Raw genomic sequence first — 55,118 nt, 5'->3', positions numbered from 1 at the left:
TGCCGACAGTGATATTTTTAATTATACCTGTTTCGCGTTTAACAATATATTGAGGCGCTTTTAGCTTGACTGCCGTACTGAATTGGTTGGTGCCATCAAGAGAGACACTGACTTCGACATCCAACGTCGTCCCATCCGATAGCGAAAGTTGATAGCCGAGCGGGATAGGCTCGCTGATCTTTTTCGCACTTGCCTCGGCAGCTGTTACGACTCTTCCATCGGCCAATTCAATGTCGCGCTCACCGTCCAGCTTGATCCAGATGGCCTGGCCTGCTCGCATGAAGGGATAGCCCAGAATCTGCACGCTGTTGCTATTATGGGTATTGAGTTGATTTCCGTCTGCTTCGGGTACCGATACCAAGTCCAAGTCTGGAATTGGTTGCACCTCCAGGTCAAGCGTATCTGAAGGAAGTAGGGAAGTGCCGCGCTTCACTGTGTAATACACGGGAACATGGCTATCCACATTGGCTGCCACGGCTGTATTGCCGATCGTGAAATCGACATACCCTTTGCTGGCATCGCCAGGTTTCGGCGCAATAGTTGGCCTGCCCAAGTCTGGTTTGCCTTCGAAATACGGTTGGATCAAATCGGTATTGAGCATGTTATAACGCACACGCAGGGTAAACACTGCAGGGTAAGGAGGGCCGCTCACATGTATCGGATTCATCGTTGCACTTTTACCTGGCACGACAATGGTCGCTTCCAGTATTTCCGGGACATCAAGATTCAGCGGGGCCCCTACTCGCATATCCACAGAATGAGACAGGCGGTCACGTTCGCCGTCTTTTTTCAAGATGTAATAGATTCTCGCCGAGTATTGAAGATTTGCTAGAACAATGGCTCGTGGGACATCGAAATACAGGTTTTGGCCCACCCATAGCGGTGTAATAGGGAACGGCTTGTTGTAACTGCCCCCTGGGGCAGTGCCTTGGAAGTACAAGGTGACGGTAGAGCCAAGTGTGAACAGCGCATTTTTCGGGATGATGATTGTTGCGCCGAAGTGACTGACTTCTGGATTGAATACGTGATCCGGTGGCGGAGCTTCCTCTATTTCAACTATGGGCATTGATTCGATGATGCCGCCTACGTCAAAATTAGCGACTTGTGAGTAGCGAGTGCCTTCGCTATTGGTTACTTGATAACTGATATTTAACGTACCACCTGCCAGTTTCGCAATCTCGCCGTTGGGGCCATTGATAATGTTAAACGTAATAGTACCGTCGCCCGCCGGTCTTGGGCCAATTGGACGGTAGTAGTCGTCGCCAGTCGGATAGGTACCGATCAGATGTACAAGTACCTGGTCGTAGTAATCCTGGCCACCGTAAGGATTGATCCTGATAGTGACGTTTACAGACTCTGGCGGTATGTTGCCCTCGGGCGCCTGAAGTACGGTGACGGGAGGCAGGCCGATCGGAATGGAGTTACCGATAACGTCCAATACATTGACCCGTGAGCGGCGATTGGGGGTAACCCCGCTGCGTTTGCGTTCGAAGTATATACGAACGGAGCCTCCGACCAATGCCTGCAGGTCTGCGAACGCGATGGGGATATGTAAGTTGACGAAAAGTGAGCTGATTTTGCCGTAGTATTCTTTTTTCACAACCGAACCATCGGCAGTGTGTCCTTCGGCGAATACAAGGATTTCATCGTCTTTCAAGTAACCATTGCCTGGCACATTGATGACCAGGGTCGCGGGTTGCCCCTCGAGAACTCTAATGTCTATGCGGCCTTCATCGTCAACCTCAGCAACAATAGGCTTGTTCAGCAGTGGATTGGGGTTACCTACATGCGATTGAATAGTCGTGATGGGGGAGGCCCCGTCCGTTTTGTTTCCTGCTTCGTCAATGACAAAGTATTGAGTGACAATGTCGCCATAGCCGACCGTACTCCAGGTGCCGGCGTTAACCATGATGACGATAGGATCGGCGCCCGCCGCTTCACCTTCCGTTACCGAATGCTTGACGGCATGACCGTTAAGATGGAGCCAGATAACATCTCGGGCTGCCCAGTTATAGAGAGGTGAAAGACCTGTTCGATTTGGGTACTTGTTGATGCGAACGGCAACCCCGTTCTGGGCGTCTGCGTCAGTAACGCCGTGGTCAATAATATGTTGTTCATACATTGGCGCATCGAAATGTTGGTGATAGGACAAACCATGGTCGGGGTCTGGTCCGCCAGGCTCTATATCGTCGACAAAAAATTTGAAGTGAGCGGTCTCGTCAGCCCCTCCACCTGCTCGGGTAACCTTGAAGAAACAGGGAGCAATCTCGCCGTAGTTCAACTCGGTCTGCGGCACATAGAGCGGTATTGATAGTCCCCCATCCGCCTGGATATCAGTCACCGTTGTAAAAGCTACCGGGTTTCTATCATCTCCAAAGAACAGTTCAATGAAGTCAAACTCTGCCATGAGCAAGTAGGGGCGCAAGGTGCAGAGCAAACCTTTTTCCGGATTGAGGGTTTTTGCTCCCTTATTGATGCCCCCATGGTAGCCAGTATAGGGCTTCCTGAGGCCCGGAATATCCAAGACCAGGCTGGAAAAAGGTACCGGGGCCAGGATTTCAGGGCTTGTAAGGTCAACCTCATAGACTGTTTCATCCTTGGAGGCGGGGCGAGGCGTCGGTGCGGGTGTTGGTATAGGCATAGGCACAATCACCGGGCACTGGCACTCGGACTCACTCTGATTGGGGTCGCTGGGGACTTTTGGCATGGTCGTGATCCTTGAATGAAAGGTGAAAGCCTCGGCAACATCACGGCTGAGACCTGAAAACCATTCGATGTCAAAGGAAAGAGCGAAGATAGCTGTGAGAATTGACAGTGCCGACAAGTGGTCAGGGCTGCCGATTCCAATGCCTGAACAACGGCTCGGCCAGGAACAACACAAACAACAAACGCATGACCTGCATCGCCGTCACCAGCGGCACGGACAGTTGCAGGGTCTCGGCCGTGAGGCTCATCTCGGCAATGCCGCCGGGCATCATGCCCAGGGTCAGGGAGCGCAGGTCCAGTTGCGTCAGCGCACTCAAGCCCACCGCCGCCAATGTCGCGATGAGCATGGTCAGCAGCGTGCCGAGCAAGGTGCGGGCCATGAACGACGGCGCGCGGCGGAAGAACTGGCGGTTGAAGTGGCAGCCCAGGCCGCTGCCGATCAGCCATTGGCCGATTTGGCTGCCACCGTCGGGCAGTCCGATATGCAGGTCCCACGCCACACTGGCGGTAGCGCTCACTAATAATGGCCCGAACAACCAGGGGTTGGGTTGACGCAAGCGCTGCCAGCCCCAGGCCACCAGCGCACCCATCGGAAACAACAGCACCAGCCAAGCCCAATTCACCGGTGCCGGATGAAATTGTGGCGCACCGTCGCCGAGCAAATACTTGAAGATTGCCGGCACACACAGCACCACCACCAGCACCCGCAAGCTTTGGCCAGCGGCGACGCGGCTGAGTACCGCGCCATTGCGTGCACCGAGATTGACCATCTCGCCGGAACCGCCCGGCATGCTCGAGAAAAACGCCGTGGCACGGTCTTCACCGCTGCGGCGCATCAGCCACACGCCGACAATGCTCGACAGGCTGGTGACCAATGCGCCAAAGAAAATCAGTCCGAAGTGGGCCATCACCTGATCGATCACCACTGGGGTGAAGTGCAGGCCAATACCGATACCGATCACCCATTGGCCGCATTTGCGCCCTCCGGGGATTTCCGCCAGTTGCCACGGTGTGAGGCAGCGCACAAGGATGATCGCCAGCAATGAGCCGACCATATATGGCAAAGGCCAGCCGATCAGGCTGGCCAGGTAACCGCCGGCCAGGCCGACCAGCGGTGTTGCCCACCAATGTTTAAGCTCAGGCATCGGCTACGGCGCGACGCTGCAGGGAGCGCTTGCGCCAGATACGCAGCACCGGCACCAGCAGCATGATCACTGTCAACACCCAGACACCGAGCGTGATCGGGCTCGACCAGAGGATTTCCAGTGCGCCGTTGGAAATGGACAGCGCGCGGCGCAGGTTCTGCTCCATCAGGCCGCCGAGGATAAAGCCCAGCAGCAGTGGCGACAGCGGGAAGTCCAGCTTGCGCAGGATGTAGCCGAAGATGCCGATGGCGATCATCAGGAACAGGTCGAAGGTGGTAGCGTGTACCGCGTAGACGCCAATCGCGGTGATGATCGCAATCACCGGCACCAGTGCCCAGTTCGGCACGGCAAGGATGCGGGTGAAGATACGGATCATCGGGATGTTGAGGACCACCAGCATGATGTTGGCGATAAACAGTGAAGCGATCAGGCCCCAGACAATGTCTGGTTGCTGTTGGAACAGCAGCGGGCCGGGGGTGATGTTGTACAGCGAGAGGGCGCCGATCATCACCGCCGTGGTACCCGAGCCTGGAACGCCGAGGGTCAGCATCGGCACCATCGCACCACAGACTGACGCGCCGATGGCGGTTTCCGGCGCGGCCAGGCCACGCATATCGCCTTGGCCGAATTTACCGCTGGCACCCGCGATACGTTTCTCAGTCATGTAGGCCACGGCCGAGGCCATCGTCGCGCCTGCACCCGGCAATACACCGATGATGAAGCCCGACACCCCGCAGCGGATGTTTACGCTCAACACCGACAAGGCTTCCTTGACGTTGAACATCATGCGCCCGGTGGCTTTCACCGCTTCCTGGCCTCGGTGGGTTTTTTCCAGGAGCAGGAGGATCTCACTGACGGAGAACAGACCCAGGACCAGGACCACGAATTGGATGCCGTCGGTCAGGTGGATGTTGTCGCCGGTGAAGCGGTATACGCCACTGTTGGCATCGATGCCCACGCACGCAAGGAACAGGCCGATCAATGCCGAAACAAAGGTCTTGAGCGGTTTGTCGCCGGCCATGCCGCCCAGGCAGACAATCGCAAACACCATCAGTACGAAATATTCCGCCGGCCCGAAGGCAATCGCCCATTTGGCCAGCAGCGGAGCGAACAGCACCATGCCGCAGGTGGCGATAAACGCACCAATGAATGAGCTCCAGGCTGACAGCGACAACGCCACACCGGCCATGCCTTTACGGGCCATCGGGTAGCCGTCGAGGGTGGTCATTACAGTGGAGGCTTCGCCCGGGATGTTGAGCAGGATCGAACTGATCCGACCGCCGTATTCGCAGCCCAGGTACACGGCGGCCAACAGAATCAGCGCCGATTCGGGCGGCAGGCCCAGGGCAAAGGCGATGGGGATCAACAACGCCACGCCGTTGATCGGGCCCAGGCCCGGCAACAGGCCGACCACGGTGCCGATCAGGGTGCCGCACAGTGCGGTCACCAGGTTATAGGGGCTCAGCGCGACGCCAAAACCCTGGCCCAAATAGCCAAAAGTATCCATATCAGTTCTCCAGAACGTCGAGCAGACCGAGGGGCAGTGGCACGTCCATGGTTTTATCGAACAGCAGATAAAGACCGATGCTCATCAAGGTGATGATGACCACGCTGGGCAACCAGCGACCGCCATATAGCCGTGCCATCGGGATACCGATCAGCATGCTGCTGAGAATGAAGCCCAGGGATTCAAAAGTGCCGGCAAATACCAGCAGCAGGGCCACGCATATCCCTATCTTGATCAGGGTCGGTCGGTCCAGCGCCGGTTCATCCTCGGTATGTTTGGTTGGTTGCGGACGAATCAGCATGTAGATCAGTGCCAGGCCCATCAGCGCGAGCAACAGCAGTGGGAAAGCCCGAGGCCCTACGGGTTCGTAGGAAAATGCTGCCTGGTAGGGCCAGGCCATCAGCGCCAGGCCGATACAGGCCAATAACAGCACGCCAGCGAAAATGCGTTGTAAGAGCATGGAAAACTCCTGGGCCACGCCTTGGATGCACAAAGACGTGGCCGCGCGAACAGGGGGCGATTACTGGATCAGGCCGAACTCTTTGGCCAGTACTTTGTAGTCCGCTACCTGTTTCTTGACGTAGGTGTCCAGCTCCTGGCCGGTCATGGCGAACGGGAACAGTTCACGCTGATCACGCAGTTTGGCGAATTCCTCGGAAGCCAACAGTTTGTCGAACGCGGCTTTCCACCAGGCGTAGTCTTCGTCGCTGACTTTTGGCCCGAGGTAGAAACCGCGCACCACTGGCCAGACGATGTCGTAGCCTTGCTCCTTGGCGGTAGGGATGTCCTTCATTTCCGGCTCGTCCAGGCGATTTTCGGAGAACACCGCCAGCAGGCGCATGTCACCACTCTGGATGTGCGGCATGGAGTCGGAGATGTCCGTACTGCCAACCTGGATATGCCCGCCGAGCAAGGCCGTGGCAATTTCGCCGCCGCCTTCGAGGGCCACGTAACGCAGTTCACGCGGGTTGATCCCGGCGGCTTTGGCGATCAGTGCGGTTTGCATCCAGTCCTGGCTGCCGACGGTGCCGCCGGAACCGATCACCACGCTGCCAGGATCTTTCTTCAGGGCCCGGACCAGATCGTCGAGGGTTTTGTAAGGCGAGTCGGCTTTGACCGCGATGGCGCCATAGCTGGTGCCAACCGCCGCCAGCCATTTCACCGCGCTTTCATCGAAACGGCCGAACTTGCCCTGGGCCAGGTTCAACAGCGAACCGCTGGACCAGGCCACGAGGGTGCCGCCGTCGGCTGGACGCTGGGCCACGACTGCGTTGTAAGCCACTGCGCCGACGCCACCTGGCATGTAGGTCACACGCATCGGCTTGTTCAACAGCTTTTCATTGACCAGTGCGCTTTGCACCAGTTTGCAGGTCAGGTCGAAGCCGCCGCCGGGGGAGGCCGGGGCGATGCATTCCGGGCGTCGTGGTTCGTCGGCGGCCAGCAGTTGGCCAGCGAACAACATGCAGCCGGCGGCCAGGGCAAATTTACGCAGTGATGAGGTCATGTGGAACTCCGTCATTGTTGTTATTGGGGGGATGACTGTCAGGTTTACCAAAGTGCGACGCTGTAACTGACCAGCACGCGCATTTCGTCTGCGTCCCGGGCCGAGTAGTTGGAGCGATAGGAGGCGTTACGCAGGCGGACCGCCACATCCTTGAACGTGCCGCTTTGCACCACGTACTTGATCTCGGTGTTGCGCTCCCATTCCTTGCCGGTGTCGCCGTTCTTGAGCTTAATGTTGTCACCGGACACATAACGGCTCATGAAGCTCAGGCCGGGAACGCCCAGTTTGCCGAAGTCGTAGTCGTAACGAGCCTGCCAGGAGCGTTCTTCGGCGCCGGCAAAGTCGTTGATCTGTACGAAGTTGACCAAGTACGGGTTGCTGCCATCTACGTACGGAAACGCGTTGTCGCCGGACATGTGCTGATAGCCGGCGCTCAGCTTATGGCCATTGAGGGCGTAGCTGAAAATACCGCTGAGGGATTTGTTATCAATGCTGCCGCCGCGTGCGCTGCCGGTGTCATCACTGATGGCCAGGCGCAGGTCGGTGGCGAAAGTGCCCGGGCCCATGGAGCGGGCGGCGACAAGGCCGAGGAAGTGCTGGCGGTACACATCGTCGAGTTGCGCGAAGTGATAGCTGCCGGTGATTTTGTCGGCGAATGTGTAATCCACGCCACCGAAGTTGAAGTGCTTGCCGGTGGCGCCGCTGAGGAAGCGGCCGTTCTTGTTGTTGAGGGTAATGTCCTCATAGTTGCTGTCGTTGCGGTCCTTGACCTTGTCCAGGCGACCGGCGGTGAATACCAGGCTCTTGAATTCGTTGGAGGTCAACAGGCCGCCATTGAACGTCTGCGGCAGGATACGGCCGTCGTTGGGCTGGAGGATCGGCAGGTCAGGAATCAGCGAGCCGATTTTCAGTTCGGTGGCGGAGATCTTCACCTTGCCGGTCAGGCCCAGTTTGGAATAGTCGTCTGCGGCGCGGCCATCATCGTGAGTGGGTAGCAGGCCACTGCCGGCGCGGTCGGGGCTGGAGTCGAGCTTGAGCCCGAGCATGCCCAGTGCATCGACACCAAAACCTACGGTGCCGTCGGTGTAGCCAGATTGCAGGTTAAGCATGAAGCCCTGGGCCCATTCGTCGCGCTTGGACTGCTGGGCGCTGGTGCCGTCGCGAAAGTCGCGATTGAAGTACATGTTGCGGGTTTCCAGGGTCGCGCTACTGTCTTCGAAGAAGGCGGCGTGGCCAAGCGGTGAAAAACCGGCAAAGGCGGCGGCACTGGCGAGGGCGGTCTGGGTCAGGCGGGAAAAACGAACAGGCGGGCAAGCCTGGGGCTGTGTCGACAGCATCGTGGGTGTACTCCTTTATTGTTCTTATTGGCGAAAACGCTTCAAGGCGTTTTTCGGGCGCTATCGGTGAAATAGCTCGGCGGTCGTAACCTTCCGTCTGGCGATGCTAATGGGCGAAGCTTTCGCTAACCTTTCAACTGCCTTTCAATGTTTTCGGGCTTCACAGCGCAGGCAGCGTCTGTAAACTGCCTCGCAAAGTGTGGCGCCGACCACCCCTGAATGAGGTACAGATCCATGCGTGTCCTTTTGGTCGAAGACCATTTGCAGCTAGCCGAAAGTGTCGCCCAGGCGCTCAAGAGCACGGGTTTGACAGTCGACGTGTTGCACGATGGCGTGGCGGCGGACCTGGCCTTGAGCAGCGAGGAATACGCGGTAGTGATCCTTGATGTGGGCTTGCCGCGCATGGATGGTTTTGAGGTGCTGGCGCGGTTGCGTGGGCGTGGAAAAAATCTCCCGGTGTTGATGCTGACGGCGCGCAGTGATGTAAAAGACCGTGTCCACGGCCTCAACCTTGGCGCCGATGACTACCTGGCCAAGCCGTTTGAACTGACGGAGCTTGAGGCCAGGGTCAAGGCCCTGTTGCGCCGCAGCGTATTGGGTGGTGAGCGACAGCAGACCTGTGGCGTGCTGGTGTATGACGTGGATACCCGGCGTTTCACCCTGGGTGAGGAGTTGCTGACGCTGACCTCCCGTGAGCAGGCAGTGCTGGAGGCGCTGATCGCCCGTCCTGGCCGGGTCATGAGCAAGGAGCAACTGGCATCCCAGGTATTCGGCCTGGATGAAGAAGCCAGCCCCGATGCCATCGAGATCTACGTGCACCGTCTGCGCAAGAAACTCGATGGACATCCGGTGGCGATTGTCACCTTCCGCGGCCTGGGGTATTTGCTGGAAGCGCGCGATGCGTAAGCACAACAGCCTGCGCTGGCGCCTGCTGTGGAACCTGGCGTTGTTGCTTGTCGTGCTGATGCTGGCCAGCGGCTTGAGTGCCTACTGGAATGGCCGCGAGGCCGCGGATACGGCCTATGACCGGACCTTGCTGGCGTCGGCGCGGACCATTGCGGCCGGACTGTCCCAGCGTGATGGCACCCTCAGTGCCGATGTGCCTTACGTGGCACTGGATACTTTCGCCTATGACAGCGCCGGGCGAATTTACTATCAGGTCAATGATATTCACCAGAAGCTGATTTCCGGCTACGAAGAACTGCCCGGGCCGCCGCCGGGCACGCCGCGCACTGATGATTATCCTGCACTTGCACGCTTCTATAACGCCAAGTATCAGGGGCAGAACGTGCGAGTGGTGAGCCTGCTCAAGGCCGTGTCGGAACCGAACATGAATGGCATGGCGGAAATCCGCGTGGCCGAAACCGATGAGGCGCGCGTCAGCATGGCCCGCAGCCTGATGGCCGACACCTTGTTGCGTTTGGGAATGTTGGCGGTCGGTGCCTTGCTGCTGGTGTGGTTCGCGGTGAGTGCGGCGTTGCGTCCGCTGGAGCGTTTGCGCACGGCGGTGGAAGAGCGTCAGCCGGATGATCTGCGGCCCTTGCCGCTTGTAGAAGTGCAGCACGAACTGGGGCCGTTGGTGCGGGCACTGAATCATTTTACCGAGCGCCTGCGTGGGCAGTTCGAACGCCAGGCGCAGTTTATTGCCGATGCCGCCCATGAGTTGCGCACCCCGCTGGCGGCGCTCAAGGCTCGGCTTGAATTGGGGCTGCGCGCCGAAGACCCGGCGACCTGGCGCACGACCCTGGAAACGGCGGCCCAGGGAACGGATCGCCTGACCCATCTGGCCAATCAATTGTTGTCCCTGGCGCGCATTGAAAACGGCGCCCGGGCGATTGCCGAAGGGGGGGCGCAATTATTGGATCTGAGCCAACTGGCCCGTGAGTTGGGCATGGCCATGGCGCCGCTGGCCCACGCCCGTGGTGTGGCCCTGGCGCTGGAAGCGGATGAACCGGTTTGGCTGCGCGGCGAGCCGACACTCTTGAATGAGCTGCTGAGCAATTTGGTGGACAACGCCTTGGCTCACACGGCTTCGGGTGGCAATGTGATCCTGCGGGTCACGGCACCGGCGGTATTGGAAGTGGAAGACGATGGCCCAGGCATCCCGTTGGGTGAACGGGATCGGGTGTTCGAGCGGTTCTATCGACGCAACCAGCAGGTCGCGGGTTCAGGTCTGGGGTTGGCGATTGTCGGTGAGATCTGCCGGGCACACCTGGCGCAGATCAGTCTGCATGACGGCAAGTCGGCGGGGTTGAAAGTGCGTGTGAGCTTTAGCCCCGGCGATCAATAAAACATCGAGCGCGCTTCATCCAGTTTCGCGCGCAAGGTTTCGCTGCAGGGATCAATCCGCAGTTTCTGCATGGCCGGCAAGTTTGTTACCGATACGTGCGCCAACGGGTGATCAGTGCCTTTGTGGCAATACAGCACCGCTATTTGCACCAGGTCAACGTAGTCCAGGCTTGCGGAGTCACGTTCCAGATCCAGGTACTGCCCCGGAACACACAGCAACCGATCAGGAAAATCCCAGACCCGTAGCAGTTTATCGCCCAGCAGCGGGTGGATGCTGTCGATCACGTGATTGAGGCTGACCGGGTCCGCCAACAGTTCGTAGTGATCTTCGGCGTAGGTCAGGATCGGTAGCACACCGATCTGATGAACCAGGCCGCCAAGTGCCGCCTGATCGGGCTTTAGCTGGCTGTGGTTGCGGCACAGCGCATAACTGACGCCGGCGACTTCCAGGCTGCGCCGCCAGACATCGCGCATTTTCTGTTCGACGACTTCAGAGCGGGCGTGGAAGATTTGCTCCATCACCAGGCCAATCGCCAGGTTGCTGCTGTAGTTGGTGCCCAGGCGGGTGATCGCGGTGTGCAGATCGGTCACTTCCTGGGACGCTCGCAACAACGGACTGTTGACCACTTTGATCAGTCGCGCCGACAGGGCGGTGTCGCGGCCGATGACTTTGCTCAAGTGGCTGATGCTAACGTCCGGGTCTTCGGCGGCCTGACGGATTTTCAGGGCCACCTCCGGGAGTGTGGGCAGAACCAGGTCATCATTATCAATGGCCTTAACCAACGCTCGTTGGACTTCTTCCGCCAGCTTGTTCATTCATGGTCTCTAGGGTATTGCAAAAGGGTACAACGCTTAGCGCTGGATCTCGCGATCACGGTCCAGTTGGTAGGGCAGGTCGAGCAACTGCAGCCCTGGACCTTCCAGGGTACCTAAATGCACATCGCCACTTTCGGCGCAGTCGGCTTGCAGGACTGCCAGAAGCTCGATCGTCGAGCCAGTCCTGGCGGCGATGACCACTTCACCAATGGCACTGTTGTGGTTGGGCGAGAACAGCGGCGTACCCGGTTCGGGCAGCATGGTGTCGTTCAGGCTCAGGCGGTACAGGCGGCGCTTGAGTTTGCCAAGGTATTGCATGCGGGCGACGATTTCCTGGCCGGTATAGCAGCCTTTCTTGAAACTGACGCCGCCGACGGCTTGCAGGTTGAGCATCTGCGGGATGAACAGCTCACGAGTCTGTGCCATGACCTGGCCGATACCGGCACGGATCTGTCCGAGTAACCAGGCGTCAAGGTCGCCTTCGCTCAGTTGCGCGGTCAACTGCTCGTGCAGTGTCTGGGCGTGTGCGGCTGGCACCCACAACTCGGCACGGCCGGGGGACACACGAATCGCGATCAGTTCATCGGTACGGGCGACGCTGTCGGTTTCCGCTGGAAGCTCAAGACCCAGGCTGGTCAATACCCGATCGGCGTTTGCCAGGCCGAAACGCACCCAGGCTGCACTTTCGTCAGTCAGTTTGGATTTGGAAAAGACCGCGTATTTTTTCAGGTCGGCCAACTGCGGGTCCAGCAGCTCGCTGGCCATTGCCAACAGCACGCCATCACCTTGCAACACAATCCTGAAGCTCGACTGCATGCGCCCTTTTTGGGTGCAGCGGGCGCCGAGGCTGGCACCGGTGTCACTGAGGTAATTGAGGTTGCAGGTCAGTTGTCCCTGGAGGAACTTGGCCGCGTCAGCGCCGCGAACAGCCAGGACGCCTTCGTGGGACAGCGGGCAGAAAAAAGCAGAGTCAGCCATGGGTCATCGCAGTTGGAAAGTCATGGGGTGCATCATAGAGGGGCGACCGGCAAATGGGTAGTTTCATAGGTCCGACCAACGCCGACTGTTCCGAGGGGCGTGGGTCTGTATACTTGCGCTCTATTTGAGGAGCGCTCCATGGTCGAAGATGTAGAACTCAATCGCCTCTACTGGCACAGCCGTCGTGGCATGCTTGAGCTTGATGTGTTGCTGGTGCCGTTCGTCAAAGAGGTCTATGCGACCCTCAACGAGGTAGATCGCGCATGCTACGTCAGGCTGCTGGAATGCGAGGACCAAGACATGTTCGGCTGGTTCATGGAGCGTTCCGAGTCGGATGATCCCGAACTGCAGCGCATGGTCCGGATGATCCTGGATCGTGTCCAGCCCAAGTAATACCTTTGAATGCCGCTGGCAGGCCTCCGGGCAACTGCTGGTGGCGTATCTCCTCGCCCAGGCGCTCGCGCTGGGTGCGCTGTGCTTTCTTGCGGTTTCTCCCTGGCTTGCCCTGTCGGGTGCTGCGTTGTGCCTGGCTCAGGCTGGCTGGGTCTTGCCGCGTCAGATCCTGTTGACCCACCGCTCATCGGTTCGAGGCTTGCGTCGCAACGCCGATGGCTGGCAGCTATGGAGCGCAGCGCGCGGCTGGCATGCCGTACAACTGCGTCCCGACAGCCTGGCCCTGCCGCTGATCGTGGTATTGCGTTATCGGTTGCCGGGCGAGTGGTGGGTGCGATCAATCTGTGTGCCAGCGGACTCACAGGCGGCCGATGTGCATCGGCGCCTGCGTGTGCGCTTGAAGTTCAGTCGCCGTAGGTGGTTGGCACCAGAATAGTGTCGAGGGCCACCGGGAGCATCTGCGGATAGTCGAGGGTGTAATGCAGGCCTCGGCTTTCCTTGCGTTCCATCGCCGAACGGATCATAAGTTCGGCGACTTGCGCCAGGTTTCGCAGTTCGATCAGGTCGCGGCTGACTTTATAGTTGCTGTAGAACTCGTCGATTTCATCCAGCAGCAACCTGACTCGATGTTGCGCACGTTGCAGGCGCTTGTTGGTGCGCACAATCCCCACGTAGTCCCACATGAAGCGCCGCAGTTCGTCCCAGTTGTGGGCGATGATCACGTCTTCGTCGGAGTCGGTGACCTGGCTGGCATCCCAGCGGGGCAGGGCGGCCGGTACCGGTACGCGGGGCAGTTGTTCAAGGATATCGGCGGCGGCAGAGCGGGCGTAGACGAAACACTCGAGCAGCGAATTGCTGGCCATGCGGTTCGCGCCGTGCAGCCCGGTAAAGCTGGTTTCGCCGATGGCATACAAGCCAGGTACATCGGTACGGCCCTGCTGGTCGACCATTACGCCACCGCAGGTGTAATGCGCTGCGGGAACGACCGGGATCGGGCCCTTGGTGATGTCGATATTGAATGTCAGGCAACGCTCATAGACCGTCGGGAAGTGGGACTTGATGAAGTCCGCGGGCTTGTGGCTGATATCCAGGTAGACGCAGTCGATGCCCAGCCGCTTCATTTCGTGGTCGATGGCACGGGCCACGATATCCCGTGGCGCCAGCTCGGCCCGTGGGTCGAAACGCTGCATGAAGCGTTCGCCATTCGGCAGTTTGAGATGCGCACCTTCTCCCCTGAGGGCTTCGGTAATCAGAAAACTCTTGGCTTGGGGGTGATACAGGCAAGTGGGGTGGAACTGGTTGAACTCCAGGTTCGCCACCCGGCAGCCTGAGCGCCAGGCCATGGCGATGCCATCACCGCAGGCGCCGTCGGGGTTGCTGGTGTACAGGTAGACTTTGGCGGCGCCGCCTGAGGCCAGGATGGTGAAACGGGCACCATAGGTGTCGACTTCGCCACTGGCCCGATTGAGCACGTAGGCGCCCAGGCAGCGCTCGCCCGCCAGTCCCAGGCGCTTTTCGGTGATCAGGTCAACGGCGACCCTTTGCTCCAGCAGTTCGATATTCGGCCGTTGCCTGGCCTGGGCGAGCAACGTCTTGAAAATCGCGGCGCCGGTGGCATCGGCGGCGTGGATGATGCGCCGATGGCTATGGCCGCCTTCACGGGTCAGGTGGAACTCGAAGCCGCCGTCATCGCTGCCTGAGTGTTCATCGCGCGTGAAGGGCACCCCTTGGTCAATCAACCACTGGATGGCCTCACGGCTATGCTCGACGGTGAAGCGCACTGCGTCTTCGTTGCACAGGCCGCCGCCGGCGTTCAGCGTGTCTTCGACATGGGATTGCACCGTATCGGTATCGTCCAGAACCGCAGCAACGCCGCCCTGGGCCCAGAAAGTCGAACCGTTGGCCAGATCGCCCTTGCTCAGTACGGCTACGCGCAAATGGCTCGGCAGGGTCAATGCAAGGCTCAAGCCGGCGGCACCGCTACCAATCACCAGTACATCGTGTTGAAACTGTTGGCTCATTTAAAGGATTCCGCAAAAAGCGATCCGAAGGAAAGGGCGCAGACAGGACGCCTGGATCGGCGAATCAATGGGGGCACACGGCCCACTAGTATATAGAGAGGGGGACCGGCACAATAGCCGGGCGTTCGTGGCATTGTGAGACTACGGGCAACGAACTGCACGGCTTTGATGGAGCGACCCGATAGCGGGGTGGGAACTTTCTGCTTGAATAGCCACTCCATAGCGGGATGCCCGAAAGCTGGGAAAACGTCGGATTGACTGATTGGTCGCGAGCCAAAGGTCAATCGGAAATCCGGCGACAAGATTATTCGCGCAGCCGGCTTTGCCCGCGCTGCGTTTTTCGTGTGTGCCAAAACAGTGCGCGCCGGAAACTTGCTTGAAGGGGGGAGAACTTTTGCGAAAAGTCCGAGTCTATGTTTGCAAGCCTGATCGTTTAGTTATGCAAGCCTCCTTCAAGTACAACGAGGAGTGTTCATGCTAACCCAGGAAGAGGATCAGCAGCTGGTCGAGCGCGTACAACGCGGCGACAAGCGCGCATTTGATCTGCTAGTGCTGAAATACCAGCACAAAATTCTCGGGTTGATCGTGCGGTTTGTGCACGACACCCATGAAGCGCAGGACGTTGCACAGGAAGCCTTTATCAAGGCCTACCGTGCACTCGGAAATTTTCGCGGCGACAGTGCGTTTTATACGTGGCTGTACCGCATCGCCATCAACACGGCGAAGAACTATCTGGTTTCTCGCGGTCGCCGCCCGCCAGATAGTGATGTGAGTTCGGAAGATGCTGAATTTTACGATGGTGATCACGGCCTCAAGGATCTCGAGTCGCCGGAGCGTGCATTGCTGCGCGACGAGATCGAAGGGACTGTCCATCGCACGATTCAACAACTGCCAGAAGATTTGCGTACGGCGTTAACTTTACGTGAATTCGACGGTCTGAGTTACGAAGACATTGCGAGCGTCATGCAGTGTCCGGTGGGTACCGTACGCTCCAGGATTTTCCGGGCTCGGGAAGCCATCGACAAAGCCTTGCAACCGTTGTTGCAGGAAAACTAAAGACAGCGGCGACAGCCAAGAGAGGAACCGCCATGAGTCGTGATGCCCTGCAGGAATCGCTGTCCGCAGTGATGGATAACGAAGCGGATGAACTGGAACTTCGTCGAGTGCTCAATGCATTTGATGATGCCGAAACCCGTGATACCTGGTCTCGTTACCAAGTCGCTCGGGCGGTGATGCACAAGGACCTGTTAGTCCCTCGTCTGGATATTGCTGCGGCCGTTTCTGCTGCGCTGGCAGATGAAGCTACTCCGGCAAAAGCCACTCGTGGTCCTTGGCGTAGCCTGGGTCGCCTGGCTGTTGCAGCTTCGGTGACGGTTGCTGTGTTGGCGGGTGTTCGCCTGTACAACCAGGACGAGATTGCTGGCGTTGAGTTGGCCCAGCAAGCCCAGCAACCGGTCATGGCCGGTCCGCAGGTCAAGGGTCCAGCTGTATTGGCCGGCTACAAGGAAGGCTCCGATGCAACCGGCCCGATGGCCAACGGCGTGCTTCAAGGACAGGCAGGCTGGCAGGACAAGCGCCTTCCAGAATACCTGCGTCAGCATGCTCAGGAATCTGCTTTGAAGGGTACTGAAAGCGCGCTGCCGTACGCTCGTGCCGCAAGCCTGGAAGAAAATCGCTAGACCGCCAAGGAGCTTTATGCGCGCCATACCGCTCCTTGCGCTTTTGCTCAGTGGCTGGTTTGCAGTACCCGCCCATGCCGACGAGGCCCAAGACTGGCTGAAGCGTCTTGGGCGAGCCGAGCAGCAGCAAAGTTTCCAGGGCACTTTTATCTACGAGCGTAACGGCAGTTTTTCTACACATGACATCTGGCATCGTGTGCAGGATGGCCATGTCAGTGAACGACTGTTGAAGGTGGATGGCTCGGCCCAGGAAATTGTTCGGGTCGATGGTCATACTCAGTGTGTCAGCGGTTCTTTGGTTGCCGATCTGGGAAATTCCCCCGGCGCCCCACCTCCAGTGCTTGATCCTTCCATACTTTCCTCTTTCTACGATCTTGCCGTTATCGGTGAGTCTCGAGTTGCCGGCCGCAAGGCGGTGATCGTGGCGTTGACGCCTCGCGATCAAAACCGTTATGGGGTCGAGTTGCACCTTGATCGAGAAACGAGCCTGCCGTTGAAGTCCTTGTTGCTCAATGACAAGAGGCAATTGCTCGAACGCTTTCAGTTCACCCGCTTGAACACGGCCAAGGTACCCGATGACGTTGACTTGCAACCCAGTACCGACTGCAAGCCGCTGGACCGTGCCAGTCGCGATGTATCCGATGTTGCGGCGACCCAGGCATGGCATGTGGAATGGGTGCCTCCAGGGTTCGAGCTGACCCGCAGCAGCGCACGCAAGCACTCCAAGACGGGGCTGGTGGTTGACAGCTTGATGTATGGAGACGGCCTGGCGCGCTTTTCGGTGTTTCTCGAACCTGTCGGTGATGTGGCAGGCGCAGAGGCACGTGTCCAATTGGGGCCGACGGTCGCCGTGTCCCGGCGTGTGGTGACTCCTCAAGGCCAGATCATGGCAACGGTTGTTGGCGAAATCCCACTGGGTACCGCTGAGCGCATCGCGCTTTCGGTTCGCAGTGCCCCGGCGCCTGTCAAACCATGAAGCGTTAATCCTATGCTCATCCTGTCCGTTCACAGTCATGCTGGCTTTCAACGATGCCCGCCTCTGCTGAGAGCATGAAATGTCTGGAGAGTATTTTCACTTGCAAAATCCTCCTATGTTTTTTATAGGTCAGAACCTCTCGGCTCTGGCCTTGTTTCGTTCACGGAAAATTAACGTCGGTAGTAGTAGTCTTTGACGTTTCTTGAACCCTGTCGCTCAACCTTGTTCGTCGTAACGGGAGCTGTATGTCGATACCACGTTTGAAATCTTACCTATCCATAGTCGCCGCGGTGCTGGTGCTGGGGCAGGCTGTCACTGCGCAAGCGGTGGAACTGCCTGACTTCACCGTGCTGGTAGAGCAGGCGTCCCCTGCTGTCGTCAATATCAGTACCACCCAGAAGCTGCCGGATCGTAAAGTCTCGAACCAGCAGATGCCGGACCTCGAAGGCCTGCCGCCGATGCTCCGGGAGTTTTTCGAGCGTGGCATGCCTCAACCTCGTTCACCCCGGGGTGGTGGCGGTGGCCAGCGTGAAGCCCAGTCCCTGGGCTCGGGTTTCATCATTTCACCTGATGGCTACATCCTCACCAATAACCATGTGATCGCCGATGCCGACGAAATTCTCGTGCGCCTGGCTGATCGCAGTGAGCTCAAGGCCAAGTTGGTCGGTACTGACCCGCGTTCTGACGTGGCGCTGTTGAAGATCGAAGGCAACAACCTGCCGGTGCTGAAGCTGGGCAAATCCCAGGACTTGAAAGCTGGGCAGTGGGTGGTCGCTATCGGTTCGCCGTTTGGCTTTGACCACACCGTGACCCAAGGCATTGTCAGCGCCATTGGTCGCAGCCTGCCGAACGAAAACTACGTACCGTTCATCCAGACCGACGTGCCGATCAATCCGGGAAACTCCGGCGGACCGTTGTTCAACCTTGCAGGTGAAGTGGTTGGCATCAACTCGCAGATCTACACCCGTTCCGGTGGCTTCATGGGTGTGTCCTTTGCGATCCCGATTGATGTGGCCATGGATGTTTCCAACCAATTGAAGGCGGGTGGCAAGGTCAGTCGCGGCTGGTTGGGCGTAGTGATTCAGGAAGTGAACAAGGACCTGGCTGAATCCTTTGGTCTGGACAAGCCGGCCGGCGCCCTGGTCGCGCAGATTCAGGATGGTGGTCCGGCTGCCAAGGGTGGCCTGCAGGTCGGGGATGTAATCCTGAGCATGAATGGCCAGCCGATTGTCATGTCTGCAGACCTGCCGCATCTGGTGGGTGCGCTCAAGGCGGGCGGCAAGGCAAACCTTGAAGTGATTCGTGAAGGCAAGCGCCGCAACGTCGAGCTGGCCGTCGGGGCTATTCCTGAGGAAGGCCAGGAGCTGGATGCCCTGGGTAACAAGTCCGGCGTCGAGCGTAGCAGCAATCGCCTGGGTATCGCCGTGGTCGAATTGACTGATGAACAGAAGAAGAGTTTCGACCTTCAGAGCGGCGTCGTAATCAAGGAAGTTCAGAACGGGCCTGCCGCACTGATCGGCCTGCAGCCAGGTGATGTGATTACTCACTTGAACAACCAGGCGATCAACTCCACCAAGGAGTTCACCGACATCGCCAAGGCGCTGCCGAAGAATCGCTCGGTGTCGATGCGAGTTCTGCGTCAGGGCCGTGCAAGCTTCATTACCTTCAAGCTGGCTGAGTAATCCGCTAGCCGCAGGTCAATAAAAAGCCCCGTTCTCGGTACACGAGAGCGGGGCTTTTTTTGCACCACGGACTCAGCTCATCATGTCCTTGACCAGGCGTTCCTGTTCGATCAGCTCACGTTGGCGTGCATCGATGCGAGATGACAGGGGGAAGTTGTTACCGGCGCGGCGCTTGGCGAAGTCCAGTTGTTGAATCGCCTGTTGGTAATCACCGACCAGTGCAAAGTACTCGGCGCGGGCCTGATGCAAGCCGATGATGTTGCCGGACAAGCCCCGGGTTTCGGCCACCTGATACCAGACGTCCGGGTCATCCGGGCGCGACTTGAGCAAGCCTTCCAGGGCTTTCTCCGCATCAGCGGTACGATTCTGCTTGAGCAACAGGTCTACCCGCACCTGGTTCAGCGGGTAATTGCTTGGGTATTGCGCCAGCATCCGGTCCACTCGCTGTTGGGCGTCCGGCATCCGGTTGTTGGTGATGTCCAGCTCGATCTGCGCCAGGTTATAAGTGATGTCGTTGGGCGCCTTGGCCAGCAGTGGCTTGAGATTCTCTCGCGCCTCATTGAGCTGGGTGCCTTTGATCTGGGCGATGGCCAGCCCATACCGTGCAACATCGCTTTTGGGATTTTCGTCCAACTGGGCTCGGAAGCGTTTGGCCGCCAATCCCGGTGTGTCTTCGTAGTACAACTGAACCCGTGCGCGAATCAGTTGATAGCGCAAGCTGTCTTCCCTACCGCCGGTACGAGCCTGTTCAGCTCGGTTGCGGGTGTCGGCAATGCGCGATTCGGTTACCGGGTGAGTCAGCAGGAACTCCGGTGGCTTGGCGTCGAAGCGATACTGGCGCATCAAGCGTTCGAACATGGTTGGCATGGAACGTGGGTCGTAACCGGCTTTTTCCAGGTTGAGGATACCGATACGGTCCGCCTCCTGTTCGTTCTGCCGGGAGAAGCGTCGCTGTTCTTGGATAGCGGCAGCCTGGCTGCCGGCAATCGCCGCGATGCCCGCATCACCGGCACCGGCAGCCGCAGCGATGATCCCGCCGAGCAGGGCGGCCATCATCGGCAGTTGCATCCGTTGCTGGGCTTCCACGCCGCGCGCGAAATGGCGTTGGGATAAGTGCGCCAATTCGTGAGCCATTACCGAGGCGTATTCGCCTTCGGTCTGGGCATTGAGGAACAGGCCGCCGTTGACCCCGACAATGCCGCCCGGTGCGGCAAAAGCGTTCAATTGCGGGCTGTTGATCAGAATGAATTCCAGGCGACGGTCGTTGACCTGGCTGGTCTCCACCAGTTTATAAACGCTGGTTTCAACGTAGTCCTTGAGCTGTGGGTCATTTAGCGCTGATACCTGACCGCGCAGGTACGCCAGCCAGGCCCGGCCCAGTTGGTGTTCCTGTTGTGGCGAGACAATGGCAGAACTGGCGTCGCCAAGTGACGGCAGGTCGTCAGCGAAGCCTGGAGAGGCGAGCAGGCAAGCCAGCGTCAGCAGGGTAGGGCGCAAAAAAGTCATGCACAAAGCCTTTCGACAAAGATCCTACTGTAGCCGGACACTGAGCCTGGGACCAGATATTCTAAGCCCCTTTGACGCCCGCCTGGAGTAAACCATGACTGATGCTGTAGCCCATGACGCCGAACTCGATGCCAGTGGCCTCAACTGCCCGCTGCCATTGCTCAAGGCCAAGATGGAACTCAATCGGCTGGCCAGCGGCGCGGTCCTCAAGGTGATTGCCACGGATGCGGGTTCCCAGCGGGATTTCCGCACATTTGCCAAGTTGGCGGGGCATGCACTGTTGCTCGAAGAGGTCGAAGACGGTGTCTTCTATTACTGGTTGCGTAAAGCCTGAGCCGCTGCCAGCACCGCATCCACATGGCCTGGAACTTTCACGCCGCGCCATTGCTGGCGTAGCACGCCATCCTTGTCGATCAGGAAGGTGCTGCGATCAACACCCAGGTACTCCTTGCCATACAGCTTCTTCAGTTTGATCACGTCAAACAGCTGGCAGACCGCTTCATCCTTGTCGCTGATCAGCTCGAAGGGGAACTCCTGCTTGGCCTTGAAGTTCTCGTGGGACTTCACGCTGTCGCGGGACACGCCGAACACTTCGGTATTGGCGGCCTGGAAGGCGGCGTATTGATCACGAAAGCCTTGGCCTTCGGTAGTGCAGCCCGGGGTGCTGTCCTTCGGGTAAAAGTAGAGCACCACCTGCTTGCCCTTGAGTGCGCCGAGGCTGAAGGTCTGCCCGCTGGTCGCCTGGGCCTCGAAGTCGGCTATCGGTGTGTCGATAACTACAGCCATGAAAACTTCCTTACATCGGGTTCTGTGGGCGCCATGGTTCGATCAGGGCGTCGAGGTTCAGGGCATCGGCGAAGTCCAGGAACTGGTCCCGCAGCCAACTGATTTGCACGCCGGCAGGCAACGTCACGGTAAAGGTGGCGTTGAGCATGGTGCCGCCGGTCTGTGGAGCCTGGTAGGTATCGCAGGTCAGGTTTTCCAGGTCGACGTTGTGATCGATAAAGAACTGGCACAGCTCATTGACGATGTCCGAGCGGTAGGCCGAGCTGACGTAAGCCACATAAGGTAGAGCCTGGGGACGGTTCTCCAGGGCGGCACTGCGCACTACATTGACGGTGAAGTCGTGCTTCTTGGCCAGGGTCGGCAGGCCGGCTTCGAGGCGCGCGAGGGCGTCCCAGCTCCCGGAAATCTGCAGGACCAGCGCACTGCATTCGCCGTGGCGGGTCAGGCGAGAGGTTACGACGGCGCAGCGGTTTTCATGGCTGGCGCGGCACAGGACGTTAGTCAGCTCCATGGGGTTGGCGCCAAGGGCACTGATGACAAGGAATTGTTCGCGGACTGTGGGGGTGGACATGCAGCATTCCTAAAGCGATGAGCGGTCGATACGTGGCAGCCGTATCGATCAAAGGATCAAGGGTAGCGAAAACCGTCGCCAAGGGATAGGAGGTGGCGTTTTCATTGCGTGAACGGCTGCCTCAAACCCTGCCACGCAGCCCGCTTTGGCCCAATGATGGCATTGCTGGCAACTAAGTTGATCCAGAACGCATCCTCAGAGGGTACTTCGCTTGTACAAGCATCTTGGCGCCAGTACCATTACGGCTCTCTTTTTCCGGCAGGAGCGGTTGCATGATTGCGGGCAGTATGGTGGCACTGGTCACACCCATGGATGCACAAGGTCATCTCGACTGGGACAGCCTGGGCAAACTGGTGGACTTCCACCTGCAAGAGGGCACCAACGCCATTGTGGCGGTCGGCACCACGGGTGAATCGGCCACGCTTGATGTGGAGGAACACATCGAGGTGATCGAATTCGTGGTCAAGCGCGTTGCAGGGCGTATTGCCGTGATCGCCGGTACGGGCGCCAACTCGACTCGCGAAGCCATCGAGTTGACCAAAAACGCCAAGAAAGCCGGCGCCGATGCTTGCCTGCTGGTAACCCCGTACTACAACAAGCCGACCCAGGAAGGCTTGTACCAGCACTTCAAGACCATCGCCGAAGCCGTCGACATCCCGCAGATCCTCTATAACGTTCCAGGCCGCACGGCTTGTGACATGCAGGCTGCGACCGTGATTCGCCTGTCCACCGTGCCGAACATCATCGGTATCAAGGAAGCCACCGGCGACCTGCAACGCGCCAAGGATATCCTGGCCGGTGTCAGCAGTGACTTCCTGGTGTACTCCGGCGACGACGCGACGGCGGTCGAGCTGATGCTGCTGGGTGGCAAGGGCAACATTTCCGTGACCGCCAACGTCGCACCGCGTGCCATGAGCGAGCTATGTGCCGCCGCCATCGCCGGGGATGCGGTCACTGCGCGGGCAATCCACGAGAAGCTGATGCCGCTCAACAAAACCCTGTTCATCGAATCCAACCCTATCCCCGTGAAATGGGCGCTGTTTGAAATGGGCTTGATGCCGGACGGTATCCGTCTGCCGCTCACCCGGCTCAGCGAAGCCTGTCACGAACCGCTGCGACAGGCACTGCGCCAGTCCGGCGTCCTGGTTTAATTGAGGAAGCACTACGCATGAAGCGATTGGCCGGACTTTCCGCACTTGCCTTGATTATCTCCAGCACCAGTGGCTGCGGTTGGATCTGGGGCCCGGAAGGCTACTTCCGTGACCGCGGCAGCGATTACCTGGAAGCACAACAAACCGCCCCGATGCAATTGCCGCCGGACGTCAACGTTGCCAAGCGTCTTGACCCGTTGCTGCCGATTCCGCGCAATGTGGCCGATGACACGGTCAAGGGCGAGTACGAAGTGCCGCGTCCACAGCCGATCGCCGCCGCCGCCGCAGATGCCAGCGACTACAGCCTGCAGAAGAGTGGCGACTCCCGTTGGGTCGTTGCCCAGCGCCCGCCGGCTGAAGTCTGGCCGGTGGCCCTGCAGTTCTTCCAGGACAATGGTTTCCGTATCGACGAGCAACGCCCGCAGACGGGTGAATTCACCACAGCATGGCAGCAGTCGAGCGAGCTGTCGGCCAATCTGGCCAAGCGCATGCAATCCGGTGGCATCGCTGCAGACAGCGAAGCGCGCATCCGCGTGCGTATCGAGCCGGGTGTGCAGCGCAACACCAGCGAAGTGTATGTGGTCAGTGCCGAGCGTCCTGCCGGCAGCACTGCCGATGTCGAGTTCACCAATCGTTCGGTCAACACCGGCGTTGATTCGGCGCTGGTCGACGAAATGCTGGCCAGCATGAGCCGTCTCTCCGAGAAGGGCGGTTCTGTGTCCCTGCTCGCGGCCCGTGATTACGATACGCCTAGTCGCGTCAGCCTCACCGAAGATGGCAGCGGCAACGTTGTACTCAACCTGGGTGAAGACCTGGATCGCGCTTGGTCGAGTGTCGGTCGTGCGCTGGAGCAAGGGCCATGGCGTGTTGAAGACATCAACCGCAGCCTGGGCCTGTACTACATCAACGTGGCCGAAAAAGCCGAGAAGAAAAACGAAGAGCGTGGTTTCTTCAGCAAACTGTTCGGCAGTGAGCCGACCAAGGAAGAAATCGAGACTCGCGCCGAGCGTTATCAGGTTCGCCTGAGCAAGGTCGGCGAGACCGTGCAAGTCACCGTCGAGAAAAACCTCAATACCGTGGCGCCAGCTGAAACGGCGCGCAAGGTGTTGGGTGTGATTCAGGACAACCTGGGCTGATCCGATGCGCTTTGCCGTTCTCGGTAGCGGTAGCCAAGGGAACGGCACGCTTGTAGCCCACGACGATACGTACGTCCTGGTTGATTGTGGTTTTTCCCTGCGGGAAACCGAGCGGCGCCTGCTGCGCCTGGGGGTTCACCCTGCGCAGTTGAGCGCGATTCTGGTGACCCACGAACATGCCGACCACGTGCATGGCGTGGGTTTGCTGTCTCGGCGCTACAATCTCCCGGTGTACCTGAGTCGCGGTACCTTGCGCGGGATGCGCAAACCCATTGAGCCCGCAGGTTTCCTGGTCGGTGGCGAGCAACTGCAAATCGGTGCCTTGAGTATCGACGTGATTGCCGTTGCCCACGACGCCCAGGAGCCGACGCAATACGTATTCAGTGACGGTGAGCGGCGTTTCGGCGTGCTCACCGACCTGGGTTCCTACTGCGCCAAGGTGCTGGAGGGCTACCGGAATCTCGATGCGCTGATGATCGAGTCAAACCACTGTCGCGACATGCTGGCCCGTGGTCACTACCCCCACTTTCTCAAGCAACGGGTGGGCGGCGAGCTGGGACATTTGAACAACCACCAGGCGGCGTACCTGGTGTATGAGTTGGGCTGGCAAGACCTGCAACACCTGGTCCTGGCCCACCTGAGCAGCAAGAACAACCTGCCGACGCTTGCCCGGCAATGTTTTGTCGACACCCTCGGGTGCGACCCGGACTGGCTGCAACTGGCCGATCAAGATTCAGGGCTCGACTGGCGACACATCGCCTAGCCCACCTCACTCAAAGCGGAGCCCATCATGGAAAAACGTGAAGAACTCTACCGCGGCAAAGCCAAGTCGGTTTACAAAACCGACGACGCCAACCGCTTGATCCTGTTGTTTCGCAACGACACCTCGGCATTCGACGGCAAGCGCATCGAACAGCTTGATCGCAAAGGCATGGTGAACAACAAGTTCAACGCCTTCATCATGCAGAAGCTCGAAGCGGCCGGTATCCCGACTCAATTCGACAAACTGCTGGGCGACAACGAGTGCCTGGTGAAAAAACTCGACATGATCCCGGTCGAGTGCGTCGTGCGTAACTACGCAGCCGGCAGCCTGGTCAAGCGTTTGGGCGTGGAGGAGGGCCTCAAGCTCAACCCTTACACCTTCGAACTGTTTCTGAAGGACGACGCCAAGGGCGACCCGTTTATCAACGAATCCCACGTCGTGGCATTCGGTTGGGGCACTGCCGAGCAACTGGCTCGCATGAAGGAGTTGTCCCTCAAGGTCAATGACGTCCTGAGCAAACTGTTCGACGACGCCGGCCTGCTGTTGGTGGACTTCAAGCTGGAATTCGGCGTATTCCACGACGGCTCCATCGTCCTGGGCGACGAATTCAGCCCGGACGGCTGCCGCCTGTGGGACAAAGACACCCGCAAGAAGATGGACAAGGACCGCTTCCGCCAGGGTCTTGGTGACGTTATCGAAGCCTACGAAGAAGTCGCCAACCGCCTCGGCGTACCGCTGTAATCGACGCAAGCATCTGATAGCACGGAAAAAAATCGCTTATGCGCTTTGCTTCCAAGTAACAGGCTGTTATGATGCGCGCCGTTGGAGAGATGCCAGAGTGGCCGAATGGGACGGATTCGAAATCCGTTGTACCTTCACCGGTACCTAGGGTTCGAATCCCTATCTCTCCGCCATTACACAGAAAAAGCCCCGTAGCTGAATAAGCTACGGGGCTTTTTCGTTTCTGTGTATTTGCCGAGTCGAGTGCTGTTCTATGCTGGTTAAGCATCATCAAATTCTTACGGATGGGAGGTGGTTATGGGCACTGAACGGCAGCGGCGTGATAGCGCGGAGCGCGACGGCAGCCGAGATGAGCATGAGGAGGAAAAACCTCAAACCTGGAAGCATCCAGACGATGGCAAGGAGCTTTCCGAGCGGGATGAAGAGCGTCCGCTCAAGCCTTGATCAATGAACCCCGCCCGACGGGCGGGGTTTGAATGTCAGATCGCGGTACACAACTCCACGAGTGTTCCGTCCGGGCAGCGCACGTAAGACACCACCTGGCCCCAGGGTTTGGACGTCGGGGCAGACAGTTCATTTGCGCCCGCCGCCAGCGCTTTGGCATGGGCCGCCGGCACATCCTCAGTTACAAAACCCAGTTCCATGCCCAGCGGTTGCTTCGAGGCATGAGCTTGTACATGCCCGCCTTTGAAATTCATGTCTCCCAGTTCATGGGCTGCGAAAGACAAGGTGGTACCGCCTGTGTCCAATTCGCCATATGTCCCGGATTCATGCAGGAAACGACGGCTGAATCCGAAGGCTTTTTCAAAAAAATCCAGCGAGGCGGATACGTCCGGGACGTAGACAATGGTGTAGGCGAATTTCATGGTTCAGCTGTCCTTGCTTCAAGTGAAGGCCCATTAGATTGAGGAGCGCATTGAACGTCAACCGTCTCACTATAATTTGAGGAAAGCATTTGACATATTTGATTTGTGATCACATATTGCTGCGTATAAGAATGACAACGCAGGTTTGACTCATGACAGATGGTCCGATTCTCCTTCCAACCCTACGCCAGGTTTCCCGCGATACCTTGCAAGATCAGGTCTATCGCCAGATCCGCGAAGCGCTGATGAGCGGTCGCTTCCAGCCTGGGCAGAAACTGACCATTCGTGGTCTGGCCGAGGCCCTGGGCTCCAGCCCCATGCCGGTGCGCGAAGCCCTGCAACGCCTGAGCGCTGAAAATGCCTTTGAAGTCACTGAGACTTCGCGTCTGCGCGTCCGCCTCATGACGGTTGAGCGGCTGCGGGAAATCCGTGATGCGCGGGTCGCCCTGGAAGGTTTGTTGGCGGAAAAGGCGGTGTTGCGCCTGGAAAAAAGCGATCTGGATGAAATCAGTGACCTTTGCCAGCAAATGCAGCAGGCGGCCGACGAAGTCGATGTGTCCCGCTACCTGTGGGCCAACTTTGCCTTTCACCGGCGTATTTACGCCGTGGCCCAGGCCGAATTGACCATGGCCGCCGTGGAAAATTTCTGGCTGCACATGGGCCCATGCTTTGCCCTCGTGGCCCCCGATAAAGCTCACCTGCAGCGCTCGATGGAGGCGCATACGCGCATTGTCGAGGCCCTGGCCGCCCGCGATGGCGGCGGTGCCCGTGCTGCGGTGACCGATGACATCATGCAGGCCGCCGATTCCCTGGCGCGCCTGCTCGTCAATAGCGACCGTTCGCGGTTGTCTGTTTCAGGAGGTAAACGCCCATGAGCGTCCTACAACGGTTGCAGCCCTATCCTGGGTTACGAGTACTGATTTCCGGCGGTGCTGCTGGTATCGGTGAGGTGCTGGCGGCGGCTTATCTGGAGGCGGGTGCCCAGGTGCATGTCTGTGATGTCAGTGAGTCGGCCTTGGCAGCATTTCGTGACAAGTACCCAGGCAGTGTTGCTACTCGTGCCGATGTCAGCGATGCGGCGCAGATCGAGGCGGTGTTCAAGGTCCAGCGCGAACAGTTCGGTGGGCTCGATGTGCTGGTCAATAACGCCGGGATCGCTGGTCCCACTGCTGGCATCGATGCGATCAGCGATGCCGAATGGCAGGCCACGATCAACATCAACCTGACTGCACAATACCGCTTTGCCCACCATGCGGTGCCGATGCTCAAGCAATCTTCCCACGGCCATTTGCTCCATATCGCTTCGGTGGCCGGCCGTTTGGGCTATGCCTGGCGCACGCCTTATGCGGCGACCAAGTGGGCGATTGTCGGTTTGATGAAGTCCCTGGCCTCGGAGTTGGGGCAGAGCGATATTCGGGTCAATGCCTTGTTGCCGGGTATTGTCGAAGGCCCGCGGATGGATGGGGTGATCCGCGCCCGTGCCGAGCAGGTGGGCGTTCCAGAGGCCGAGATGCGCCAGGAATACCTCGACAAGATTTCCCTCAGGCGCATGGTGACTGCCGAAGATGTCGCGGCCATGGCCTTGTTTCTCTGCTCACCCGCCGCGCGCAACGTGACCGGCCAGGCGATCAGTGTCGACGGTAACGTCGAATACCTGTAAAGCGCGACGCAAGACCCTATAGCTACACCCTGGATTTTTTTCATAAGAATAAAAGTCGGAGAATCGTCATGTCCAAAAATCGCCCCGTCATTATCACCTGCGCTGTTACCGGCGCGATCCATACGCCGTCGATGTCGCCACACTTGCCCATCACGGCGCAGGAAATCGCCGAAGCCGCCATCGGTGCCGCCGAGGCCGGTGCCGCGATTGTCCACCTGCATGCACGCGATCCCAACGATGGCCGCCCCAGCCAGGACCCGGCGCTGTTCGCTGAGTTTTTGCCACAGATCAAGGCTGCCAGCGACGTGGTGATCAACCTCACCACCGGTGGAGCGCCGACCATGGGCGTGGAGGAGCGTTTGCAACCGGTGTTGCAGTTCAAACCGGAGTTGGCCTCATTGAACATGGGCTCGATGAACTTCGGCCTGTACGAAATGCTCAATCGCTTCACCGAGTTCAAGCACGATTGGGAGCGACCGTATCTGGAAGAGAGCGATGACCGGATCTTTCGCAATACTTTCCGCGACATTGCCCACATCCTTAATTCCTGCGCCGAAAACCGCACACGTTTTGAAATCGAGTGCTACGACATCGGCCACCTCTACACCGCTGCTCATTTCCTGGAGCGTGGTCTGCTCAAACCGCCGCTGTTTATCCAGTCGGTGTTCGGTTTGCGCGGCGGGATTGGTGGCCACCCGGAAGACCTGGCCCACATGCGCCGCACCGCCGACCGTTTGTTTGGCGAGGACTACGTATGGTCGATCCTCGGCGCCGGCCGTGGGCAGATTCCATTGGCGACCATGGGCCTGTCCATGGGCAGCAATGCGCGGGTCGGCCTGGAAGATTCGCTGTGGGATGGGCCGGGCAAGTTGGCGGCGTCGAATGCCGATCAGGTGCGGCGCATTCGTACGGTGATCGAGGCCCTCGGCGGGCGGGTCGCCACGCCCGATGAGGCCCGCGAGATCCTCGGCCTCAAGGGGCGCGACCAGGTCAATTTCTAAATCCGAGGACGGGCTGCGTTATGGCGCGGTCCCGTTCATCGCGCACAACAACAATAAAGGGATAGCACCATGACTATCGACGTGCTTGCCGACCGCAAAAACCTTCCACGCGAACCGCGGGAATTGAACCGATTGATGTTCGTCAAGCTGATGCCCTTGCTGATCATCGCCTACATCTTGAGTTTTCTTGATCGCACTAATATCGCTCTGGCCAAGCATCAATTGGATATTGATCTGGGCATCTCGGCGGCCGCCTACGGCTTGGGAGCGGGTCTGTTTTTCCTGACGTATGCGCTGTCGGAAGTCCCCAGCAACCTGATCATGCATAAGGTCGGCGCACGCTTCTGGATTGCACGAATCATGGTGACCTGGGGCCTGATTTCGGCGGCCATGGCCTTCGTACAGGGCGAGACATCGTTTTATGTGTTACGTCTGCTGCTGGGCATTGCCGAAGCCGGCCTGTTTCCTGGCGTGATGCTGTACCTGACTTATTGGTTCAACCGCGAGCAACGGGCCCGCGCTACCGGTTATTTTCTGCTGGGGGTGTGTTTTGCCAACATCATCGGTGGGCCGGTGGGGGCTGCGCTGATGCGTATGGACGGCATGCTCGGTTGGCATGGCTGGCAGTGGATGTTCCTGCTCGAAGGTCTGCCGGCCGTGGCATTTGCCTGGGTGGTGTGGCGTAAATTGCCGGATCGCCCGAGCAAGGCGCCGTGGCTGAGTGCCGAGGAGGCACGGGGCATCGAGCAGCGTATCGCGGCCGAAGCCGAAGAGGGCGCAGGCGCGGGCGGTCATTCGATCAAGCAGTGCCTTACCCCGCAAATCCTGCTGGCGATCTTTGTGTATTTTTGCCATCAGATCACGATCTATACCGTAATTTTTTTCCTGCCGAGCATCATCGGCAGATACGGGGACATGAGCACCATGAGCGTGGGTTTGCTGACCTCGTTACCGTGGATTGCGGCGGCGCTGGGGGCAGTATTGTTGCCACGTTTTGCGACGACGCCCAAGCGTGCCCGGTCGCTGTTGATCACCGGGCTGCTGACCATGGCGCTGGGGCTGGCCATCGCTTCGGTCTCGGGGCCAGTGTTCAGTCTGCTGGGCTTTTGCCTGTCGGCAGTGATGTTCTTTGTGGTGCAGTCGATCATCTTCCTGTATCCGGCTTCGCGCCTCAAAGGTGTGGCTTTGGCCGGTGGCTTGGGCTTCGTCAATGCTTGCGGGTTGCTGGGGGGATTTGTCGGGCCTTCGGTGATGGGGTTGATCGAGATGAGCACCGGGGATGCAATGAATGGCTTGAAAGTCATCGCGCTGGTGTTGGTGGTGGCAGCGGTGGCGGCTTTACGCCTGCGTCAGGGGCAGGAGTCGAAGCGCGAGCACGGATCGGTAGTGCAGCAGGCGCGGAGTTCGACCTGATCGCCGGCCCGCCGATGGCGATGTTAGCTACCCTGGCAGCATGCCGGGGTAGCTGTGGCCTGGGATACCAGCAGCGCCGTGGGAAAGCCCGCCGCCAGCACGAGATAAGCCACGACCGCCCCCAGGCATAATCCGACAAACACCCGCAGTAAGGTCCTGAGCGTCGGATGAGCAATAAACCGGATGCCCCAGATAACCAACCCGGCTATCAATACAGCCAAGGCAAGAATGACCGTCACAATGCTGTTCCCGATTGCCATGAAAGCTGATTTATAGCGCTAAAAGGCCCAGCACCGATAGCCCGCGCATAGACGCAGGCCGCTCGTGTTCCTAAACTGCCGTCTGTCTTGGGCAGTAAGGCGCTCGTCATGAATCGCAATGAGTTACGCAAGGCCGATATCAACCTGATGGTCGTCTTTGAAACGCTGATGCTGGAGCGCAATGTGACACGCGTGGCCGAGAAGTTGTTTCTTGGCCAGCCGACCATCAGCTCGGCCCTCAACCGCCTGCGCACGCTGTTCAATGACCCGCTGTTCATCCGCGTCGGTCACCGTATGGAACCCACCGCGCGAGCCGAGGAGCTCATCCGTCATCTGTCGCCGGCCCTGGACTCGTTGTCGGCTGCCTTGAGCCTGACCCACGACTTCGACCCCTCCGTCAGCACCATGACGTTTCGCATTGGTTTATCCGATGACGTCGAGTTCGGCTTGTTGCCGCCGCTGTTGCGTGCCGTGCGCACCGAAGCGCCGCAAGTGGTCTTTGTAGTCCAGCATGTCGATTATTGGCGTATTCCCGACCTGTTGGCTTCCGGGGATATCACCGTGGGTATCACCCAGACCCGCGGCCTGCCGGCCAACGCCAAGCGCAAATTGCTGCGCCATATTCGTCCCAGTGTGTTGCGTGCCGATGCCTCGGACACGCCGCTGACCCTCGACGAATACTGCGCGCGGCCCCATGTGCTGGTGTCCCATACGGCCAACGTTGCAGGATTTGCCGATGAGTGGCTGGCGGAGATTGGGCGCAAGCGGCACGTGGTGTTGTCGGTGCCGCAATACAGCTCTTTGCCGGCCTTGCTGGCGGGCACCGATATGATTGCCAGTCTGCCGGACTACACCGCCCAGGCCATGGCCGCGTCAGGCAGTGTGTTTTGCGAACCTTTCCCGTTCCAGACGCCTACTCTGGATCTCTCCATGGTCTGGCTCAGCCATGTCGACAACGACCCCGCCGAGCGCTGGATGCGCTCGCGCCTGGAAGCGTTTATGGGTGGGTGAAAGCGGCAAGTTGTAAGCTTCAAGCTGCAAGTTGGTTTTGCGCCTTTCTTGCAGCTTTCAGCTTGACGCTTGAAGCTCGCCGCTTGCCGGTTGCAGCCCCCCACACACCTTCGCCACCTGCTCGCGGAACCACGCATTGGCGCTGTCCTGCTCGCTGGTTTCGTGCCACTGCATATCCAGGGTGAAACCCGGCAGGCCGTTGGGGGCTTCGCAGTGACCAAATACCGGCTCCAACGCCAGCAGCTGTTGCACACGGCGGGGCAGGGTGACGATGAAGTCGGTGCCAGTAATCATTTTCAACGCAGCGCTGTAGCTGTTGGCACGGGCAATGACTTGGCGTGTCTGGGCCTGGCGAGCCAGCCAGCCGTCGATCATGTTGGTGCTGGAAGTCCAGGGCGTGGGGAACACATGACGTCGGGCAACAAAGGACTGCAGGCTGAGTGCCTGTTCCCTTGGCGCGGCACGTTTGTCGAAGACGCAGACCAAATCGTCTTCCAGCAGCATTTGGGTCTTGAAGTCTTTATGTTCACGGTGAAAGTGCGGGCCGAAGCAAATCACCAGGTCCAGGCGCCCCTCGCGCAGAGCTTCGGCGGGAATGTCGGTTTCCAGTTTTTGCACATTGACGATCACTGGCAGGTCGGCCTGATCGAAGTTTTTCAACAGTCTGGGCAGGATCAGTTGTTCGAAATATTCGGGCGCGCAGATGTTAAATGTCACGGCCTTGCGGGTGGGGTCGAATGCTGGGGCACCGGAGTGGCAGAGGTTGATGCTTTCGAGGATCTTCTGCACATGGCCATACATGGTGCTGGCCTTGTAGGTCGGGCGCATGCCGGCCCGGGTATTGATAAACAACTCATCCTCGAAGCTGGTGCGCAGTTTCTTGAGGCTGTAACTGACGGTGGATTGGCTGACGAACAAGGTTTCGGACACATCGGTGACGCTGCTTTGCTCATACACAGCAATAAACACCATCAGGTCCTGCATATCGAGCTTTCTAAGCAAGTTGCTGTTTAGCATCCGTTTCGTCCGTGAGCCTTTTGCGCGACCGCAGCGCAAACAAGGCAAAATGTTAACGGAACGTCCGTGCCAATAGAAAGCTCTGTGGGATATTTCTATGTCTCTTGTGGGACAGATACTGTTTTGAACACGACGCGCTAGCGGATATGGCGCGCATAGTGGCGTGGATCGAAGCGCAACACAATCAGCAGCATCACCACTACGACAGCAGTGAGTGACCACCAGGCCCATTCGAAACTGCCCAGTTGGTCGCGGATTATCCCGGCAATCAGCGGTGATATGCCCGCGATCAGATAGCCGATGCCTTGTACGAATGCGGTCAGGCTTCCTGCACGGTGCGGGTTATCCAGATGGTCCAGGGAAAGAATCAGACTCATGGGGAACAGCCCGCCAATGCCCAGGCCCAGTAGGCACGGCCATAACAGGCTGAGGTGTTGCGGGGACAAAATCAGGCCACAGAAGCCGGCAATGATCAACATCAACAAGATCGCGACCACGCCACGCTTGTCTTGTCGGCGATTGGCGATGGCCGGGGTGATCAGCCCCGAGATCACTTCCATGGCTGTCAGAAAGCCCAGCAACAGGCCGGCATTCTGTTCACTCCAGCCTTGCTCCACGTAGTACGGCGCCAGCCAGGCCAGCACGCAGGTGTAGGACGCCGTGCCGAGACCGAAGAAAATCGCCAGCAACCATGCCCGGCGATTGCCGAAAAACGATGCTTGCGCGCCGTCGCGGGTGTGCGGCAAAGGCGCCAGCACCGAGCGTTGGGCGTACCAGAACAGCAGCGCCAGCACCGCGAGCACCGCCCAGATCGCCAGGCCGATGCGCCAACTGCCGGTCTGCACCTGGACGAAGGGGGAGAACGATGCCGCCAGGGCCGCGCCGCCCATGATAGCGGTGACATACAGGCCCATGAACAGTGAAACGTTGTCACTGAAGCGCGACTTGATCAGTGCCGGCATCAGCGCCTGGATCAGTGCAATCCCGACTCCGGCGGCGATGGCGCTGAGGATCAGTTCGGCGGCAGAATCGAGAAACAACCGCGATACGGTGGCCAGGCCGATGACCAGCAATGACACGATAATGCTGCGGTGTTCGCCAAAACGCCTGGCTACGCCCATGCCGAAGAACATCGCCAGGCCCATGGCCATCACAGGCAGCATGGTCAATAACGCGGCACTGCTGAAACTCAGCGGCACCTCGCCTCGGATCGATGACAGCAACGGACCGATTGCGGCCATGGACGGGCGCAGGTTGAGTGCCACCAGCACCACGCTGATCATCAGCCAGAAGGCGGTGGCAGGTTTTGCGTGAACGTTTTCCATGGGAGGGCCTTTGCCTGACAAGGGCATCATTAGGCCGGGCTGCAAAGGAAGGGGCAAATGAGAAAGTCGCAGGTGCTATTGAAAAAATGCGGGTACAGATCGCCCCCGCATGGGAGCGATCAAATACCTTGCTTCAGTAGCCGACGGTGAACCTCTGGCGTGAATGTCTCGGCACTTGCACTTCATCGATCAAGGCAATTGCAAAGTCAGCAAAGCTGATCCAGCTACGGCCTTCGCTGCTTACCAGCAGATCATCCTGGCCGAGGCGGAACTTGCCAGTGCGCTCGCTCTCGACAAACTCTGCCGAGGGCGACAGGAAGCTCCAGTCCAGTGATTTTTCCTGGCGCAGGGTGTCGAGGAATGCCGCGCCGGCACTGGCCTCGGCCTTGTATTCTGCAGGGAAACCAGGGCTGTCGATGACCCGGCTGCCGTCGGGCAGCAGCAACGAACCTGCGCCGCCCACCACCAGCAGGCGTTTTACACCGGCCTGTTTCACTGGGGTGATTACGGCTTCGGCAGGCAGGCTGGAAAAGTGCGCAGCGCTGATCACCACGTCGTTGCCGCTGATGGCCTCGTGCAAGGCCTGAGCGTCGAGGGCGTCTGCCTGCTTGACGGTCAAGCCTGGGCGCGCGGCGATAGCGGCGGTGTTGCGGGCGATCGCCGTTACGCTGTACCCGCGGCGCAAGGCTTCTTCCAGCAATTGGCTACCGGCGCGGCCGGTAGCACCAATGATTGCAATCTTGCTCATGACGTTCTCCAGTGCGTTAAAAGGTTGAATCAATTCACCACTTCATTTCGCCCTTGGCGACTTTGGCGCTCAGTTCCAGGGAGCTTTCATCGGCCAGGGTCGGGTAGCGTTTTTTCATCGCTGCGATCAGTGCGTCGGAGTCCTTGGCCTTGGCTGCTTCTTTATCGAAGGCCTTGATGTAGTCGGCGGTGAATTTCACCGATTCAGGTGTCGGTGTGCCCAGGTAATGGCCGGGGATCACAGTCTTTGGTTTCAACTGTTCGATCTGCTGCAGAGTGGCCAGCCAGTCGGCGTGGGACTGCGCACCTTGGGTGTCGGCCATCCACAGGTGAATATTCTGCGAAACCACGACACCGCCGACGACGGCCTTGATCGACGGGATCCACATCACGCTGCGGTCGGGCTGCGGACCGTCGAGGCCGATGATCTGCAACTGCTTGCCCTCCAGCGTCAGGCTCTGGCTTTCAAGGACCTGTGGAATGATGGTTTTGGCTGGCTTGTCGGCACCCATTTTCGGACCCCAGTACGCCAATTTCCCTTCAACGGTCGCCTTGATATGGTCCACTACTGGCTGGCTGGCCAGCACCTTGGCTTCGGGGAATGCCTGGGTCAGAGTGTCGAGGCCGAAGTAGTAGTCCGGATCACCATGGCTGATGTAGATGGTGGTCAGTTGTTTGCCGCTGGCGCGGATCTTTTGCACCAACTGTTCAGCTTGGCCTTTGCCAAACTGCGCGTCGACCAGGATCGCGTTTTTCTCGCCGCTGACCAGCACCGAGCTGACCGGGAAGATCGCGGTTTCACCTGGGTTGTAGACATCGAGGGTCAAGTCCGCTGCGCTGGCGTGGGCAGTGAATCCCAGCACGGCGGTGGTCAGTACAAAACGCTTGAGCGTGGTGAGCATATGCAACTCCAGTTGGCGGTGGCCTTGGCAGGCGATGGATAGAGCTTAGTTGCACTTTGCGCAGCAAAAAATGCGATGCTTTAACATAGTTTGTTTCTAAAAACGGGCAAATCATGGACCGTCTTCAAGCAATGCGGGTGTTCGTCAGCGTGGTCGACCTGGGCAGCCAGTCGGCGGCGGCCGATCATCTGGACCTGTCACGCCCGGTGGTCTCGCGCTATCTGGCGGAGCTGGAGGATTGGGTTGGGGCACGCTTGATGCATCGCACCACGCGCAAGCTCAGCCTGACCGCCGCGGGTACTGAAACCCTGCCGCGGTGCCGACAGATGCTGGAGTTATGCAGCGACATGCAGGCCGCCGTCAGCGAGCCTGATGATGCACCCCGTGGCCTGGTGCGCCTGAGTGTCAGCACATCCTTCGGCCAGGCACAATTGGCCGATGCGATGGCGCAATACGTCAAGCGCTACCCGCTCGTGAGCATCGATATGCAAATGCTCGATCGCACGGTGAACCTGGTGGATGAACGGATTGACCTGGCTATTCGTACCAGCAACGACCTGGACCCCAATCTGATCGCGCGCAAGTTGACGGTGTGCCGTTCGGTCATCTGTGCGTCGCCGGCTTATCTGTTGGAGCATCCGCTGCCCCTGCAGGTGCAGGACCTAGTCCTACACAATTGCCTGACCCATTCCTACTTTGGCAAAAGCCTGTGGCATTTCGAGGAAGACGGTGAGCCGGTTTCGGTACCGGTTCAAGGCAACATCAGCGCCAATGAGGCCAGTACCTTGCTACGGGTGACATTGGCCGGGGCGGGCGTATCCATGTTGCCTACCTACCAGGCCGGGGACTACATCCGCAGGGGGGAGTTGATTCGTTTGCTGCCCCATGCCGAGCCTCGGCAGATGAACATGTACGCGGTGTACGCCTCGCGCAAGCACATGCCCCAGGCGTTGCGCAGCCTACTGGATTTCCTGGTGCAGAGGTTTCCGGAGCAACCGCAATGGGATGACGATTTGCAGGCTCGATAAGGCGGCTGAATACCCGTCAATACTGGCAACTTGCCCCCGCTGGCCTATGCTTAATACAGCACCTACTTGATCTGTTCAGAGGTCAATGTCATGACGATCAAAACAAGAAAGTACCTGAAGATTTTCGTCCTCTGCGCCTTTGCCACCGCTCTGTATGGCACGGCTGCCTACCGGGCGGAACAGGCTCGCCTGCAACCGGGCATGGCCGCCGCCTGTAATCATGGGCCATGCAGTTACTCGGCGACCTGGAGTGCGCTGCGCTAGTTTTCAGGCCTGCGATCCGGCGATCGAGTCGGCTTTCAATTGCTCGCGGAACGCTTTGGGCGAAAACCCGACACGCCGGCGAAACAGGCGTGAGAAGTTCGTCGGGTCGGAAAACCCCAATATCTCGGACATTTCATTGATGGTCATGCTGGTGTAGGTCAGCAGGCGCTTGGCTTCGAGCAATTGGCGGTCGTGCATGATCTGCAGCGCCGGCTGCCCACCGAGTTCGCGGCAGGTGCCGTTGAGGTGCGAGACGGAAATGCCCAGCGTATGGGCCAGGTCCTCGATTTTCGGGTGTTCGCGGTACTGCTGCTCCACCAACTGGGTAAAGCGCCGGAAATACTCTCGACCTCTGGGCGTTCGTGAATGACGGCGCTGGATGGCCTGGCGGCTGATCCACACCAACAGTACGCTGACCAAGGCGTGCATCATCATGTCCCGCGCCGCAAAGTCTGCGTTGTATTCGTCCTGCAACCGGGCGAACAGGCTATTGAGATAGTCATCGTCCTGGCCCGCCGGGTAGCTGCCCACCGCGCTCAAACCGTCCACGGCCGCACCTAACTGGCCTTGCAAGTGCGTAATCAACGGGGCGGCCAGCGTCACCACGTAGCCCTCGACATCTTCGGAAAAACGGAAGCCATGCACGCACAAGGGCGGCAGCACCTGCAAGGTGGACTCGCTCAACGTGGTGCGCTGGCCTTCAATCTCCAGTTGTGCCTGGCCTTTGTGTACATACAGCAACTGACACAGGTCCGCATGCCGGTGGGGTTGGATTTCCCACTGATACTCACGGCTACGCCGAGAGATAGTCTCGCAATGCAACAAATCCGGCGTAGGCCATTGCTGGCTTTCACCGTAAAGCTTGAAGACCGGAATCGCGGAACTGGCAGTTTTGGTCATGGTTTTAATCCGATACTCAGGACTCAGGATAGTTGTGCGGTAATCGCCCCGATTGGCAAAAAGCGCAGGTTTTGTCTCGGTTTTCACCTTTGGTGTTGGTCACTTGAGTGAAAAAATGTCAGCAACAGAAGCAATGACAACGCGTTCACTCAATACGTTCGGGCAAAACTACAGGTCATAAAAATAATGAAAACGCTGAAAACCCAAGTTGCCATCATCGGCGCAGGTCCTTCGGGGCTGTTGCTCGGCCAACTGCTGCACGCTGCCGGGATTGAAACCCTCATTCTAGAGCGCCAGACCCCGGATTACGTGCTGGGGCGCATTCGTGCCGGCGTGTTGGAACAGGGCATGGTCGACCTGTTGCGCCAGGCCGGTGTCGGACAGCGCATGGATGCCGAAGGGATGATCCATAAAGGCTTTGAGCTGGTGCTTGACGGACGCCGGCAACCTATCGATCTCGAGTCCCTGACCGATGGCAAAACCGTGATGATCTACGGCCAGACCGAAGTCACACGTGACTTGATGGCTGCCCGCCAGCAATCCGGGGCTATCACTTTGTATGAAGCACGCAATGTGCAGCCCCACGACCTCAAAGGTGAACGACCTTGGCTGACCTTCGAGCATCAAGGTCAACCCATCCGCGTTGAATGTGACTATATCGCCGGTTGCGACGGCTTCCATGGGGTGGCGCGCCAATCGATCCCGGCCGAGGCCCTGAAGATCTTCGAGCGGGCTTATCCGTTCGGCTGGCTCGGCATTCTTGCCGAGACACCGCCGGTTCACGATGAGCTGGTATACGCCAGGCACCCGCGTGGCTTTGCCCTGTGCAGCATGCGCTCCCCGACGCGCAGCCGCTATTACCTGCAAGTGCCGGCTGAGGAACCGATTGAGCAGTGGTCTGATGAACGCTTTTGGAGTGAGCTCAAGAACCGTTTGCCGAAGGACCTGGCCGAGCAACTGGTGACCGGCCCGTCCATTGAAAAGAGCATCGCGCCACTGCGCAGTTTTGTCGTGGAACCGATGCAGTACGGTCGATTGTTTCTGCTGGGGGATGCCGCCCATATTGTGCCGCCCACCGGCGCCAAGGGCTTGAACCTGGCCGCCAGCGACGTCAGCACCTTGTTCAATATTTTGCTCAAGGTCTATCGCGAGGGGCGTGTGGATCTATTGGAGCGTTACTCCGCGATCTGTCTGCGGCGGGTCTGGAAGGCTGAACGGTTTTCCTGGTGGATGACCTCTATGTTGCATCAGTTTCCCGAGGCGGACGGTTTCAGCCAGCGGATTGCCGAGAGTGAGCTGGAATATTTCGTCAACTCCGAGGCCGGGCGCAAAACCATCGCAGAAAATTACGTGGGACTTCCTTACGAGGCTATTGAGTAGCGGGCTATCGAGTAACATGTCGAGCATTCCCGCGGGTGTTTTTCCGTGGCCTTGCCAGCAGGTTCAGTTGTGTCCCAATCAAACTCGCCCGTATCCTCCACCCCTTCCGTGCGCAGTGTCCTGGTCGCTCTAATGTTGGCGATCTTTCTCGGGGCACTGGACCAGACCATCGTCGCCGTGTCGATGCCGGCCATTTCTGCGCGGTTCAACGACGTCAACCTGCTGGCGTGGGTGATTTCCGGGTACATGGTGGCAATGACCGTGGCGGTGCCGATCTACGGCAAGCTGGGTGATCTGTACGGGCGCCGGCCGATGATGCTGATCGGTATGGGGCTGTTCACCGTTGCCTCGCTGTTCTGCGGCATGGCGCAAAGCATGGAGCAATTGGTGTTGGCGCGCGTCCTTCAGGGGATCGGTGCGGGTGGGATGATTTCGGTGAGCCAGGCGATCATCGGCGACATTATTGCGCCTCGCGAGCGGGGTCGTTACCAGGGGTACTTCAGCAGCATGTACGCGGTGGCCAGCGTTGCCGGGCCGGTACTGGGCGGCTACATGACGGAGTATTTGTCCTGGCGCTGGGTTTTTCTGATCAACCTGCCATTGGGTGCGGGCGCCTGGTGGGTGGCCCATCGTACGCTGGTGGGGCTGCCAGTCCCGCAGCGCAAGCCGATCATCGATTACTTGGGCACAGTGCTGATGATCATTGGCCTGACGGCGCTGTTATTGGGTATCACCGAAATCGGCCAGGGCCATTCCTGGCGCGATGATCAGGTGCTGGCCTTGTTGGTATGTGCGCTGCTGGCGTTGACGGTGTTCGTCTGGCATGAGCGCCGTACGCAGGAACCCTTGCTGGCGATGCACCTGTTCGTCAACCGCAGTGCGGTGCTGTGCTGGTGCACGATTTTCGTCACCAGTTTCCAGGCCATTTCGCTGACCGTGCTGATACCGCTGCGTTATCAGACAGTCACCGGCGCGGGGGCCGACAGCGCCGCCTTGCACTTGTTGCCACTGGCGATGGGATTGCCGATGGGAGCCTATTTTGCCGGACGCATGACTTCGGTGACCGGCCGCTATAAGCCGATGATCCTCAGTGGTGCGTTACTGAGCCCGATCGCCATCCTCGGCATGGCCTTCAGTGCTCCCCAGGCCCTGGTCTTGAGCGGTGTGTTCATGCTGCTCAGCGGGATTGCGGCAGGCATGCAGTTCCCGACCTCCCTGGTAGGTACACAAAACTCCGTAGAGCAGCGCGATATCGGCGTTGCCACCAGCACCACTAATTTGTTCCGCTCACTGGGTGGTGCGGTGGGGGTCGCGAGTATGTCGGCCTTGCTGTTGGCGTTGTTGCAGGACGCAAGCTTTGCCCACATCGCCACCGGCGCGCTGATGCCTGAGGGCGACCCGGGCAATGTGTTGCTCGATGGTCTCAATGCTGCACCTGGCCCCGCGCAAGACGCTTTGCGCGCTGAGTTGCAGGCCACGTTCCGACATCTGCTGATGGTCAGCGCCGCCGTTTCGCTGCTGGGGCTGGCGGCTGCGATTGCGATGCCCAACCGGCTGTTGCGGGGGCGCGGGGACAAGGCTCGATAAGCTTTGAACGTGGCACCGGGCCCTGATTTCAAACGACACCGTTACGGGCTGTAGTAACCCACCGCTACCATGAAGTGTCCGACCTTGCGCAAGTAGGACCGTTGAGGGGCCGCACTGGCCAGGTTGGTTGGTTGGGGTACATATCCGTTGCTGCGGTTGTGGCTGATATGGGTTCCGCCCTTACGGCGGCTCACTTTTGAAGAGCGCAAAAGTAAGCAAAACGCTCTTGCCGGTATGACTCACCCACATGGGTTACAAATCAGTTCAAGCACATAGGTAACAGTTATTAACTGGCATGGTCGATTTCGCGAGGATCTGACCATGCCCTGGAAAGAGCTGAAACCTATGGACCTCAAAGTGATGTTCATCGCGGCGTATCTGTCTGAAGAGCACAGCTTTAGCCAGCTGTGTCAGGACTATCAGATCAGCCGAAAGACTGGCTATAAGTGGGTCGAACGCTATCAGCTAGAGGGGCCCAGTGGGCTCGATGAGCGTAGTCGGCGCCGGCACAACCAGACCTATGTGGTGCCGCTGGTTGTGAGGCAGGCAATCATTGAGTTTCGCTCTACTGGCGAAACGGTTCCGGGTCCTAAAAAGATTCAGAACGATCTGATGAAACGCTTTCCCGGACAGGATCCGCCTTCTAAAACGACCATCTACAACATCCTTAAGGCAGCGGACCTGATCACGTCTCGACCGTTGCGCCAGCGTGTCGCTGTCTATCCCAAGCCTTTGCGTAGGGCAGAATCGCCTAATCAACTCTTCAGCGCAGATTACAAAGGCCAATTTCTCACCGGAGCGGGTGTCTGGTGTTATCCGCTGACGATCATGGACCATGCCAGTCGCTTCTTGCTTGCCTGCGAGAGCATGGCTAACACCAATCTCAAGGAGACCCAGCAAACCTTCGAGCGCGTCTTTCGGGAGTATGGGATGCCTGAGCGCATCCGAACCGATAATGGCGTGCCGTTTGCGAGCACGGGGCGTGCGGGGTTGTCGCAGTTATCGATCTGGTGGCTACGCCTTGGGATTATTCCTGAGCGAATTGAGCCCGGTCGACCAGATCAAAATGGACGTCATGAGCGTATGCACCGGACATTGAAGAGTACGTTTCCCAAACCGCCGGCCATTGCCTGGGAGGCTCAGCAAAAACACTTTGATCGATTTATGCAGCACTACAATCACGAACGGGGACACGAGGCACTCGGCCAGAAAACCCCGGCGTCCTGCTATACCCCATCAACCCGAGCTTACCCGGAGAAACTACCGGAAATGGGGTATGCGAGCCATGTTGAGTGTTACCTGGCCGATGGTAGCGGAATCATTAATCGAGATGGTCTGCGGATATATGTGGGGAACCTGCTCAGGCATCAAACCATTGGAATGGAGATGATCAAAGACGGGGTATGGAATGTTATCTTCGGTCCGGTGATCCTCGGTCACGTCAATGCCCGGGACGCAAAAAACGGCTATGTTTCAATCAAAGTGTCACCTATGTGAATGCACTTTTTTGTAACCCATGTGGTTGTTCCGTACATGCCCCACCACTCGGCACCTCGCTCAGGCTCGGTGTGCCCGCATTCAGGCATTGCTCCGTGGGCCCGCTGCCATCGGCCATCCATGGCCGAGGGCAGCTACCCCGGCATCCTGCCGGGGTGCCCACTGCGCAATACCTGCCTGCGGCCAGCGTGGTTTAACGGGGCGCCTAAGATCAAGATCACAATCAAAAGCCAGAGCAGATCAACAGACCGCTGACGTTGTCAGCGAATAAGGATGTAGAGGCAACAGCGCGTACGCTCACGATCAGGTCGGCTGTCAGGCCGCCGCGCTCTGTTTTTGATTTTGACTTTGATTTTAGCCGCCCCGTTAAACCACGCTGGCCGCAGTCCGATATTGATTTGGGGGGTAAACCGGCAGGACGCCGGTTTAGCCGCGCTGGGCCATGGATGGCCCATCGCGGCGGCCCCCCGAATCAATGTCGGACTGCGGGCACACCGAGCCTGAGCGAGGTGCCGAGTGGTGGGGCAAGAGCGCTTTGGTTACTTTCGCGCTTTTCGAAAGTGACTCGCTGTAAAAGCGAAACCAATAGCCGCCGTTACCGCAGCAATGGATATGTACCCCAACCAACCCCACCCGTATTGCCCCATGCGGTGGCCAGGGCTCAGCCCTGCCTGCCTGCACGCAATGCAGATCCGTCCGCCTTTGCCCCAGCGCACAGCGGTGTTTGTCGAGGTGCTCAAGGCGCTGCCAACCACTGATTGACGATAGCGTCATAGGCCCCGGTGGCTGTGCTCAGATGCAGCCACTGGTCGACATAGCTTTTCCAGGCCACGTCGTCACGGGGCAGCATGAAGGCCTTTTCGCTGTACTGCATGTAGCGTTCGGGGTTCACGGCGCACAGTCCTGGCTTGAGCTTCTGCTGATAGCGGGCTTCGCTGGCGTCGGTGATCATCACGTCGGCCTTGCCTGCCAGCAGTTCTTCGAAGATCGTCACGTTGTCCGGGAACAGCCGCAGTTGCGCCTGGCCCAGGTGCGCCCGTGCGAATATTTCGTTGGTGCCGCCTGCAGGTTCGATCACCCGGACCTGGGGCTGGTTGATCTGCTCGACCGTCTGATAACGCTGCACATCGGCGCAGCGCACCAAGGGGATTTTGCCGTCGACGTTCATCGCGGTGCTGAAAAAGGCTTTTTTCTGGCGCTCAAGAGATACCGAGATGCCGCCGACCGCAATGTCACAGCGCTGGGCGAGGAAATCCGGCATCAGGGTTTTCCAGGTGGTGGGCACCCATTTCACCTGCACGCCAAGGCTTTTGGCCAGGGATTCGGCCATCGCAGTATCGATACCTTCGTAACCACCATCCGCGCGTAAATAGGTATAGGGCTTATAGTCGCCGGTGGTGCAGACCGTCATTTCACCGCGCTGGATTACCTCGTCCAGACGCGAAGCTTGGGGGGCCGCGAACGCTGGCAATGCCAGGCTGGTCAGCAGGCACAGGGTCAAGGGAGCTTTCATCCAGGCGATTCCTTGGGGCGTGAGCGGGGTGCCCATAGTTCCAAATGTTTAGTCCGTGTACAACCAAACTCCGTCAAGACTGAATTGAACGACTTATCCCAGGCGTGTGACGCTGGCGAGTAACTCATCACTGTGATCCCTGCATGGACGGTAGCGCCGACACCCACCCCCAGACATCGCCAGGCGCCGTTGCGTCAAGCCGTCCGGGTTGTCGACGAACCTGTGCCGATGCGTTGCCTTCCGAGCTGGCCTTCTGGGCGCTGTGGCATTGCCGCCATGCGCGCCCTCCAGACAACTTCCTACGTTGATTGCCCCGTACATCTGACCGGAGGCGCCTGTGCGCCTGCCTGACACCAACGTATGAGAAGTTTCCCATGACTAGCGCCTTTGCCACCCTGCACGAAGCCCACACCTTTCTTGAACAGAATCCTGATATCGAGATGTTCGAGTTATTCATCCTCGACAGCAACGGCGTTCCCCGTGGCAAGCTGCTGCACCGTGATGAGTTGCTCGCGGTGTATCAAAGCGGCCGGCCGCTGCCCAGTACCATCCTTGGCTTGACCATTAATGGCGATGATGTGGAGAACTCGGGGCTGGTATGGGATGTGGGCGACATCGACTGTCGAGCCTATCCGCTTGGCGGCAGTTTGCAGCGCATGCCGTGGCGGTTGATTCCCACGGCAGCGGTGCAAGTCAGCATGCACCCTGAAGAGGGCATGCCGGCTACCGTGGCAGACCCACGGCACTTATTGGCCAAAGTGATCGAGGGACTCAAGGCCGACGGCTACTACCCGGTCATGGCCGCCGAGCTGGAGTTCTACCTGCTCGACCAGCAGCGAGACAACAATGGCCGGCCGCAACCGGCGCGGGATGTGGATGGTGCTCGCCCGCGCTCGACTCAAGTCTACGGCTTGCGGGAGCTGGAACAGATCGAACCGTTCCTCGCCGACCTTTATAGCGCCTGCAAACTGCAAGGTATTCCGGCGCGCACGGCGATTTCCGAATACGCGCCGGGGCAGGTAGAGATCACCCTGCAACACCGCGACGACGCCTTGCAAGCCATGGATGAAGCGGTGCGTTACAAGCGACTGGTCAAGGGTGTGGCCCATAAACATGGAATGACGGCGTGTTTCATGGCCAAGCCGTTCGACGACCTGGCAGGCACCGGCATGCACATGCATGTCAGCCTGGCGGACGCCGACGGCAATAATCTGTTTGCCAGTGAAGCGCCTGACGGCACGCCGCTGCTGCGCCAGGCGGTGGGTGGCATGCTCGGCACCTTGCTCGACTCGCTGCTGATGTTCTGCCCCAACGCCAACTCTTACCGGCGTTTCCAGAGCAATAGCTACGCGCCGCTGGCCGCAACCTGGGGCGTCGACAACCGTACCGTAAGCCTGCGTGTGCCTGGTGGCCCGGCGTTTTCCCGGCATATCGAGCACCGGATCTGTGGGGCCGACGCCAACCCTTATCTGGCTGCGGCGGCGATTCTGGCGGGAATTCATCGTGGCATTCGCGAGCAAATCGACCCTGGCGCGCCGGTAGAGGGCAACGGTTATGCGCAGGCCACAGAGTTGCTGCCCACTGACTGGCTGACCACCTTGCGTGCCCTCGAAGGCTCGGCCTGGGCTCGCGAAGCCTTTGGCCGCGAGTTCCTTTGTGTGTACCTGGCGGTCAAGCGGGCCGAGTATCGTCAGTTCATGGGCGAGGTCGGCGAGCAGGACTGGCGCTGGTATCTGCATCAGGCTTGATTGCACTGTGACGAGCGGTGAGGCCTTCGACTTTTTTTTCACGTGGTGGTGGTTAAGCTGAATTTTCCTAGGTCCGTTACCACCGATTTCATACACAAGAGTCCTGTGATGCCGTCACCCTCCCTCTCGTCCATCGAGGCTGAATTCGCCAAGCGCTGTGATCGTGAGCACGCCCGGTCCTGTGGCGACACACGTCCACAGGGGTTGTTGCGGCGTCTGTGGTTGTGGCGCGATGAACGCTTGGTGCGCCAGGCCCTTAAAGTGGCGGGGGAGCCGGGGCTGGTGTTGGACCTGGCGTGTGGCCCGGGGCGGTTCTGGCCAGTGTTGGCTGAACACCGCAACCGGGTGATTCTCGCCTCGGACCAGTCCCAGGACATGCTTGACCATGCCCAGACCCATCACGTTGCGTCACTGCTGCGGCGGATCAAGACGTTCAAAGGCTCGGCGTTTTCCATAGCCCTCTCGGCCAATGCGGTGGACTGCATCTTCTGCCTGGAATTGTTTCGGCATGTGCCCGGTTCTGACGCGAGACTGGCGCTCCTGAAAGAGTTTCATCGGGTCAGCCGCGACACAGTGATTGTGTCGGTCAGCAGTGACTCCCAGCACCGGCCCCGGGTCGAGGACGAATTCAGGCAGTGCGGGTTCAAAATCCTCAATCAGCAAGAATTCATGCCCGGCTCCAGCTTGTGGCGGGTTTATGTACTGCGTAAAAGAAGATAACTCCCATCCGTAGGCCGATTCTTCGTCCTCTGTCAGAGTTTTCATGACTGCTGGCGCACTGCAGATGCTCGAAAGTCCTTCTGGCGATATATACTGCGCGCCATTCTTCAAGGGAGAGCCGTGTGGCCATCGATATTCACTGGATCCGCGACAACGATAGCCTGGGCCAACATTGCGCCGAATGGCAGCAGTTGCCATTCGTAGCCCTCGACACCGAATTCATGCGGGTCGATACCTTCTATCCTATCGCCGGGTTGATCCAGATCGGCGATGGTGCGCGCGCTTACCTGATCGATCCCCTGACCATCGATAACTGGCAACCCCTGGCCGCCTTGCTGGAAAACCCGGCGGTGATCAAGGTGGTACATGCCTGCAGCGAAGACCTCGAAGTGTTGCTGCGCCTGACCGGCAGCCTGCCAGTGCCGCTGTTCGACACGCAACTGGCGGCGGCTTACCTGAACCTGGGTTTCTCCATGGGATATTCGCGCCTGGTGCAAGCAGTGCTCGATATCGAGCTGCCCAAGGGCGAGACCCGTTCGGACTGGCTGCAGCGGCCATTGTCCGAGACACAAGTCAGCTACGCCGCCGAAGACGCCGTGCATCTGGCAGAAGTCTATATTCGCCTGCGCCCGCAACTGTCCGACGATAAATACGCCTGGGTCCTGGAGGATGGCGCCGAACTGGTTGCCAACCTGCGCCGGGATATCGACCCTTACGAGGTGTATCGCGACGCCAAGCTGGCCTGGAAGTTGTCGCGCGCGCAGCTCGTTGTACTGCGCGAGCTGTGTGCCTGGCGCGAGCAGCAAGCCCGTGCCCGCGACTTGCCGCGCAATCGCATCGTGCGTGAACACTCGTTATGGCCCCTGGCCAAATCCCAACCGGATAACCTCGCCGCCCTGGGCAAAATCGAAGACATGCACCCGCGGACCGTACGTCAGGACGGCGAGTTTCTGCTTGGCCTGATCAAGCGTGCCGCCAGCGTGCCCATGGACCAGTGGCCACCGGCCGTGCCTGAGCCGTTGCCGGTTGACGCCGCGGTGTTGATCAAGCAACTGCGCGCCCTTGGCCAGACGTTCGCCGAACGCCTGGACATGGCCCCGGAGCTGATGCTGCGCAAGAAAACCCTCGAGGCCCTGGTCAAAAGTGGCTACCCCGAGGGGCCATACCAATTGCCTGACTCGCTGCGTGGCTGGCGCCGCGAGCTAATGGGTCAGGCGCTGCTGGACAGCCTGGCCACTGCCGGAGAACAGCCTTGAAACGTATCTGCTCCATTTATCGCAGCCTGAAAAAAAACGAGATGTACCTCTACGTGCTCAAAAGCGATGCCCTGGAGCGAGTCCCGGAAACCCTGCTGGCCGCGTTCGGCAAGCCTCATCACGCGTTTGACCTGGTGCTGAGCCCCGAGCGCAAGCTCTCGCGCGAAGACATTGTCGTGGTCCTGGAAAACCTCGAAAAACAGGGATACCACTTGCAAATGCCGCCGGCCGAGGACGAGTACATCGAGCACTTGCCCGAAGAGCTGCTGCGCCGTAATGACCCGATGTGATCGGTAAGTACGCTGTCCGGCGTACGCTCATCAATGGAATCGAATGACCTGGCGGCCCCGGCATGTGCAGTGAATCTGTCAGCGGCGGCCGCCCGTACTGTTTTTGAAAGGTTTGAACCATGCGCGTTCTGATTGCAGAACAGGACCACCCGTTGTACGCCCAACTGCTGCGCGAAGCGGCGCCGGATCTTGAAGTATTGACCAGCGGAGACTCGGCTCAACTGTCGCGCCTGGCCGCCGATTGCCCAGTGTGGCTGGGCCAGCCGGACCTATTGGCGACTCTGCTGCGCCAGGGGCACCAGCCTGGATGGCTGCAATCGACTTGGGCCGGCATCACCCCGCTGCTGGCTGACGGCTTGCCACGCGACTATCGCTTGACCCGCGCCGTGGGGATCTTTGGCCAGGTGATGGCCGAATACGTGCTTACCTACATGCTCGGTCACGAACGTGAAGTGCTGGCGCGGCTGGTCAGCCAGGTCGAGCGCAAGTGGGACAACCGCATGGGCCAGAGCCTGGCGGGGCGCAAGGTACTGATCGTCGGTACTGGCGATATCGGCGCAACGGTGGCGCGGTTTCTGCTGCCCTTTGGTGTCGAGTTGTACGGCATCGCCAGCGACGCTCGCGAGCAGTCGCCATTTATCGAAGTGGCGGGGCTGGACCAATTGGGCCGCCTGGTCGGTGAGGTGGATTATGTAGTCAACCTGCTGCCCAACACGCCGGACACCCATGATGTGTACGATGCAGCGCTGTTCAAGCAGTTCAAGCCGACCGGCCTGTTCATCAACGTCGGGCGTGGTGTGGCGGTGGTGGACGCCGATCTGGTGGAGGCGCTCAAAGAAGGGCACCTGGCCGGCGCGGTAATCGACGTTTGCCGTCAGGAACCGTTGCCTCAGCGTCATCCGTTCTGGACCGCCTGGGGCCTGCTGCTGACCGGGCACAGTTCGGCACCGACCTGCCCAAGAATGATGGTGGCGTTGTTTGTCGAGAATGTGCGGGCGTATCAGGCCAAGGCGCCGTTGCGTGGGGAAGTGAGTTTCGAGCGCGGGTACTGACATAACCGGCAGTTGGGCTAAACACCGGCTTGCCCTCGGTTCGGGGCAAGCACGTTCACATCCGCTCTTCATCGGTCCTGGAGGTTGAAATCCCCTTCGGCCACCAGCTCGCTCAACGGTCGGCGCGGGCTTGGGTTTTCGCGCTCTTGCAGATAGTCGGCCAGGGTCGACTTGTCTCCCAGCTTGCCGACGGCCACGGCCGCATGCAGTGCGTAGCCTTCGGGGATTTTCAGCTCCTTGCGGGCCAGTTCCTGATCGAAGCCGGCCATGCCGTGGGTATGCCAACCGCTGAGGCTGGCCTGCAGTGCCAGGTGGCCCCAGGCAGAACCGGTATCAAACGTATGCCACAGCGCCGGGGTCTCTTCGCTCGCACCTGGTATTGCGAAGTGGGTTTTCGAGACCAGGATCACCAAGGCCGACGCATGCTGCGCCCAGCCACGGTTGAATTCGTTCAACAGGCCGAGGAAACGTTCCCAGTCCGCAGTGTCGCGGCGAGCATAGAGAAAACGCCAAGGCTGTGAGTTGTAAGCCGAGGGCGCCCAGCGGGCGGCTTCGAAGAAACTCAGCAGGGTTTCTACCGGGATGCTCTCGCCGGTAAAGGCACGGGGCGACCAGCGGTTGGTGAACTGTGTGTGGATCGGATAATCGGCAACGCGTGGCTGGGGGCTCATGGGCGAATCCTGATGAAATAATCGGCCTCAAAGCTACTTCCTGGCCGAGCTGCTTACAAGTCTTGTCATACCGGTAGTCGTAAGCGCTTGGCCCCAGAGGGCTTGGGCACTAGACTGGCGGCCTTTTAACATACCGATATTGATGTAGAGCCATGGCCGCCAAAGTCGAACCTTTCTGGATACGTAAAACCCTTGAGCACCTCGACCAGGAGGAGTGGGAATCGCTGTGCGACGGCTGCGGCCTGTGCTGCCTGCAAAAGCTAGAAGACGAAGACGACAATACGGTTTATTACACGCGTATCGCCTGCAAGTTACTGGACCTTAAGACTTGCCAGTGTACCGACTATCCTAATCGTCGAGCCTCGGTGCCTGATTGCATCCAGCTCACACCGGGCCAGGCTGATCAGTTCAAATGGCTGCCGCCCACCTGTGGTTATCGATTGGTCAGCGAACGCAAGGACTTGCCGCTGTGGCACCACTTGGTCTGCGGAGACCGCGACGCGGTACACCATGAACGTATTTCCCAATCCGGGCGCATGCTCAGCGAAGGTAGTGTGGCCGAGGATGATTGGGAGGATTACCTGATTTTTCGTGCCGGCTGAGTAAGGAGCACGTATGGCAATTGCCGTCAGGCTGGCTGCGGGCCTGCTAATGCTGGGGTTGAGTGTGTCGGCGTGGTCGGCGAAGAAAGTCGACCTCGATTATCACGTCAAGCTGTTGCCCCAGAGCGATCAGGCCGAGGTGCGTTTGAGCCTATCCCAGGGCTCGGCCGTGCGCAGCCTGGACTTTGCCCTGGGCCGTGAAGGTAGCTACAGCGACTTCAAGGCCGACGGTCAATGGCAAATCATGCCGGGGGCATCTGGCGGTGAACCTCGTGGTCTGTGGCAGCCGAGCGCCGACAAGGCCAGTTTGACCTACCGCGTACGCTTGAGTCATGCGCGCAAGGCCGAGATCTATGAAACGCGCATGACCCCCGACTGGGCGCTGTTTCGCGGTGACGACCTGGTGCCGGCGGCTCGTCTCGATCAGCAGGACGGTATCGAATTGGTATCGCGACTGACCTTCGAGCTTCCCGCAGGCTGGAAAAGCGTCGAGACCACCTGGCCGCGCATCGGCAAGAACAAGTTTCGTATCGACAACGTGTCCCGCCTTTTTGATCGCCCGACCGGCTGGATGCTTGCTGGTAACCTGGGCAGTCGACGAGCGCGCCTGGGGGACACCGAAATCACTGTCACCTCGCCCAAGGGTCAAGCCATGCGCCGCATGGAGGTATTGACACTATTGACGTTCGTCTGGCCCCAGGTACAGGCGGTATTCCCTCGGCACCCTGCCAAGTTGCTGGTGGTCGGAGCCAGCGATCCTATGCGGCGGGGCGTGTTCTCCGGGCGTGACTCGATCTACCTCAACAGCCGCACGCCACTGGTCAGCGAAAACGGCAGCAGCCCGTTGATCCGTGAAGTGGTGCAGGCCATCGCGCGTTTGAATGATCACCAAGGCAGTGATTGGATTAGCGAAGGCCTGGCGCAGTATTACGCCATCGAACTGCTGCGCCGTGCCGGCGGGATCAGTGATGAACGTTATGCCGCGATTCAGGCTCGTCTGGGCAAGGAGGGCAAAGGTGTTGCGACATTGCGCGGTGAGCACGTCAACGGCGCTGCTGTGGCGCGCTCGGTGATATTACTGCAGGAGTTGGATCGCGAGATACGCTTGAAAACCCATAACAAGCGTTCGCTGGATGATTTGACTCAAGCAGTGATGCGCCTGGAGAGCATCAGCACTCGGGAGTTCGTGCAGGTGGCCGAGAGTGTTATTGGTGAGTCGTCGGATGTACTGGACAGTAAACTTCTACGGTAAGTTGAGTTGCCGATCAGTCAAGCCCACGTTGACCAGTGTAGGCGCGGGGGGGCGCCTACAGTAGGTCACTGGCTCAATCCGCAGTCTTGGTGGTTTTTTGCGCAGCCACTTCAGTCTGGGTCTTGAGGTTCTTCAGTTCCTCCCCAGCCCGTTCGATCTTGGTCCGTATCGTGTTCATTTCCTGACGACTGTTCTCCAGCAACGACTTGGCCGAACAGTGGCCGCTGATACCGCGGGCCAGGGCCATGCCGCCAATCGCCACCTGAATCAATCCACGAAAACCGCCTCGACGGATGCCTTTGCCCATCATCAGCACGCCCCCGGCCAGCGACCCAATACGCTCCCAGCCCTGGACGTTCTGCGTCCGCTGGGTCTGGAAAGGAGTGGATTCAATCACCGGGCTCGGGATTTTATTGTCGCTCATAGGTCTGCCTCCAACGAAAGGTCATTGATATGTAGCTGACTGCATGCACGCCCAGGATGTTCCCGAAAAATCAGTACTTGGGGCCCGAACGGGTGTTATTGCCCTTGGCAAGCCGGTCGTAGAGCACCACGTTGACCGTCGCCGCGAGGTTCATGCAACCGGTGGTCGGGATGTAGATCACATCTTCACACCAGTCGCGGATTTCCTTGTCCAGCGAGCCGTCTTCCGGGCCGAAGATATACAACGCGCGGTCGGGATGGGTGTATTCGGGGAGTGGACGGGCACCTTCCACTAGCTCGACCGCGACCGGGATGCAGCCCAGGGGCAGGATTTTTTTCAGGTCATCAATGCCGATCAGCGGAATGTCGTGGTGGACCTTCTTGGTGTCGGTAATAAAGTCTCGGGCCCGCTCGTACCGTTTACCGGTGTAAAACACCGAAGCCACGCCATAGCAACCGGCGGCGCGCATGACCGAGCCGACGTTTTCGGGGGATTTGGGGTTATACAGACCGATGCAACTGTAGCGTTTATTGCCCACGGGGAAGCCTTAAAAAGGCAGCATTATAGCGGCAAGCCTCAAGCTGCAAGTGAAAAGCAGAGCGGCTTTTTTCTTGCTGCTTGAGGCTTGCAACGTTCAACTGTCTTTTTTCATCAACCCAGCCAACGCGGCAAACGGGTTGTGGGTGGCCTTGGCAATCGTCGGGCTGCTGGTGGAACCGTCGCCGAAGTATTGCTGGTCGGTGTAGCGCGAATGTTCGTTGTCGTGGCAGTACAGGCACAGCAATTCCCAGTTGGAGCCGTCCTGGGGATTGTCGTCATGGTTGTGGTTGCGGTGATGCACGGTCAGTTCGCTCAGGCGCTTGCCGGCAAATTCACGGGCGCAACGGCCACACACGTGAGGGTACATTTTCAGGGCTTTGTCGCGGTAGCCCATTTCCCGGTCGCGCTGGGCATCGGCGAGGATGCGATCCAGCTTGGCGGTGTGGGAGGGCGGGTTGGTCGAGCTCATCAGGGTGCCTGTTTTATTGAAGGGGTCACGGGTCGCGTTGATTCTAGCTGTTGCCCAGGTAATTGGCAGCTGTCGCCGGTCACTTCAGCCCTTGAGCTTTTCGGCAATCCAGATGGTATGCCGGGTGCCTTTGTTGCCATGGGCAAAGACCTGCACTTGCTCGGCCTTGAAGCCGGCCTTGCGCAGTCTTTCGCTGAACAGGCGATCTGCGCTGGCTGACCACACGGCCAGCACGCCCTTGGGCCGCAGGGCCTTGGCGCAGGTACTCAGTCCACCGGCTGAATACAGCCAACTGTTGGCTTTTTGCGTGAGGCCTTCGGGGCCGTTGTCGACGTCCAGCATGATCGCATCAAAGCCTTGAGGCTCGGCTTGCAGCACCTTGGCCACGTCTTCCATACGGATTACGGTGCGCGGGTCGAGCAAGGGGCGCCCGGACTTTTCCCCCAGTTGGCCGCGATTCCACTCCACGACGCCTGGCACCAGTTCGGCGACCACCACTTCGGCGGTCTTGCCCAGATGCTTGAGGGCCGACGCCAGGGTAAAGCCCATGCCCAGGCCGCCAATCAATACCCGTGAGCCTGGACGCCCTGCCACCTTGCGGCAGGGAATTTCGGCCAGCGCATCCTCGGAGCCGTGCATGCGGGTGTTCATCAGCTGTCCGCCGTCACCACCCTGGATCTTGATGACAAAATCCTCACCGTATTCGAACAGGCACAAGGCACCGCCGTTGTCGGGGATCGGAGTGGTGTCCAGCAGAACGAAACGTTTCATGGAAATCTCATTGAGAAGGGCATTCTTGCGCGGTTGGGAGTAGCCTTGGGACTGGTTAACAGTCAGGCCATGGAGCCATCGATGAAGTGCAGCATTCTAACGGCCATTGCATGCAGCGTGTTCACCCTTGGTGCCGCCCAGGCTCAACAACTGCAGCCGGTGCCGAATACGCCGACGTCCACCACGGGCGCGCCGGGCACTGCAACCCCCACTCCTTATCCGCAAGTGACTCCGCCAACCGCCCCCAAGCCGCAAGGCGGTGGGGCACCGTTGCTGCCACCGATTGCAATGCCCAAGCCGCCCAAGGACCAGCCTTTGCCTGGCCTGCAGCAAAATGCCAGCAAGCCGCTGGAGCGCCCTAAGCCAGCCTCAGCGCCTTGAACACAAAGCCATATTCGAGTGCGACGTCGCGTAGGCCCTGGTAACGACCGCTCATGCCGCCGTGGCCGGCGCCCAGTTCGGTCTTGAGCAGCAACAGGTTGTCGTCGGTTTTACGGGCGCGCAGCCTGGCCACCCATTTGGCGGCCTCCCAGTACTGCACGCGGCTGTCGTTATAGCCGGCGATCACCAGCATCGCCGGGTAAGCCTGGGCACTGACGTTTTCGTAGGGTGCGTAGGCCTTGATCCGTTCATACACCTCGGGCTCCTGGGGGTTGCCCCACTCGTCATATTCGGTGACGGTCAGCGGCAGGTCCGGATCGAGCATGGTGTTGAGCACATCGACGAACGGGACTTCGGCAATCGCCGCCTGGAACAGCTCCGGGCGCTGGTTGAGGACTGCGCCGATCAACAGTCCGCCAGCGCTGCCGCCGCTGATGACCAATTGTCCGGATGTGGTCAGTCCCTGGTCGATCAGGTGTTCGGCGCAGGCGATAAAGTCGCTGAAAGTATTTTGCTTGTGTTCCTGCTTGCCGGCGCGGTACCAGGCTTCACCCAACTCGCCGCCACCGCGCACATGTGCAATGGCGAAGGCCACGCCACGGTCCAGCAGGCTCAGGCGTGCATGGGAAAACCATGGGTCGAGGCTCGAGCCGTAGGCGCCGTAGCCGTACAGGTACAGCGGCGTCGCCTGGCCCAATTGGTCACGCCTGACCACCAGGCTGATCGGTACCTGGGTGCCGTCGGCGGACGTCGCCCACAACCGTTGGCTGACATAGTCATCGGCGTTGAATACGCCCAATACCGGAGTCTCCTTGAGTACTTGCTGCTCGCCGCTCGCCAACTCCAGTTGGCGGACCTGGGCCGGTCGGTTCAGGGCTTCATAG

General features: G+C 59.1%; 58 protein-coding genes and 1 tRNA gene (2 of these 59 cut by a window edge). 33 read left to right on the top strand and 26 right to left on the bottom strand.

Going from position 1 to position 55,118, the window contains the following annotated elements; all coding sequences use genetic code 11:
* From OQ460_RS17925 to OQ460_RS17900, 6 genes are all read right to left on the bottom strand, one after another.
* Positions 1 to 2,707 carry the 5' portion of a YncE family protein gene (locus OQ460_RS17925; protein WP_421096170.1) on the bottom strand. It extends 863 nt beyond the left edge of the window, so 2,707 of the gene's 3,570 nt are visible here — the first part of the coding sequence; the start codon lies at positions 2,705 to 2,707; its stop codon lies beyond the left edge, outside the window.
* Positions 2,708 to 2,828: 121 nt separating this feature from the next.
* Positions 2,829 to 3,851 carry an AbrB family transcriptional regulator gene (locus OQ460_RS17920; protein WP_410018725.1) on the bottom strand — a complete coding sequence of 341 codons (1,023 nt, stop codon included), beginning with the start codon at positions 3,849 to 3,851 and terminating at the stop codon, positions 2,829 to 2,831.
* Positions 3,844 to 5,358, bottom strand: coding sequence for a tripartite tricarboxylate transporter permease (locus OQ460_RS17915; RefSeq protein WP_410018724.1), 1,515 nt, complete (start codon positions 5,356 to 5,358; stop codon positions 3,844 to 3,846). Before OQ460_RS17915 ends, OQ460_RS17920 begins: the two co-directional genes overlap by 8 nt.
* A 1-nt stretch (position 5,359) precedes the next feature.
* On the bottom strand, positions 5,360 to 5,818 hold the full coding sequence (locus OQ460_RS17910; RefSeq protein ID WP_410018723.1) for a tripartite tricarboxylate transporter TctB family protein: 459 nt from the start codon (positions 5,816 to 5,818) through the stop codon (positions 5,360 to 5,362).
* Positions 5,819 to 5,878: 60 nt separating this feature from the next.
* Positions 5,879 to 6,862 (bottom strand): Bug family tripartite tricarboxylate transporter substrate binding protein, encoded by a 984-nt coding sequence (locus tag OQ460_RS17905; RefSeq protein ID WP_410018722.1) that lies wholly within the window; start codon positions 6,860 to 6,862, stop codon positions 5,879 to 5,881.
* 44 nt (positions 6,863 to 6,906) lie between these two features.
* Positions 6,907 to 8,199 (bottom strand): OprD family porin, encoded by a 1,293-nt coding sequence (locus OQ460_RS17900; RefSeq protein ID WP_410018721.1) that lies wholly within the window; start codon positions 8,197 to 8,199, stop codon positions 6,907 to 6,909.
* Positions 8,200 to 8,433: 234 nt separating this feature from the next.
* Between OQ460_RS17900 and OQ460_RS17895 the strand changes: the two genes are divergently transcribed.
* Both OQ460_RS17895 and OQ460_RS17890 read left to right on the top strand, forming a co-directional pair.
* The gene (locus OQ460_RS17895; protein WP_410018720.1) at positions 8,434 to 9,105 is read left to right on the top strand and encodes a response regulator; all 672 of its coding nucleotides are present in this window, start codon (positions 8,434 to 8,436) and stop codon (positions 9,103 to 9,105) included.
* Entirely contained in the window at positions 9,098 to 10,489 is a 1,392-nt protein-coding gene (locus OQ460_RS17890; protein ID WP_410018719.1) for a sensor histidine kinase, read from the top strand. Before OQ460_RS17895 ends, OQ460_RS17890 begins: the two co-directional genes overlap by 8 nt.
* On the opposite strand, the gene OQ460_RS17885 is transcribed toward OQ460_RS17890, so the two are convergent.
* Together OQ460_RS17885 and OQ460_RS17880 are read right to left on the bottom strand one after the other, a co-directional pair.
* Entirely contained in the window at positions 10,483 to 11,304 is an 822-nt protein-coding gene (locus tag OQ460_RS17885; RefSeq protein ID WP_410018718.1) for an HDOD domain-containing protein, read from the bottom strand. The two genes, OQ460_RS17890 and OQ460_RS17885, sit on opposite strands and share 7 nt — an antisense overlap.
* A 36-nt stretch (positions 11,305 to 11,340) precedes the next feature.
* Entirely contained in the window at positions 11,341 to 12,282 is a 942-nt protein-coding gene (locus tag OQ460_RS17880) for a YgfZ/GcvT domain-containing protein (RefSeq protein ID WP_410018717.1), read from the bottom strand.
* A 138-nt stretch (positions 12,283 to 12,420) separates the two neighbouring features.
* On the opposite strand from OQ460_RS17880, the gene OQ460_RS17875 reads away from it, so the two are divergent.
* Together OQ460_RS17875 and OQ460_RS17870 are read left to right on the top strand one after the other, a co-directional pair.
* Complete coding sequence (locus OQ460_RS17875) at positions 12,421 to 12,675, top strand: succinate dehydrogenase assembly factor 2 (RefSeq protein ID WP_410018716.1); 255 nt, start codon at positions 12,421 to 12,423, stop codon at positions 12,673 to 12,675.
* Complete coding sequence (locus tag OQ460_RS17870; RefSeq protein WP_410018715.1) at positions 12,659 to 13,111, top strand: hypothetical protein; 453 nt, start codon at positions 12,659 to 12,661, stop codon at positions 13,109 to 13,111. The genes OQ460_RS17875 and OQ460_RS17870 overlap by 17 nt, the downstream gene beginning before the upstream one ends.
* On the opposite strand, the gene nadB is transcribed toward OQ460_RS17870, so the two are convergent.
* Positions 13,080 to 14,696: an L-aspartate oxidase gene (gene nadB, locus OQ460_RS17865; RefSeq protein ID WP_410018714.1), complete on the bottom strand. Its 1,617-nt coding sequence runs from the start codon at positions 14,694 to 14,696 to the stop codon at positions 13,080 to 13,082. The genes OQ460_RS17870 and nadB overlap by 32 nt on opposite strands.
* Before the next feature lie 474 nt (positions 14,697 to 15,170).
* Between nadB and rpoE the strand changes: the two genes are divergently transcribed.
* The 4 genes from rpoE to OQ460_RS17845 all read left to right on the top strand — a co-directional run bounded on the left by rpoE (position 15,171) and on the right by OQ460_RS17845 (position 19,033).
* Positions 15,171 to 15,752 (top strand): RNA polymerase sigma factor RpoE, encoded by a 582-nt coding sequence (gene rpoE / locus OQ460_RS17860; RefSeq protein WP_003172477.1) that lies wholly within the window; start codon positions 15,171 to 15,173, stop codon positions 15,750 to 15,752.
* Positions 15,753 to 15,784: 32 nt separating this feature from the next.
* Complete coding sequence (locus tag OQ460_RS17855) at positions 15,785 to 16,375, top strand: sigma-E factor negative regulatory protein (RefSeq protein ID WP_410018713.1); 591 nt, start codon at positions 15,785 to 15,787, stop codon at positions 16,373 to 16,375.
* Positions 16,376 to 16,391: 16 nt separating this feature from the next.
* Positions 16,392 to 17,351, top strand: coding sequence for a MucB/RseB C-terminal domain-containing protein (locus OQ460_RS17850; protein ID WP_410018712.1), 960 nt, complete (start codon positions 16,392 to 16,394; stop codon positions 17,349 to 17,351).
* 245 nt (positions 17,352 to 17,596) lie between these two features.
* Positions 17,597 to 19,033: a DegQ family serine endoprotease gene (locus OQ460_RS17845; protein ID WP_410018711.1), complete on the top strand. Its 1,437-nt coding sequence runs from the start codon at positions 17,597 to 17,599 to the stop codon at positions 19,031 to 19,033.
* A 72-nt stretch (positions 19,034 to 19,105) separates the two neighbouring features.
* On the opposite strand, the gene OQ460_RS17840 is transcribed toward OQ460_RS17845, so the two are convergent.
* Complete coding sequence (locus tag OQ460_RS17840) at positions 19,106 to 20,539, bottom strand: M48 family metalloprotease (RefSeq protein WP_410018710.1); 1,434 nt, start codon at positions 20,537 to 20,539, stop codon at positions 19,106 to 19,108.
* Positions 20,540 to 20,633: 94 nt separating this feature from the next.
* On the opposite strand from OQ460_RS17840, the gene OQ460_RS17835 reads away from it, so the two are divergent.
* Positions 20,634 to 20,873 (top strand): sulfurtransferase TusA family protein, encoded by a 240-nt coding sequence (locus OQ460_RS17835; RefSeq protein WP_410018709.1) that lies wholly within the window; start codon positions 20,634 to 20,636, stop codon positions 20,871 to 20,873.
* On the opposite strand, the gene OQ460_RS17830 is transcribed toward OQ460_RS17835, so the two are convergent.
* On the bottom strand, positions 20,852 to 21,325 hold the full coding sequence (locus OQ460_RS17830) for a peroxiredoxin (protein WP_410018708.1): 474 nt from the start codon (positions 21,323 to 21,325) through the stop codon (positions 20,852 to 20,854). The genes OQ460_RS17835 and OQ460_RS17830 overlap by 22 nt on opposite strands.
* A 10-nt stretch (positions 21,326 to 21,335) precedes the next feature.
* A complete protein-coding gene (locus tag OQ460_RS17825) occupies positions 21,336 to 21,896 on the bottom strand; it encodes a glycine cleavage system protein R (protein WP_410018707.1) in 561 nt (186 codons plus the stop codon).
* A 272-nt stretch (positions 21,897 to 22,168) separates the two neighbouring features.
* Between OQ460_RS17825 and dapA the strand changes: the two genes are divergently transcribed.
* The 6 genes from dapA (at position 22,169) to OQ460_RS17795 (ending at position 26,131) form a co-directional block, all read left to right on the top strand.
* Positions 22,169 to 23,047: a 4-hydroxy-tetrahydrodipicolinate synthase gene (gene dapA, locus OQ460_RS17820; RefSeq protein ID WP_410018706.1), complete on the top strand. Its 879-nt coding sequence runs from the start codon at positions 22,169 to 22,171 to the stop codon at positions 23,045 to 23,047.
* A 17-nt stretch (positions 23,048 to 23,064) separates the two neighbouring features.
* A complete protein-coding gene (bamC, locus tag OQ460_RS17815; protein WP_410018705.1) occupies positions 23,065 to 24,183 on the top strand; it encodes an outer membrane protein assembly factor BamC in 1,119 nt (372 codons plus the stop codon).
* Between the two features lie 4 nt (positions 24,184 to 24,187).
* Positions 24,188 to 24,946 carry an MBL fold metallo-hydrolase gene (locus OQ460_RS17810; RefSeq protein WP_410018704.1) on the top strand — a complete coding sequence of 253 codons (759 nt, stop codon included), beginning with the start codon at positions 24,188 to 24,190 and terminating at the stop codon, positions 24,944 to 24,946.
* A 27-nt stretch (positions 24,947 to 24,973) separates the two neighbouring features.
* Positions 24,974 to 25,687, top strand: a complete 714-nt coding sequence (purC, locus tag OQ460_RS17805; RefSeq protein WP_003211975.1) for a phosphoribosylaminoimidazolesuccinocarboxamide synthase — start codon at positions 24,974 to 24,976, stop codon at positions 25,685 to 25,687.
* 83 nt (positions 25,688 to 25,770) lie between these two features.
* Positions 25,771 to 25,860: transfer RNA gene (locus OQ460_RS17800), tRNA-Ser, on the top strand.
* A 124-nt stretch (positions 25,861 to 25,984) separates the two neighbouring features.
* Positions 25,985 to 26,131 carry a hypothetical protein gene (locus tag OQ460_RS17795; RefSeq protein WP_410018703.1) on the top strand — a complete coding sequence of 49 codons (147 nt, stop codon included), beginning with the start codon at positions 25,985 to 25,987 and terminating at the stop codon, positions 26,129 to 26,131.
* Between the two features lie 35 nt (positions 26,132 to 26,166).
* On the opposite strand, the gene OQ460_RS17790 is transcribed toward OQ460_RS17795, so the two are convergent.
* The gene (locus OQ460_RS17790; protein WP_410018702.1) at positions 26,167 to 26,553 is read right to left on the bottom strand and encodes a VOC family protein; all 387 of its coding nucleotides are present in this window, start codon (positions 26,551 to 26,553) and stop codon (positions 26,167 to 26,169) included.
* A 152-nt stretch (positions 26,554 to 26,705) separates the two neighbouring features.
* Here OQ460_RS17790 and OQ460_RS17785 point away from each other — a divergent pair, with 152 nt between their 5' ends.
* The 4 genes from OQ460_RS17785 (at position 26,706) to OQ460_RS17770 (ending at position 30,627) form a co-directional block, all read left to right on the top strand.
* Entirely contained in the window at positions 26,706 to 27,428 is a 723-nt protein-coding gene (locus tag OQ460_RS17785) for a GntR family transcriptional regulator (protein WP_410018701.1), read from the top strand.
* Entirely contained in the window at positions 27,425 to 28,213 is a 789-nt protein-coding gene (locus OQ460_RS17780) for an SDR family oxidoreductase (protein ID WP_410018700.1), read from the top strand. Before OQ460_RS17785 ends, OQ460_RS17780 begins: the two co-directional genes overlap by 4 nt.
* Before the next feature lie 68 nt (positions 28,214 to 28,281).
* Positions 28,282 to 29,214: a 3-keto-5-aminohexanoate cleavage protein gene (locus tag OQ460_RS17775; RefSeq protein WP_410018699.1), complete on the top strand. Its 933-nt coding sequence runs from the start codon at positions 28,282 to 28,284 to the stop codon at positions 29,212 to 29,214.
* Between the two features lie 69 nt (positions 29,215 to 29,283).
* Positions 29,284 to 30,627 (top strand): MFS transporter, encoded by a 1,344-nt coding sequence (locus OQ460_RS17770; RefSeq protein ID WP_410018698.1) that lies wholly within the window; start codon positions 29,284 to 29,286, stop codon positions 30,625 to 30,627.
* 23 nt (positions 30,628 to 30,650) lie between these two features.
* Here OQ460_RS17770 and OQ460_RS17765 read toward each other — a convergent pair whose 3' ends face one another.
* Entirely contained in the window at positions 30,651 to 30,866 is a 216-nt protein-coding gene (locus tag OQ460_RS17765; RefSeq protein WP_410018697.1) for a hypothetical protein, read from the bottom strand.
* A gap of 129 nt (positions 30,867 to 30,995) precedes the next feature.
* On the opposite strand from OQ460_RS17765, the gene OQ460_RS17760 reads away from it, so the two are divergent.
* Complete coding sequence (locus OQ460_RS17760) at positions 30,996 to 31,898, top strand: LysR substrate-binding domain-containing protein (protein ID WP_410018696.1); 903 nt, start codon at positions 30,996 to 30,998, stop codon at positions 31,896 to 31,898.
* Positions 31,899 to 31,955: 57 nt separating this feature from the next.
* Here OQ460_RS17760 and OQ460_RS17755 read toward each other — a convergent pair whose 3' ends face one another.
* The 4 genes from OQ460_RS17755 to OQ460_RS17740 form a co-directional block, all read right to left on the bottom strand.
* A complete protein-coding gene (locus tag OQ460_RS17755; protein ID WP_410018695.1) occupies positions 31,956 to 32,915 on the bottom strand; it encodes a LysR family transcriptional regulator in 960 nt (319 codons plus the stop codon).
* A gap of 137 nt (positions 32,916 to 33,052) precedes the next feature.
* Entirely contained in the window at positions 33,053 to 34,240 is a 1,188-nt protein-coding gene (locus OQ460_RS17750; RefSeq protein ID WP_410018694.1) for a cyanate transporter, read from the bottom strand.
* Positions 34,241 to 34,373: 133 nt separating this feature from the next.
* Positions 34,374 to 34,988: an NAD(P)-dependent oxidoreductase gene (locus OQ460_RS17745; RefSeq protein ID WP_410018693.1), complete on the bottom strand. Its 615-nt coding sequence runs from the start codon at positions 34,986 to 34,988 to the stop codon at positions 34,374 to 34,376.
* 34 nt (positions 34,989 to 35,022) lie between these two features.
* Positions 35,023 to 35,889, bottom strand: a complete 867-nt coding sequence (locus OQ460_RS17740; protein WP_410018692.1) for an MBL fold metallo-hydrolase — start codon at positions 35,887 to 35,889, stop codon at positions 35,023 to 35,025.
* A 113-nt stretch (positions 35,890 to 36,002) separates the two neighbouring features.
* Between OQ460_RS17740 and OQ460_RS17735 the strand changes: the two genes are divergently transcribed.
* Both OQ460_RS17735 and OQ460_RS17730 read left to right on the top strand, forming a co-directional pair.
* Positions 36,003 to 36,917, top strand: coding sequence for a LysR family transcriptional regulator (locus tag OQ460_RS17735; protein WP_410018691.1), 915 nt, complete (start codon positions 36,003 to 36,005; stop codon positions 36,915 to 36,917).
* A gap of 90 nt (positions 36,918 to 37,007) precedes the next feature.
* Entirely contained in the window at positions 37,008 to 37,181 is a 174-nt protein-coding gene (locus tag OQ460_RS17730; RefSeq protein ID WP_410018690.1) for a hypothetical protein, read from the top strand.
* A gap of 3 nt (positions 37,182 to 37,184) precedes the next feature.
* On the opposite strand, the gene OQ460_RS17725 is transcribed toward OQ460_RS17730, so the two are convergent.
* Positions 37,185 to 38,081 (bottom strand): helix-turn-helix domain-containing protein, encoded by an 897-nt coding sequence (locus OQ460_RS17725; protein ID WP_410018689.1) that lies wholly within the window; start codon positions 38,079 to 38,081, stop codon positions 37,185 to 37,187.
* 195 nt (positions 38,082 to 38,276) lie between these two features.
* Between OQ460_RS17725 and pobA the strand changes: the two genes are divergently transcribed.
* The 3 genes from pobA to OQ460_RS17710 all read left to right on the top strand — a co-directional run bounded on the left by pobA (position 38,277) and on the right by OQ460_RS17710 (position 42,545).
* Positions 38,277 to 39,461, top strand: coding sequence for a 4-hydroxybenzoate 3-monooxygenase (gene pobA, locus OQ460_RS17720; RefSeq protein WP_410022045.1), 1,185 nt, complete (start codon positions 38,277 to 38,279; stop codon positions 39,459 to 39,461).
* 132 nt (positions 39,462 to 39,593) lie between these two features.
* Positions 39,594 to 41,048, top strand: coding sequence for an MDR family MFS transporter (locus OQ460_RS17715; protein ID WP_410018688.1), 1,455 nt, complete (start codon positions 39,594 to 39,596; stop codon positions 41,046 to 41,048).
* Positions 41,049 to 41,369: 321 nt separating this feature from the next.
* Positions 41,370 to 42,545, top strand: a complete 1,176-nt coding sequence (locus OQ460_RS17710; protein WP_410017906.1) for an integrase core domain-containing protein — start codon at positions 41,370 to 41,372, stop codon at positions 42,543 to 42,545.
* 736 nt (positions 42,546 to 43,281) lie between these two features.
* On the opposite strand, the gene OQ460_RS17705 is transcribed toward OQ460_RS17710, so the two are convergent.
* On the bottom strand, positions 43,282 to 44,058 hold the full coding sequence (locus OQ460_RS17705) for a transporter substrate-binding domain-containing protein (RefSeq protein ID WP_410018687.1): 777 nt from the start codon (positions 44,056 to 44,058) through the stop codon (positions 43,282 to 43,284).
* 374 nt (positions 44,059 to 44,432) lie between these two features.
* Between OQ460_RS17705 and OQ460_RS17700 the strand changes: the two genes are divergently transcribed.
* The 5 genes from OQ460_RS17700 (at position 44,433) to OQ460_RS17680 (ending at position 49,124) form a co-directional block, all read left to right on the top strand.
* Positions 44,433 to 45,806, top strand: coding sequence for a glutamine synthetase family protein (locus OQ460_RS17700; protein WP_410018686.1), 1,374 nt, complete (start codon positions 44,433 to 44,435; stop codon positions 45,804 to 45,806).
* Positions 45,807 to 45,914: 108 nt separating this feature from the next.
* Positions 45,915 to 46,526: a class I SAM-dependent methyltransferase gene (locus tag OQ460_RS17695; RefSeq protein WP_410018685.1), complete on the top strand. Its 612-nt coding sequence runs from the start codon at positions 45,915 to 45,917 to the stop codon at positions 46,524 to 46,526.
* Positions 46,527 to 46,648: 122 nt separating this feature from the next.
* Entirely contained in the window at positions 46,649 to 47,782 is a 1,134-nt protein-coding gene (gene rnd, locus OQ460_RS17690) for a ribonuclease D (RefSeq protein WP_410018684.1), read from the top strand.
* Positions 47,779 to 48,072 (top strand): YcgL domain-containing protein, encoded by a 294-nt coding sequence (locus OQ460_RS17685; protein WP_410018683.1) that lies wholly within the window; start codon positions 47,779 to 47,781, stop codon positions 48,070 to 48,072. Before rnd ends, OQ460_RS17685 begins: the two co-directional genes overlap by 4 nt.
* A gap of 119 nt (positions 48,073 to 48,191) precedes the next feature.
* Entirely contained in the window at positions 48,192 to 49,124 is a 933-nt protein-coding gene (locus tag OQ460_RS17680; RefSeq protein WP_410018682.1) for a D-2-hydroxyacid dehydrogenase, read from the top strand.
* Between the two features lie 68 nt (positions 49,125 to 49,192).
* Here the strand turns inward: OQ460_RS17680 and OQ460_RS17675 are convergent, their stop codons facing one another.
* Positions 49,193 to 49,795, bottom strand: coding sequence for a nitroreductase family protein (locus OQ460_RS17675; RefSeq protein ID WP_410018681.1), 603 nt, complete (start codon positions 49,793 to 49,795; stop codon positions 49,193 to 49,195).
* Between the two features lie 152 nt (positions 49,796 to 49,947).
* Here OQ460_RS17675 and OQ460_RS17670 point away from each other — a divergent pair, with 152 nt between their 5' ends.
* Entirely contained in the window at positions 49,948 to 50,397 is a 450-nt protein-coding gene (locus tag OQ460_RS17670) for a YcgN family cysteine cluster protein (protein ID WP_410018680.1), read from the top strand.
* A gap of 13 nt (positions 50,398 to 50,410) precedes the next feature.
* Entirely contained in the window at positions 50,411 to 51,649 is a 1,239-nt protein-coding gene (locus OQ460_RS17665) for a hypothetical protein (RefSeq protein WP_410018679.1), read from the top strand.
* A gap of 73 nt (positions 51,650 to 51,722) precedes the next feature.
* Here OQ460_RS17665 and OQ460_RS17660 read toward each other — a convergent pair whose 3' ends face one another.
* The 4 genes from OQ460_RS17660 to OQ460_RS17645 form a co-directional block, all read right to left on the bottom strand.
* Entirely contained in the window at positions 51,723 to 52,073 is a 351-nt protein-coding gene (locus OQ460_RS17660; protein ID WP_410018678.1) for a YgaP family membrane protein, read from the bottom strand.
* Between the two features lie 70 nt (positions 52,074 to 52,143).
* Positions 52,144 to 52,611: an RNA methyltransferase gene (locus OQ460_RS17655; protein WP_003210674.1), complete on the bottom strand. Its 468-nt coding sequence runs from the start codon at positions 52,609 to 52,611 to the stop codon at positions 52,144 to 52,146.
* Positions 52,612 to 52,707: 96 nt separating this feature from the next.
* Positions 52,708 to 53,082 (bottom strand): YajD family HNH nuclease, encoded by a 375-nt coding sequence (locus OQ460_RS17650; RefSeq protein WP_016975230.1) that lies wholly within the window; start codon positions 53,080 to 53,082, stop codon positions 52,708 to 52,710.
* Between the two features lie 84 nt (positions 53,083 to 53,166).
* Positions 53,167 to 53,853, bottom strand: coding sequence for a spermidine synthase (locus OQ460_RS17645; RefSeq protein WP_410018677.1), 687 nt, complete (start codon positions 53,851 to 53,853; stop codon positions 53,167 to 53,169).
* Between the two features lie 81 nt (positions 53,854 to 53,934).
* On the opposite strand from OQ460_RS17645, the gene OQ460_RS17640 reads away from it, so the two are divergent.
* Entirely contained in the window at positions 53,935 to 54,234 is a 300-nt protein-coding gene (locus OQ460_RS17640; RefSeq protein WP_410018676.1) for a hypothetical protein, read from the top strand.
* Here the strand turns inward: OQ460_RS17640 and OQ460_RS17635 are convergent.
* Positions 54,212 to 55,118, bottom strand: partial view of a S9 family peptidase gene (locus OQ460_RS17635; protein ID WP_410018675.1) — the end only. It continues 1,148 nt past the right edge of the window; only the last 907 of its 2,055 coding nucleotides appear in the window; its start codon lies off the right edge, out of view — the gene reads right to left on this strand; its stop codon occupies positions 54,212 to 54,214. The genes OQ460_RS17640 and OQ460_RS17635 overlap by 23 nt on opposite strands.

Source organism: Pseudomonas imrae (genome assembly GCF_046352735.2).
Classification (GTDB): domain Bacteria; phylum Pseudomonadota; class Gammaproteobacteria; order Pseudomonadales; family Pseudomonadaceae; genus Aquipseudomonas; species Aquipseudomonas imrae.
Note: the sequence above shows the minus strand (reverse complement) of the source record. Positions and strands in the feature narration are given on the sequence as shown.

Bases quoted from the DNA above. Each gene is read 5' to 3' on its own strand.
- OQ460_RS17920 (WP_410018725.1), bottom strand. From the start codon at position 3,851: ATGCCTGAGCTTAAACATTGGTGGGCAACACCGCTGGTCGGCCTGGCC.
- OQ460_RS17915 (WP_410018724.1), bottom strand. From the start codon at position 5,358: ATGGATACTTTTGGCTATTTGGGCCAGGGTTTTGGCGTCGCGCTGAGC.
- OQ460_RS17910 (WP_410018723.1), bottom strand. From the start codon at position 5,818: ATGCTCTTACAACGCATTTTCGCTGGCGTGCTGTTATTGGCCTGTATC.
- OQ460_RS17905 (WP_410018722.1), bottom strand. From the start codon at position 6,862: ATGACCTCATCACTGCGTAAATTTGCCCTGGCCGCCGGCTGCATGTTG.
- OQ460_RS17900 (WP_410018721.1), bottom strand. From the start codon at position 8,199: ATGCTGTCGACACAGCCCCAGGCTTGCCCGCCTGTTCGTTTTTCCCGC.
- OQ460_RS17895 (WP_410018720.1), top strand. From the start codon at position 8,434: ATGCGTGTCCTTTTGGTCGAAGACCATTTGCAGCTAGCCGAAAGTGTC.
- OQ460_RS17890 (WP_410018719.1), top strand. From the start codon at position 9,098: ATGCGTAAGCACAACAGCCTGCGCTGGCGCCTGCTGTGGAACCTGGCG.
- OQ460_RS17885 (WP_410018718.1), bottom strand. From the start codon at position 11,304: ATGAACAAGCTGGCGGAAGAAGTCCAACGAGCGTTGGTTAAGGCCATT.
- OQ460_RS17880 (WP_410018717.1), bottom strand. From the start codon at position 12,282: ATGGCTGACTCTGCTTTTTTCTGCCCGCTGTCCCACGAAGGCGTCCTG.
- OQ460_RS17875 (WP_410018716.1), top strand. From the start codon at position 12,421: ATGGTCGAAGATGTAGAACTCAATCGCCTCTACTGGCACAGCCGTCGT.
- nadB (WP_410018714.1), bottom strand. From the start codon at position 14,696: ATGAGCCAACAGTTTCAACACGATGTACTGGTGATTGGTAGCGGTGCC.
- rpoE (WP_003172477.1), top strand. From the start codon at position 15,171: ATGCTAACCCAGGAAGAGGATCAGCAGCTGGTCGAGCGCGTACAACGC.
- OQ460_RS17855 (WP_410018713.1), top strand. From the start codon at position 15,785: ATGAGTCGTGATGCCCTGCAGGAATCGCTGTCCGCAGTGATGGATAAC.
- OQ460_RS17850 (WP_410018712.1), top strand. From the start codon at position 16,392: ATGCGCGCCATACCGCTCCTTGCGCTTTTGCTCAGTGGCTGGTTTGCA.
- OQ460_RS17845 (WP_410018711.1), top strand. From the start codon at position 17,597: ATGTCGATACCACGTTTGAAATCTTACCTATCCATAGTCGCCGCGGTG.
- OQ460_RS17840 (WP_410018710.1), bottom strand. From the start codon at position 20,539: ATGACTTTTTTGCGCCCTACCCTGCTGACGCTGGCTTGCCTGCTCGCC.
- OQ460_RS17835 (WP_410018709.1), top strand. From the start codon at position 20,634: ATGACTGATGCTGTAGCCCATGACGCCGAACTCGATGCCAGTGGCCTC.
- OQ460_RS17830 (WP_410018708.1), bottom strand. From the start codon at position 21,325: ATGGCTGTAGTTATCGACACACCGATAGCCGACTTCGAGGCCCAGGCG.
- OQ460_RS17825 (WP_410018707.1), bottom strand. From the start codon at position 21,896: ATGTCCACCCCCACAGTCCGCGAACAATTCCTTGTCATCAGTGCCCTT.
- dapA (WP_410018706.1), top strand. From the start codon at position 22,169: ATGATTGCGGGCAGTATGGTGGCACTGGTCACACCCATGGATGCACAA.
- bamC (WP_410018705.1), top strand. From the start codon at position 23,065: ATGAAGCGATTGGCCGGACTTTCCGCACTTGCCTTGATTATCTCCAGC.
- OQ460_RS17810 (WP_410018704.1), top strand. From the start codon at position 24,188: ATGCGCTTTGCCGTTCTCGGTAGCGGTAGCCAAGGGAACGGCACGCTT.
- purC (WP_003211975.1), top strand. From the start codon at position 24,974: ATGGAAAAACGTGAAGAACTCTACCGCGGCAAAGCCAAGTCGGTTTAC.
- OQ460_RS17795 (WP_410018703.1), top strand. From the start codon at position 25,985: ATGGGCACTGAACGGCAGCGGCGTGATAGCGCGGAGCGCGACGGCAGC.
- OQ460_RS17790 (WP_410018702.1), bottom strand. From the start codon at position 26,553: ATGAAATTCGCCTACACCATTGTCTACGTCCCGGACGTATCCGCCTCG.
- OQ460_RS17785 (WP_410018701.1), top strand. From the start codon at position 26,706: ATGACAGATGGTCCGATTCTCCTTCCAACCCTACGCCAGGTTTCCCGC.
- OQ460_RS17780 (WP_410018700.1), top strand. From the start codon at position 27,425: ATGAGCGTCCTACAACGGTTGCAGCCCTATCCTGGGTTACGAGTACTG.
- OQ460_RS17775 (WP_410018699.1), top strand. From the start codon at position 28,282: ATGTCCAAAAATCGCCCCGTCATTATCACCTGCGCTGTTACCGGCGCG.
- OQ460_RS17770 (WP_410018698.1), top strand. From the start codon at position 29,284: ATGACTATCGACGTGCTTGCCGACCGCAAAAACCTTCCACGCGAACCG.
- OQ460_RS17760 (WP_410018696.1), top strand. From the start codon at position 30,996: ATGAATCGCAATGAGTTACGCAAGGCCGATATCAACCTGATGGTCGTC.
- OQ460_RS17755 (WP_410018695.1), bottom strand. From the start codon at position 32,915: ATGCTAAACAGCAACTTGCTTAGAAAGCTCGATATGCAGGACCTGATG.
- OQ460_RS17750 (WP_410018694.1), bottom strand. From the start codon at position 34,240: ATGGAAAACGTTCACGCAAAACCTGCCACCGCCTTCTGGCTGATGATC.
- OQ460_RS17745 (WP_410018693.1), bottom strand. From the start codon at position 34,988: ATGAGCAAGATTGCAATCATTGGTGCTACCGGCCGCGCCGGTAGCCAA.
- OQ460_RS17740 (WP_410018692.1), bottom strand. From the start codon at position 35,889: ATGCTCACCACGCTCAAGCGTTTTGTACTGACCACCGCCGTGCTGGGA.
- OQ460_RS17735 (WP_410018691.1), top strand. From the start codon at position 36,003: ATGGACCGTCTTCAAGCAATGCGGGTGTTCGTCAGCGTGGTCGACCTG.
- OQ460_RS17730 (WP_410018690.1), top strand. From the start codon at position 37,008: ATGACGATCAAAACAAGAAAGTACCTGAAGATTTTCGTCCTCTGCGCC.
- OQ460_RS17725 (WP_410018689.1), bottom strand. From the start codon at position 38,081: ATGACCAAAACTGCCAGTTCCGCGATTCCGGTCTTCAAGCTTTACGGT.
- OQ460_RS17715 (WP_410018688.1), top strand. From the start codon at position 39,594: ATGTTGGCGATCTTTCTCGGGGCACTGGACCAGACCATCGTCGCCGTG.
- OQ460_RS17710 (WP_410017906.1), top strand. From the start codon at position 41,370: ATGCCCTGGAAAGAGCTGAAACCTATGGACCTCAAAGTGATGTTCATC.
- OQ460_RS17705 (WP_410018687.1), bottom strand. From the start codon at position 44,058: ATGAAAGCTCCCTTGACCCTGTGCCTGCTGACCAGCCTGGCATTGCCA.
- OQ460_RS17700 (WP_410018686.1), top strand. From the start codon at position 44,433: ATGACTAGCGCCTTTGCCACCCTGCACGAAGCCCACACCTTTCTTGAA.
- OQ460_RS17695 (WP_410018685.1), top strand. From the start codon at position 45,915: ATGCCGTCACCCTCCCTCTCGTCCATCGAGGCTGAATTCGCCAAGCGC.
- OQ460_RS17680 (WP_410018682.1), top strand. From the start codon at position 48,192: ATGCGCGTTCTGATTGCAGAACAGGACCACCCGTTGTACGCCCAACTG.
- OQ460_RS17675 (WP_410018681.1), bottom strand. From the start codon at position 49,795: ATGAGCCCCCAGCCACGCGTTGCCGATTATCCGATCCACACACAGTTC.
- OQ460_RS17670 (WP_410018680.1), top strand. From the start codon at position 49,948: ATGGCCGCCAAAGTCGAACCTTTCTGGATACGTAAAACCCTTGAGCAC.
- OQ460_RS17665 (WP_410018679.1), top strand. From the start codon at position 50,411: ATGGCAATTGCCGTCAGGCTGGCTGCGGGCCTGCTAATGCTGGGGTTG.
- OQ460_RS17660 (WP_410018678.1), bottom strand. From the start codon at position 52,073: ATGAGCGACAATAAAATCCCGAGCCCGGTGATTGAATCCACTCCTTTC.
- OQ460_RS17650 (WP_016975230.1), bottom strand. From the start codon at position 53,082: ATGAGCTCGACCAACCCGCCCTCCCACACCGCCAAGCTGGATCGCATC.
- OQ460_RS17645 (WP_410018677.1), bottom strand. From the start codon at position 53,853: ATGAAACGTTTCGTTCTGCTGGACACCACTCCGATCCCCGACAACGGC.
- OQ460_RS17640 (WP_410018676.1), top strand. From the start codon at position 53,935: ATGAAGTGCAGCATTCTAACGGCCATTGCATGCAGCGTGTTCACCCTT.